Origin of the sequence: Vibrio sp. St2, from assembly GCF_947311885.1 — a bacterium.
GTDB lineage: Bacteria > Pseudomonadota > Gammaproteobacteria > Enterobacterales > Vibrionaceae > Vibrio > Vibrio coralliilyticus.
Map to the genome: position 1 here is coordinate 921,749 of NZ_CAMZNA010000002.1, position 57,671 is coordinate 979,419.

General features: G+C 46.2%; 56 protein-coding genes and 1 riboswitch (2 of these 57 running past the window's edge). Of the genes, 46 read left to right on the forward strand and 10 right to left on the reverse strand.

Annotated features, from left to right (window positions below; genetic code table 11):
* The 8 genes from aer2 to QMA41_RS10680 all read left to right on the forward strand — a co-directional run.
* Positions 1-1,050: the 3' end of an aerotaxis transducer Aer2 gene (gene aer2 / locus QMA41_RS10645; protein WP_348650164.1), read on the forward strand. The gene continues 1,668 nt to the left of window position 1, outside the view; only the last 1,050 of its 2,718 coding nucleotides appear in the window; the start codon falls outside the window, past its left edge; the stop codon is at positions 1,048-1,050.
* Entirely contained in the window at positions 1,035-1,883 is an 849-nt protein-coding gene (locus QMA41_RS10650; RefSeq protein ID WP_038156949.1) for a protein-glutamate O-methyltransferase CheR, read from the forward strand. The genes aer2 and QMA41_RS10650 overlap by 16 nt, the downstream gene beginning before the upstream one ends.
* An 8-nt stretch (positions 1,884-1,891) precedes the next feature.
* Positions 1,892-2,536, forward strand: coding sequence for a chemotaxis protein CheD (locus tag QMA41_RS10655; protein WP_281629612.1), 645 nt, complete (start codon positions 1,892-1,894; stop codon positions 2,534-2,536).
* Entirely contained in the window at positions 2,536-3,573 is a 1,038-nt protein-coding gene (locus QMA41_RS10660) for a chemotaxis response regulator protein-glutamate methylesterase (protein ID WP_038156953.1), read from the forward strand. Before QMA41_RS10655 ends, QMA41_RS10660 begins: the two co-directional genes overlap by 1 nt.
* Positions 3,574-3,606: 33 nt before the next feature.
* Positions 3,607-4,776, forward strand: a complete 1,170-nt coding sequence (locus tag QMA41_RS10665; protein ID WP_038156956.1) for a methyl-accepting chemotaxis protein — start codon at positions 3,607-3,609, stop codon at positions 4,774-4,776.
* 64 nt (positions 4,777-4,840) lie between these two features.
* The gene (locus QMA41_RS10670; protein WP_006959923.1) at positions 4,841-5,140 is read left to right on the forward strand and encodes an STAS domain-containing protein; all 300 of its coding nucleotides are present in this window, start codon (positions 4,841-4,843) and stop codon (positions 5,138-5,140) included.
* A 17-nt stretch (positions 5,141-5,157) separates the two neighbouring features.
* Entirely contained in the window at positions 5,158-6,852 is a 1,695-nt protein-coding gene (locus QMA41_RS10675; RefSeq protein ID WP_040122182.1) for a SpoIIE family protein phosphatase, read from the forward strand.
* A 124-nt stretch (positions 6,853-6,976) separates the two neighbouring features.
* Complete coding sequence (locus QMA41_RS10680) at positions 6,977-8,650, forward strand: FapA family protein (protein ID WP_082314928.1); 1,674 nt, start codon at positions 6,977-6,979, stop codon at positions 8,648-8,650.
* 47 nt (positions 8,651-8,697) lie between these two features.
* Here QMA41_RS10680 and QMA41_RS10685 read toward each other — a convergent pair whose 3' ends face one another.
* Positions 8,698-9,849 (reverse strand): multidrug effflux MFS transporter, encoded by a 1,152-nt coding sequence (locus QMA41_RS10685; RefSeq protein WP_281629613.1) that lies wholly within the window; start codon positions 9,847-9,849, stop codon positions 8,698-8,700.
* Between the two features lie 102 nt (positions 9,850-9,951).
* On the opposite strand from QMA41_RS10685, the gene QMA41_RS10690 reads away from it, so the two are divergent.
* Positions 9,952-10,728 (forward strand): helix-turn-helix transcriptional regulator, encoded by a 777-nt coding sequence (locus QMA41_RS10690; RefSeq protein WP_281629614.1) that lies wholly within the window; start codon positions 9,952-9,954, stop codon positions 10,726-10,728.
* Positions 10,729-10,831: 103 nt separating this feature from the next.
* Entirely contained in the window at positions 10,832-12,007 is a 1,176-nt protein-coding gene (locus tag QMA41_RS10695; protein ID WP_281629615.1) for a PatB family C-S lyase, read from the forward strand.
* A 30-nt stretch (positions 12,008-12,037) separates the two neighbouring features.
* On the opposite strand, the gene QMA41_RS10700 is transcribed toward QMA41_RS10695, so the two are convergent.
* Positions 12,038-12,622: a TetR/AcrR family transcriptional regulator gene (locus QMA41_RS10700; RefSeq protein WP_281629616.1), complete on the reverse strand. Its 585-nt coding sequence runs from the start codon at positions 12,620-12,622 to the stop codon at positions 12,038-12,040.
* 257 nt (positions 12,623-12,879) lie between these two features.
* Between QMA41_RS10700 and QMA41_RS10705 the strand changes: the two genes are divergently transcribed.
* Together QMA41_RS10705 and QMA41_RS10710 are read left to right on the forward strand one after the other, a co-directional pair.
* Positions 12,880-13,428, forward strand: a complete 549-nt coding sequence (locus tag QMA41_RS10705) for a carboxymuconolactone decarboxylase family protein (protein ID WP_021457785.1) — start codon at positions 12,880-12,882, stop codon at positions 13,426-13,428.
* Positions 13,429-13,525: 97 nt separating this feature from the next.
* Complete coding sequence (locus QMA41_RS10710) at positions 13,526-14,182, forward strand: haloacid dehalogenase type II (protein WP_198562671.1); 657 nt, start codon at positions 13,526-13,528, stop codon at positions 14,180-14,182.
* A 174-nt stretch (positions 14,183-14,356) separates the two neighbouring features.
* Here QMA41_RS10710 and QMA41_RS10715 read toward each other — a convergent pair whose 3' ends face one another.
* Complete coding sequence (locus QMA41_RS10715; protein ID WP_281629617.1) at positions 14,357-14,839, reverse strand: heme-binding protein; 483 nt, start codon at positions 14,837-14,839, stop codon at positions 14,357-14,359.
* An 81-nt stretch (positions 14,840-14,920) separates the two neighbouring features.
* Here QMA41_RS10715 and QMA41_RS10720 point away from each other — a divergent pair, with 81 nt between their 5' ends.
* The 3 genes from QMA41_RS10720 (at position 14,921) to QMA41_RS10730 (ending at position 17,229) form a co-directional block, all read left to right on the forward strand.
* Complete coding sequence (locus QMA41_RS10720; protein ID WP_281629618.1) at positions 14,921-15,580, forward strand: Crp/Fnr family transcriptional regulator; 660 nt, start codon at positions 14,921-14,923, stop codon at positions 15,578-15,580.
* 88 nt (positions 15,581-15,668) lie between these two features.
* Positions 15,669-16,187, forward strand: a complete 519-nt coding sequence (locus QMA41_RS10725; protein WP_021457781.1) for a TetR/AcrR family transcriptional regulator — start codon at positions 15,669-15,671, stop codon at positions 16,185-16,187.
* A complete protein-coding gene (locus tag QMA41_RS10730) occupies positions 16,180-17,229 on the forward strand; it encodes an alcohol dehydrogenase family protein (protein WP_281629619.1) in 1,050 nt (349 codons plus the stop codon). The genes QMA41_RS10725 and QMA41_RS10730 overlap by 8 nt, the downstream gene beginning before the upstream one ends.
* Before the next feature lie 18 nt (positions 17,230-17,247).
* On the opposite strand, the gene QMA41_RS10735 is transcribed toward QMA41_RS10730, so the two are convergent.
* The 3 genes from QMA41_RS10735 to QMA41_RS10745 form a co-directional block, all read right to left on the reverse strand.
* Complete coding sequence (locus QMA41_RS10735; RefSeq protein ID WP_281629620.1) at positions 17,248-18,459, reverse strand: multidrug effflux MFS transporter; 1,212 nt, start codon at positions 18,457-18,459, stop codon at positions 17,248-17,250.
* Positions 18,452-19,099 (reverse strand): recombinase family protein, encoded by a 648-nt coding sequence (locus QMA41_RS10740; protein ID WP_281629740.1) that lies wholly within the window; start codon positions 19,097-19,099, stop codon positions 18,452-18,454. Before QMA41_RS10740 ends, QMA41_RS10735 begins: the two co-directional genes overlap by 8 nt.
* 168 nt (positions 19,100-19,267) lie before the next feature.
* Positions 19,268-19,867: a TetR/AcrR family transcriptional regulator gene (locus QMA41_RS10745; protein ID WP_281629621.1), complete on the reverse strand. Its 600-nt coding sequence runs from the start codon at positions 19,865-19,867 to the stop codon at positions 19,268-19,270.
* Between the two features lie 137 nt (positions 19,868-20,004).
* Between QMA41_RS10745 and QMA41_RS10750 the strand changes: the two genes are divergently transcribed.
* The 10 genes from QMA41_RS10750 to ugpC all read left to right on the forward strand — a co-directional run bounded on the left by QMA41_RS10750 (position 20,005) and on the right by ugpC (position 32,207).
* Positions 20,005-21,090 (forward strand): efflux RND transporter periplasmic adaptor subunit, encoded by a 1,086-nt coding sequence (locus tag QMA41_RS10750; protein WP_281629622.1) that lies wholly within the window; start codon positions 20,005-20,007, stop codon positions 21,088-21,090.
* 8 nt (positions 21,091-21,098) lie between these two features.
* Positions 21,099-24,167, forward strand: a complete 3,069-nt coding sequence (locus tag QMA41_RS10755) for an efflux RND transporter permease subunit (protein ID WP_281629623.1) — start codon at positions 21,099-21,101, stop codon at positions 24,165-24,167.
* A gap of 150 nt (positions 24,168-24,317) precedes the next feature.
* On the forward strand, positions 24,318-24,662 hold the full coding sequence (locus tag QMA41_RS10760) for a multidrug efflux SMR transporter (protein ID WP_281629624.1): 345 nt from the start codon (positions 24,318-24,320) through the stop codon (positions 24,660-24,662).
* A gap of 74 nt (positions 24,663-24,736) precedes the next feature.
* Positions 24,737-25,621: a LysR substrate-binding domain-containing protein gene (locus tag QMA41_RS10765; protein WP_281629625.1), complete on the forward strand. Its 885-nt coding sequence runs from the start codon at positions 24,737-24,739 to the stop codon at positions 25,619-25,621.
* Positions 25,622-25,727: 106 nt separating this feature from the next.
* Complete coding sequence (locus tag QMA41_RS10770; protein WP_281629626.1) at positions 25,728-26,612, forward strand: sugar ABC transporter permease; 885 nt, start codon at positions 25,728-25,730, stop codon at positions 26,610-26,612.
* Between the two features lie 10 nt (positions 26,613-26,622).
* Positions 26,623-27,570: a carbohydrate ABC transporter permease gene (locus QMA41_RS10775; protein WP_281629627.1), complete on the forward strand. Its 948-nt coding sequence runs from the start codon at positions 26,623-26,625 to the stop codon at positions 27,568-27,570.
* A 6-nt stretch (positions 27,571-27,576) separates the two neighbouring features.
* A complete protein-coding gene (locus QMA41_RS10780) occupies positions 27,577-28,857 on the forward strand; it encodes an extracellular solute-binding protein (RefSeq protein WP_031343002.1) in 1,281 nt (426 codons plus the stop codon).
* A 64-nt stretch (positions 28,858-28,921) separates the two neighbouring features.
* A complete protein-coding gene (locus QMA41_RS10785) occupies positions 28,922-30,343 on the forward strand; it encodes a CehA/McbA family metallohydrolase (RefSeq protein WP_281629628.1) in 1,422 nt (473 codons plus the stop codon).
* The gene (locus QMA41_RS10790) at positions 30,333-31,067 is read left to right on the forward strand and encodes an HAD family hydrolase (RefSeq protein ID WP_021457371.1); all 735 of its coding nucleotides are present in this window, start codon (positions 30,333-30,335) and stop codon (positions 31,065-31,067) included. Before QMA41_RS10785 ends, QMA41_RS10790 begins: the two co-directional genes overlap by 11 nt.
* A gap of 9 nt (positions 31,068-31,076) precedes the next feature.
* Positions 31,077-32,207 carry a sn-glycerol-3-phosphate ABC transporter ATP-binding protein UgpC gene (ugpC, locus tag QMA41_RS10795; protein ID WP_095560039.1) on the forward strand — a complete coding sequence of 377 codons (1,131 nt, stop codon included), beginning with the start codon at positions 31,077-31,079 and terminating at the stop codon, positions 32,205-32,207.
* Positions 32,208-32,267: 60 nt separating this feature from the next.
* On the opposite strand, the gene QMA41_RS10800 is transcribed toward ugpC, so the two are convergent.
* The gene (locus QMA41_RS10800) at positions 32,268-32,693 is read right to left on the reverse strand and encodes a universal stress protein (RefSeq protein ID WP_281629629.1); all 426 of its coding nucleotides are present in this window, start codon (positions 32,691-32,693) and stop codon (positions 32,268-32,270) included.
* A gap of 269 nt (positions 32,694-32,962) precedes the next feature.
* Between QMA41_RS10800 and ascB the strand changes: the two genes are divergently transcribed.
* The 5 genes from ascB to QMA41_RS10825 all read left to right on the forward strand — a co-directional run bounded on the left by ascB (position 32,963) and on the right by QMA41_RS10825 (position 41,270).
* Complete coding sequence (ascB, locus tag QMA41_RS10805; protein WP_281629742.1) at positions 32,963-34,354, forward strand: 6-phospho-beta-glucosidase; 1,392 nt, start codon at positions 32,963-32,965, stop codon at positions 34,352-34,354.
* Between the two features lie 278 nt (positions 34,355-34,632).
* Positions 34,633-36,507 carry a penicillin-binding protein 2 gene (gene mrdA, locus QMA41_RS10810; protein ID WP_281629630.1) on the forward strand — a complete coding sequence of 625 codons (1,875 nt, stop codon included), beginning with the start codon at positions 34,633-34,635 and terminating at the stop codon, positions 36,505-36,507.
* Between the two features lie 119 nt (positions 36,508-36,626).
* Complete coding sequence (locus QMA41_RS10815; RefSeq protein ID WP_281629631.1) at positions 36,627-38,273, forward strand: methyl-accepting chemotaxis protein; 1,647 nt, start codon at positions 36,627-36,629, stop codon at positions 38,271-38,273.
* A 563-nt stretch (positions 38,274-38,836) separates the two neighbouring features.
* On the forward strand, positions 38,837-40,714 hold the full coding sequence (locus QMA41_RS10820; protein WP_281629632.1) for a PhoX family phosphatase: 1,878 nt from the start codon (positions 38,837-38,839) through the stop codon (positions 40,712-40,714).
* A gap of 397 nt (positions 40,715-41,111) precedes the next feature.
* Positions 41,112-41,270, forward strand: coding sequence for a hypothetical protein (locus QMA41_RS10825; protein ID WP_154351826.1), 159 nt, complete (start codon positions 41,112-41,114; stop codon positions 41,268-41,270).
* Between the two features lie 73 nt (positions 41,271-41,343).
* On the opposite strand, the gene QMA41_RS10830 is transcribed toward QMA41_RS10825, so the two are convergent.
* On the reverse strand, positions 41,344-42,447 hold the full coding sequence (locus tag QMA41_RS10830) for a DSD1 family PLP-dependent enzyme (RefSeq protein ID WP_281629633.1): 1,104 nt from the start codon (positions 42,445-42,447) through the stop codon (positions 41,344-41,346).
* Between the two features lie 324 nt (positions 42,448-42,771).
* On the opposite strand from QMA41_RS10830, the gene QMA41_RS10835 reads away from it, so the two are divergent.
* Positions 42,772-43,326, forward strand: a complete 555-nt coding sequence (locus QMA41_RS10835; protein ID WP_281629634.1) for a VCBS domain-containing protein — start codon at positions 42,772-42,774, stop codon at positions 43,324-43,326.
* Here QMA41_RS10835 and QMA41_RS10840 read toward each other — a convergent pair.
* Together QMA41_RS10840 and QMA41_RS10845 are read right to left on the reverse strand one after the other, a co-directional pair.
* Positions 43,323-44,216 (reverse strand): LysR family transcriptional regulator, encoded by an 894-nt coding sequence (locus QMA41_RS10840; RefSeq protein WP_043010952.1) that lies wholly within the window; start codon positions 44,214-44,216, stop codon positions 43,323-43,325. The genes QMA41_RS10835 and QMA41_RS10840 overlap by 4 nt on opposite strands.
* A gap of 105 nt (positions 44,217-44,321) precedes the next feature.
* Entirely contained in the window at positions 44,322-45,152 is an 831-nt protein-coding gene (locus tag QMA41_RS10845; protein WP_006959982.1) for an HDOD domain-containing protein, read from the reverse strand.
* A 215-nt stretch (positions 45,153-45,367) separates the two neighbouring features.
* On the opposite strand from QMA41_RS10845, the gene QMA41_RS10850 reads away from it, so the two are divergent.
* The 15 genes from QMA41_RS10850 to QMA41_RS10920 all read left to right on the forward strand — a co-directional run.
* Positions 45,368-45,871 (forward strand): lactoylglutathione lyase family protein, encoded by a 504-nt coding sequence (locus tag QMA41_RS10850; RefSeq protein WP_006959988.1) that lies wholly within the window; start codon positions 45,368-45,370, stop codon positions 45,869-45,871.
* 58 nt (positions 45,872-45,929) lie between these two features.
* Positions 45,930-46,916, forward strand: a complete 987-nt coding sequence (locus QMA41_RS10855; protein WP_043010950.1) for a zinc-binding dehydrogenase — start codon at positions 45,930-45,932, stop codon at positions 46,914-46,916.
* A 108-nt stretch (positions 46,917-47,024) separates the two neighbouring features.
* Entirely contained in the window at positions 47,025-47,828 is an 804-nt protein-coding gene (gene dkgB, locus QMA41_RS10860) for a 2,5-didehydrogluconate reductase DkgB (protein WP_043010949.1), read from the forward strand.
* A 65-nt stretch (positions 47,829-47,893) separates the two neighbouring features.
* Positions 47,894-47,991, forward strand: a riboswitch (TPP riboswitch).
* Positions 47,992-48,100: 109 nt separating this feature from the next.
* Positions 48,101-48,931, forward strand: a complete 831-nt coding sequence (gene thiD, locus QMA41_RS10865) for a bifunctional hydroxymethylpyrimidine kinase/phosphomethylpyrimidine kinase (protein ID WP_043010948.1) — start codon at positions 48,101-48,103, stop codon at positions 48,929-48,931.
* On the forward strand, positions 48,921-49,667 hold the full coding sequence (locus QMA41_RS10870) for an ABC transporter ATP-binding protein (RefSeq protein ID WP_281629635.1): 747 nt from the start codon (positions 48,921-48,923) through the stop codon (positions 49,665-49,667). Before thiD ends, QMA41_RS10870 begins: the two co-directional genes overlap by 11 nt.
* A complete protein-coding gene (locus QMA41_RS10875) occupies positions 49,660-50,460 on the forward strand; it encodes an ABC transporter permease (protein ID WP_229629375.1) in 801 nt (266 codons plus the stop codon). Before QMA41_RS10870 ends, QMA41_RS10875 begins: the two co-directional genes overlap by 8 nt.
* A gap of 16 nt (positions 50,461-50,476) precedes the next feature.
* Entirely contained in the window at positions 50,477-51,427 is a 951-nt protein-coding gene (locus QMA41_RS10880; RefSeq protein ID WP_281629636.1) for an ABC transporter substrate-binding protein, read from the forward strand.
* Positions 51,427-52,089: a thiaminase II gene (gene tenA / locus QMA41_RS10885; protein WP_281629637.1), complete on the forward strand. Its 663-nt coding sequence runs from the start codon at positions 51,427-51,429 to the stop codon at positions 52,087-52,089. The genes QMA41_RS10880 and tenA overlap by 1 nt, the downstream gene beginning before the upstream one ends.
* Positions 52,090-52,295: 206 nt before the next feature.
* Positions 52,296-52,910: a YopT-type cysteine protease domain-containing protein gene (locus QMA41_RS10890; RefSeq protein ID WP_006960006.1), complete on the forward strand. Its 615-nt coding sequence runs from the start codon at positions 52,296-52,298 to the stop codon at positions 52,908-52,910.
* Between the two features lie 202 nt (positions 52,911-53,112).
* Positions 53,113-53,619 (forward strand): SRPBCC family protein, encoded by a 507-nt coding sequence (locus tag QMA41_RS10895; protein WP_281629638.1) that lies wholly within the window; start codon positions 53,113-53,115, stop codon positions 53,617-53,619.
* 24 nt (positions 53,620-53,643) lie between these two features.
* Complete coding sequence (locus QMA41_RS10900; RefSeq protein ID WP_281629639.1) at positions 53,644-54,306, forward strand: SRPBCC family protein; 663 nt, start codon at positions 53,644-53,646, stop codon at positions 54,304-54,306.
* Positions 54,307-54,342: 36 nt separating this feature from the next.
* Entirely contained in the window at positions 54,343-55,197 is an 855-nt protein-coding gene (locus QMA41_RS10905; protein ID WP_064486886.1) for an AraC family transcriptional regulator, read from the forward strand.
* 6 nt (positions 55,198-55,203) lie between these two features.
* Complete coding sequence (locus tag QMA41_RS10910) at positions 55,204-55,659, forward strand: hypothetical protein (protein WP_281629640.1); 456 nt, start codon at positions 55,204-55,206, stop codon at positions 55,657-55,659.
* Between the two features lie 168 nt (positions 55,660-55,827).
* Complete coding sequence (locus QMA41_RS10915; RefSeq protein ID WP_171340060.1) at positions 55,828-56,571, forward strand: phosphatase PAP2 family protein; 744 nt, start codon at positions 55,828-55,830, stop codon at positions 56,569-56,571.
* Positions 56,572-56,810: 239 nt separating this feature from the next.
* Positions 56,811-57,671 carry the 5' portion of a hypothetical protein gene (locus QMA41_RS10920; protein WP_281629641.1) on the forward strand. The gene runs 390 nt beyond the window's last position, so 861 of the gene's 1,251 nt are visible here — the first part of the coding sequence; it begins with the start codon at positions 56,811-56,813; the stop codon falls past the right edge of the window.

The following is a 57,671-nucleotide window of genomic DNA, read 5'->3' on the forward strand; positions in this document are numbered from 1 at the left end:
GATACCATGGTCGAACCTATTGGTCAGTGTATTGATGTCATGAGTCGCGTTGCGGACGGTGATTTAAATACCAATATGTCTGAGGATAACAAGGGCGAGTTCGGTCGACTGTCTGATGCGGTTAACACCTCGATACTTAACCTGCGCAACATGGTCGATAAGATCACCCAAGCTTCGGCACGAGTCGCTACCGCTTCTACGGAAATAGCGGAAGGCAACAATGATTTGAGCCAACGTGTTGAAGCACAAGCTTCTAATCTAGAAGAAACTGCCGCAAGCATGGAGCAGATGACAGCTACTGTTCGCCAAAATGCTGATAACGCGAAAGGAGCGAATTCTCTTGCGGAGGACGCGACTAAGAAAGCGAGTAAAGGTGGCGAAGTGGTCGGTCAAGCAGTCTCAGCAATGTCTGAAATCAACACTGCGAGCAAGAAAATTGCTGACATCATTGGTGTTATCGATGAAATCGCCTTCCAGACTAACTTATTGGCACTGAATGCTGCAGTGGAAGCTGCCCGAGCTGGTGAGCAAGGACGCGGTTTCGCAGTTGTTGCTGGTGAAGTTCGAAACTTAGCGCAACGCAGTGCGGCGGCGGCAAAAGAAATTAAAGGGTTAATCAAAGATAGCGTAGAGAAAGTGGATGAAGGCTCCAGACTAGTGGATGAGTCCGGTGATACCTTGAATGAAATCGTTGAGGCAGTCGAGAAGGTGACAGAGTTAATCGCACAGATTGCTTCGTCGAGCTTAGAGCAATCGACAGGTATTGATGAGATCAACCGCGCTATCACAACGATGGATGAAATGACTCAGCAGAATGCGTCTTTGGTTGAAGAAACCTCGGCAGCTAGTCAGTCGCTGAAAGATGAAGGTAAGCAACTTATTCACCTGATGAACTTCTTTGCTTCTGACGACAATGTTGCCACCTTTGATTCACCAAAGACGAAAGACTCTGGGCATCAAAGCAGCAATGTAAGGGAAATCAGGACACCACGCGTTGCTAATGCAGGATTCAAAGCGGGTGAGGAAGGGGACGAATGGGAAGAGTTCTAACTCGTGAAGGAGGAGGGGCAACTGAGTTTGAGCTAACGGATAAAGATTTTAAGTTTATCCAGTGGTTCATGCACAAGCATGCGGGCATTTACTTCTCTGATCGAAAGCGAACCATGGTCTATGGACGCATTAGCCGCCAGCTTAGGCGGCTAGGACTCACTCGTTTCTCTGAGTACAAATCTGTTATTGAACAAGACAACAGTGAACGAGTGAGGTTTATCAATAGCCTTACGACGAACAAAACCCAGTTTTTCCGTGAATACCATCATTTTGAGTTTTTAGAAAATGTGATGTTGGATGAGTGGCAGAAACAAGGGGTCGAAAACATCAAAATATGGTCCGCAGGATGCTCGACAGGTGAAGAACCATACAGTTTCGTTTCTTCCCTATACTGTTCCAATGCCTTTAACCAGTTCAAACAGGTATCCATCACGGCAACAGATCTTGATACAAAAGTGCTCTCTCATGCGAAGCAGGGGATCTACAGTGATGAGGCGATTTCGTCTATCCCTAAACAATATCTAAAGCCCTGTTTCTTTAAAGGAAGAGATGGTCAGCAAGGGAACATAAAAATAGCCAAGGGGCTGCAAAAACACATCCAGTTTCATCAGCTAAACTTGCTAGATAAGTGGGACTTTAGACAGCCTTTTGATTTGATTTCGTGTCGTAACGTGATGATCTACTTCGATAGGCCGACCCAAGAAAAACTTATCAGAAGGTTTCATCAGCAACTTAAACCTAATGGGATTTTATTTATCGGGCATTCCGAAAGCGTCGGAGCCTGTAGCGATATTTTTCGTCACTTAGGCAAAACCATCTATGTGAAACAATAGGGGCAGTTATGATTGGGTTAAAGACCGGAAAGCCAAAGTACGAAAATAGCCACTTTAATCGTTTTTATCACCCTCAAAAAGAGAAGCACATGATCAAAGTGTTTCCTGGAGGGCTTTACTGTACCCATGAGGATGAGTTGATCGCAACGGGGTTAGGGTCATGTATCGCGGCTTGTATTTGGGATGATTATGCAGCGATAGGTGGTATGAATCACTTTTTGTTGCCATTCCATAACCATTCGGAAATTAACTCGTGGCGTCCAGATGAAGTCGTATCTACGGCATCGCGTTACGGTAGCCATGCAATGGAAATGCTGATTAATACCCTAATTTCTCGGGGTGCAAGACGCTCGTCACTCAAAGTTAAACTGTTTGGTGGGGCGCAGATGTTAGGTCGACACTCTATGATTGGGGAAAAAAACATCGCGTTTATCCTTAACTATGTTGAGCAGGAGAACTTGCCAGTTGTCGCTCAAGATTTAGGGGGCGTCGACCCACGCAAAATTATATTTAACCCGCTAACAGGGCAAGCTTGGTTGAAACGCATTCCTTACACTGAAATTCATCACTTGCAACAAGAAGAAGATAAGTACGCCAGTCAGTTGGATAAAGAAAGTCATCGTCCTCATGATGACGATGTGGAGCTGTTCTGATGAAGAAAATTAAAGTACTAGTGGTTGATGATTCTCCGGTTTTCAGAGCCTTACTCGCTCAATTGATCAATTCCGATCCCGAGCTTGAAGTTGTAGCGATGGCAGAGGATCCGTATCAGGCTAGAGATCTGATCAAGATTCACAATCCTGATGTACTGACGTTAGACATTGAAATGCCAAAAATGAATGGGGTGCAATTTCTGAAAAACCTCATGCGTTTGCGCCCAATGCCTGTCGTGATGATATCGACCCTTACTCAGCATGGGGCTGAGCCAACCCTGACGGCATTGGAACTTGGGGCTGTGGACTATTTCCCTAAGCCAGCGGTGGATAACACGGGAGATATGGTCAATTACAAAGATCATATTAATGACAAGATAAAAATGGCTGCTGGCGCTAATGTTTTTCAGGATAGAACTAAACATGCGCCTTCACAGACAATTGCTCCTAATAACTTAAGAACCAAAGTTGAAGTGATTGCGATAGGCGCCTCGACAGGTGGAACAGAAGCAGTCAGGCAAGTGTTGTCTGCTCTGCCTTCAGGGTTGCCACCGATTGTCATAACGCAGCACATTAGCGCTATGTTCAGTGCGTCTTTTGCCCAGCGTCTTAATGACAACAGCGAAATTCAGGTTAAGGAGTTGTCAGCGAGCAAAGCCCCATTAGTGAATGGATGCGCGTATGTTGCTCCGGGAGATAAACATTTAGTCGTCATTAAGCGTGGCCAACATTTGTATTGCCAACTGGATGATCGTCCAACAGTGAACCGACACAAACCATCGGTCGATGTGATGTTTGATACTGTTGCAGAAACGGTCGGAAAGAATGCCATCGGCGTCATCTTGACTGGTATGGGGCAAGATGGAGCGCGAGGAATGCTTAAGATGAGAGAAGAAGGGGCAATGACGATCGCTCAGGACAAAGCTTCTTCCGTTGTTTGGGGAATGCCGCGAGTTGCGGTTGAAATGAACGCTGCGCAACAAGTGCTGAGTCTTAAACAGATACCTCAGCAGATATGTGATTGTCTAAAGAAATAAGCGCCTGTGCGGGCACAACGTCAGGGATGTACTATGAATAAAATAACAATGACCCCAAAAATCCGCTACGCCCTTGCTATAGGGACGCAGATTGTATTGCTTGCTATCGGGATGACGTTGTCATCGTCGATTGCGCATGTCGCTGTTATGGTGCTTGCGGCGGCTATACCATGGTTTGTTTTCCCTAGAGAGGCTTCTACGCCAAATAAGTCTGAGTTAACTCAGTTCCGTGAAAAGTCATCTCAGGACGAAAAACAGATCAGCCTACATGTCAGTGAAATATTGAAAAAAATATCCCTACAATTAAATGAACCTTTAGATCATCAACATGGTGTTGTTGATGAATCTGCAGAGACGCTAAATGAAAGCTTCTTTGAGTTGCAGAAGTTAGCAGAGGGACAAAATGCAATTGCTGAAGAGCTAGTGAGTAACATTATGGGTAATAAAGATAATGCCTACGATATTACTCAGGTCTTGCCCAAAACAGAGACCATCATTCGCCAGTTCGTTGACACACTCATTAATATCTCTGAGAAGAGCATTTCCGCAGTACATAGTATTCATGACATGTCCGATAAGTTGGATGCGGTGTTTAAATTGTTAGCGCAAGTTCGTGGCCTATCCGAACAAACCAACCTGCTCGCTTTGAATGCTGCGATTGAAGCAGCACGTGCTGGGGAGGCTGGGAGAGGTTTTGCTGTTGTGGCGCAAGAAGTAAGAAACCTTTCTGTAAAAGCAGAAGAGCTTAACTGCGAAATAGAGAAGGAAATTAATGTCGCTCAGGATACGGTCAAAGAAGCGAATAAAACAGTTGGGGAGATGGCATCAATCGATATGACGGAAGCGATAGAGTCTAAGGAAAAAGTGGATGATATGCTTCAAGGTGTTAAAGCGGCTAATGCTGTCGTTGAACAGGAAGTTCAGAAAATCAAATCCATTGGGGTCACGCTGCATACACGTGTTGGTGACGGTATTCGGGCGTTACAGTTTACAGACATCATTGTCCAACAGGGTGATTACGCCAAGATCAGTGTTGATTTTCTCGATCAGGTAACTGAAATACTCGTGGCTCATGCCAGCGGCAGCCTAGACCCTGATGAGATGAAACAGGCTGTGGCAGATCTGAAATCAAATATAGACCATCGCGGGGCTCCAGCTGCTTCTCAGGAAAGTATTGAAGAAGGAGAGGTAGAGCTATTTTAATGGGTCATGCGTATACATATTGTCGTGAAGGCGGTGCAGTCTTCGTTGTTGAAAAGGAAATATTATGTCGGTAGAAGCTGAAGTTGATTCAAATTCCAAGCAAGTAACGATCTTAATTGAAGGGGCTTTTGGATTTAATCTAGTCCAAGAGTTCCGTCGTTGTTATTCAGATAAGAAGGATTTTCGTTTTACCATCGATTTACGGAAAGTCGATTATATAGATAGTGCAGGGCTAGGTATGCTGCTTAATATGCACAACTATCTTGAGCAGGATGACGGGATGATCCGGATTACCAATACCTTGCCACAGGTGCGAAAGATACTGACCATTTCTCGTTTTGATAAGAAGTTTTCTATCGAATAGCGGTTAAGGAGGGTCGTATGCATGTCATGATAATTGACGACCACGCTACGAATCGAGAATTGTGTCGATTCATGCTCAGCGAAATGGCGCAAGAAGTCACGACGTTCGAGAATGGTGAAGGGGTCGTGGAGGCAATGCTCAAGATGCCGTCTCTGCCAGATGTCATCTTGTTGGATGTAATGATGCCAGTGAAGGATGGCTTTACGACAGCACAGGAAATTCGTGATGCGTTCCCTAATCTTCATATGCCGATCATCTTTCTCACCGTACTGGATGATCACGATTCGTTCGAGCGATGCCTGACGTTAGGTGAAGACTTTATTCCTAAGCCCGTTGAGAGAAGTGTGCTAGTGGCGAAAGTTCAAGCTCACTATCGAGTTGTAAAGATGCACAATGAGGTGAAGGAACATCGTGATGAGCTAAGTAAGTTTCACGAGCAAGTTCGCTACGACTATGCGATCGCGGAGTCGATTTTCTCCAATTTAATGGATGAAATGAGTTCTCAAGTGAAAAGCATTTATGGCATCAACTACATTTCTACCCCATCAACTGTTTTCAACGGAGACTTGATCGTTGTGGCAAACCGGCCGCATGGGGGAGTATACGTGATGATCGCGGATGCGACGGGCCACGGCCTTCCAGCTGCTATTTCGGCTATTCCTGCAACCCGAGCGTTCTTCTCTATGGCTTCGAAAGGTCTTTCTTTGGGAGAGATTGTTCGCGAGCTCAATGACGTATTGGTACGTTTCTTACCCATGGGGATGATGTTGGCGGCAAGCGTGTTTGAAATTCGTGCTAACGGGTTTGAAGTTTCTTGGTGGGGCGGTGGACTACCTGATGGTTACCTATTGGATAAAGATGGCTCGATCAGCCGAAAACTGGTTTCCACGCATATGCCGCTCGGCGTGTTGAAAGCTCATGAGTTTGAATCGGATCTAGTGCACTTCAAAATGGAGCCAGATCAAAAAATCCTCTGCTACACCGATGGTGTAATAGAAGCTGAAAATGGGCTTGGAGAGCAATTCGGTCAAGAGCGTTTGGAAGAGGCATTAACTTCTGGGAGAGCGATGATCCCAACGCTGTTTGAGTCGGTGAGAAAGTTTGCCAATCGTAATGTGGGCGATGACTTGTCTATTTTGGCCATGGAGTTTCCGATTTCAAACAGTAACGATAAAGTGGTGCAGCAAAGCAGCTTTTATCTTAGCAAAACTCCGGCACAGTCAAAGATGCGTTTCCCAGCATCTGTGCTTAAGTCAGTGACGGTGATGAGCGAAGTCAGACAGTTTCTGACAGGTGTGATGACAGGGCCACATTTAGATTTGGTCTGCTCAGTGTTGTCTGAGCTGTTTGCTAACGCGATTGAACATGGACTATTGCATTTAGACTCGAAAATCAAGGAAGAGCCCGATGGTTTCTTCACCTTCTACCAGTTGCGCGAAGAGAAACTTAAAGAATTGTCTGAAGAGCTTTGGGTGACTCTATTTATCGATTATAAGCCAGAACAAAAACAGTTGGTCTTAGAGCTGGAACATAATGGTGTTGGATTCGATTACAACAAGTTAAAGCAAAGTATTGATAAATCTTTGACGCATGGACGAGGGATCGTATTAGCTTCAGAACTATGTGATTCACTGGACTATTCGAAACAAGGAAAATGTGTGACGGCGGTATACAGCCTAGATGCTAAACACCATTTCCCGAGCTCAGCTTAATTATATTTACAGTGTAAAAGCCCTTGAGAAGTGACCTAAGCCTTACTTTGTCACAAATTTAATACTGTATTTCACGAGGATTATATAAACTAAAGTTATAGGGACTGGATGAAGTAGGCTGTAAATGTGGGACAAGTTAGTCAGCTTATCTGATGATAATCAACAGGTTATTGCTAAATTGCGACCAGATATGAATATCGATGGTCGCTTTGACAGCAAAGGTGTTGAAGAAGCGATTGCGGGCATCGGTGCGACCGATTTTTGCATATTGAATGATGAAATTACTCGATTCATTAACTGTGCAAAAGAAGGCAAAAGCGAAGCTTTGGTTGGCATTGCTATCGCGGAAATCAGAGACGCTGTGGTTGAAGTCGTTTTATCGGATCACGATATGTTAGCCAGTATGGTAGTCACTGGTGCTTATCGCGGTTCGCCGCTTAAAGGCCCTCAGATTGTACACGCATTAGCCCAAGCTCACGTCACTAAAGGAATCAACAAATTGGCACTGAAAAAAGTGTTAATGATGAGCCATCAACTCAAACCGGGTGAGACCTTTACCCAACCTGTCGCCAAAGGCAAAAACCCTGTTCAGGGACAAGATGCAAAGTTTATCCCACTGGTTAAAGACATCACTAAGCAAGTTCTGGCTCCTTCACAAGACGCAGACGGCAAAGTTGATATGTTGGATCTCGGTGAAACGGTCACCGTAGAAGCGAAAGCTAGGTTGATGAAGCGCATCCCTGCGACCAAAGGGACGCCAGGTATCACAGTCCAGGGTAAGCCTATTCCACCGAAGCCTGGCAATGATGCGATGCTGAAAGAATCGAAAGGTTCAGAAATCTCACCTGAGGATCCTAATCTCCTTGTTGCTGCAGTGTCCGGTATGCCGATGATCAAAGAGCGTACTGTCGAAGTGGAAGACGCGCTTTGCTTGCCTGCAATTGGTGTCGCTACCGGGCATGTAAAATTCAAAGGCAATGTAATCGTCACTGGAAACATTGAGTCCGATATGATGGTTCGTGCAACTGGAAACTTAACCGTTGGTGGTTTTATTGAATCGGCAGATGTACAGGCACAAGGCGACATAGATGTGGCTAAAGGCATCATTGGTCATAACGTTTCTGAAGACCAAGCGAAAAGTTGTCATGTAAAAGCGGGTGGTTCTATTACAGCAAATTACGCGCAATTCTCAGAACTTCAGGCTGCTGAAAATATCAATCTTTCAGTCCACTGTATGAACAACGAAATTCGCTGTGGTAAAGATTTAACCGTCTCTGATGCTGCCGAGAAGCAGGGAACTTTAAGTGGTGGCCACGCAAAAGTAGGTGGGAAGGTGACTTGCGTTAACCTAGGTGTTGAAGGTGATACCGCAACTTACATCAATGCGTTTGCGCGTTATCAGAACTTCAAAGAGCGTCAGCAAAAATACAAAGAGCAATATAAGCTTGCCCAAGAAGCGACTATGGATGTGGTTCGTCGGGAGCTGGAATTTAAGAAAACACCGAAAGCAGAACGCAGCGAAGAAGAAGCAGAAAACATTGAGAAACTTAAACTTGAATCCAATGCGCGTCTCGAAAAGGTGAAAATGGCGCGAGATAAACATGAGTTAGAGTTTGAACAAGCGCTTGAAGACAACATCGTAGATGTGAAAAACAAAGTTTATACCCATGTTACGGTTCAATACGGTGAAGAAAAAGTGATCACCAAGCGAGTGCATGGTACGAGTACGTTTTCCTTTAACCAGTACGAAATTAAATGTGCTGCCGCTATGGATGAAGAGGCGCTTGAACAAGAGTAACTCAGGCGGATTTGATAGAACGACAGCCAGCATAATGCTGGCTGTTTTTATTTTCTGAGTGCAGCGAATAAGTTCTGGTTACGATGCTTAGTAGCGTAGGTTACTAGAGCTATGACTGCACAAGACATTAAGACCTTTCCAAGATCTTGTATTTGCCCGGCGATAGCCAGACCAATGCCTATCTGTAGGTAGTAGATAAGCCCGAGAATTGCGCCGCCGCTGCCGGCATGTTGCTTGTAATCTTTTAGTGCTGCGCTGATAACATTGGGAATCGCGATACCAAATGCCATCACGACCAGCATCATTGCGAGAACAAAGTAAATACTGTCCAGAGCCAGATAGACACTTATGCTCCCCACGCACAGTAATGTAGTGGCTAGGCTAATCAGAGCTGATGGATGAGTATGCTTGTTTAGCAGGTATTTATTACAGTAGCTGCCAATCATTGTACCGATCCCTAAAGCGATGCCGCTGTAGCCAAATTGGGCTGAGCTATAGCCGAGTTTAGCAAAGGCAAATGCGCCCAGTTGGTAATAGGAAAACAGCGCGATATTGAAGACTGCAATCAAGATGGTGGAGTACCATATATGGCCATCTTTGAGCATCCTCCAGCCTAGCTGGTGGAGATTAAGTGGCGTCTTCGATTGCTGTGTTTCTGGTAACCTGAAGAGGTTGTAGAACAGTAGTAGGATCGCCATGCTAAACAGAGCAGAAAATACGTAGGTGTGTCCACCAGCTTGAGCAAGCTGTCCACCTATGGCCATTCCTATTACGGGACTGATCGCGATTCCCATACCCATCAGCCCAAACACTTTAGCCAGAGCTTCTCCGTCGAATACATCTCTCAATATCGTTTGAGTGACCACCGAGCCAACGGCAATGCCAAATGCGCTGGCAATTCGCGCAGCAATCAGATACTCAAACTGGTCGGTAAGCATTGCGACTAAAGCGGATAAGCCGTAAACCGCAATACCTGCTAGCATTGCTGGCCGTCGGCCCCATTTATCCGCAGCTACCCCCCAAAACACAACGCCTAGTGCAAATGCGATGAAATAGACAGATAACGTTTGCGAAGCTTGCGAATCCGTGACTGAAAAGGCCTCGGCAATCGAGTGGAGTGCTGGGCTGTAAATCGTTTCCACGATCTGCGGAAACATGAGCATTACGAACATCAGCCAGAGTGAAGGCTTGTGCTTCATGATACGTCCTCAATAAATTTAACTTGAGACGCAGTATAAGGAGCACTACTATTTTTCTATTAACGATAATAATACAAAAAACATCAAAATAAGGACAGCGGTTTGCTGATCGATGAACATTCTGTGATAGATCCCGACAGTGTTAATTCCAAAGTGGTGGGCATTGCGGCTGATCTTGGCAGACACGACTCCGGCTTACACAAGCACCAAAAAGGACAGTTGCTATATGCGCCAAAAGGCTGCATGAATTTCGCGTTGTCTGACTCTATTTGTATCCTTCCTCCCACGAAGGCCGTTTGGATTCCACCCAACACAATACATCGTGCTTTTATGACCAATGTTGTGGCATACCGCTCGTTGTATTTTGATTGTGACGCTTTCTCCTGCCCTGACGCGATTACCATTATTGAAGTCAGTGAATTACTGAAAGCATTGATTAACAAGATGGCTTTCTGGCCTATAGACAAACCTGAATCGGAAATGACCAACTACACCGCTCTGTTTTGGGAAGAGTTTAGTCAAAGCAAAACATACTCCTACGAGTTGCCACTGCCCACAGACCGGAGATTGAATGGGTTCCGTCGTCAAGTCTCGGATGAAGGCTTTCTGGTACCAGATTTGGTGACGTTAGCTAACTCCGCGGGAGCTAGTCCTAAAACCATTACTCGGATCTTCAAGGCCGAAACGGGTATGTCTTATCAGGAGTGGAAGCAGCAATGGCGAACCCTAAAAGCCATCGAGCTTCTGTGCCGTGAACGTCAGGTTAGTGATGTCGCGCACTTGCTAGAATTTTCTTCCGACAGCGCCTTTATCGCGTTTTTTAAGAAACAAATTGGGCAAACACCGCTGAACTTCATGAAATGTAACGCGTTTCCATAATGTTCAAAATATGTCTGAAATGTCCCAATTATTTTCGTCTTTCGCCGTTTTATGTCGTCTAAGGTTAGGAACAGTACATTAAATGACCCTTAGGCGAGTAGCTATGTTTACGACAAAACCGCAAAGAAACGATATTTCAGACAAATTTATCAAGCACGACAGCAAGATGCTTCAGCAGATATACGGGACTGATGATGTGTTGCCTTATTGGGTAGCGGATATGGACTTCCCTGTTGCTCACCCGATCACTCAAGCTTTGGCTCGGATCGTTGAACGTGAGAGATACGCTTATGAATTTGACTCAGAAAGTGTGTTTAAAGCCATTTCTGACTGGAATAAGCAGCGCCATGGTTTGGATCTTAACCCAAGTTACTTTGTGCAAGTGCCAGGAGTACTGAGCGCGATTGCATTGATGATCCGTGAGTGGTCTAACAAAGGCGATGGTGTGCTTATTCAGGTACCTGTCTATCACCAATTTAGAAGGCTGATTGAGTCTGCTGGACGTAAAGTGGTTGCTAACCCGCTTGCATTAGAAGATGGCCAATATCAGCCGGATTTCGACGACTTTGAAGCTAAATTGAGAGAGGACAACGTCAAAATTGTTCTGCTCTGTAACCCTCATAATCCAGTCGGACGCGTTTGGACTCAGGATGAGTTAGCGAAGCTGGTGGCGATTGCGGCCAAGTACAATGTTATGGTGATCAGTGATGAGATTCATGCCGACATCGTTTTTGAAGGCCATCAATTCAACAGTATTCTCACCCAAAACTACGATAACGTTGTGTCGATCATTGGCTCGCCAGCAAAGAACTTCGGTCTGAACAGTATTGCTAATGGTTATCTTTATACAGAAAACCAAGCACTGCTCGAAGAGATTAAGTCCACGGTGACCTCAATGGCATTGGATCACGGTAATACGTTGACCAATTATGCCACTATTGCTGCATACACTCAGGGTCAGGCTTGGTTTGAGGGTTTCCTCGCTTATACACAAAATACCATTGGCTGGATTGAGGCTTACATTGCGCAAAACCTACCACAAATAAAAATGTTTAAACCGCAAGGAACGAACCAGATCTGGTTCGACTTTTCTGGGCTCGCTCTAGAGCCTGAAGTACTGAAAAGTCTGTTGTTCACACAAGCGAAAATGGGGCTGACACCTGGTGGATGGTTTGGGGAGAAGAATCCCAGCTTCTATCGAATGAACATTGCGTCGCCATTGGAACAGATCGAGAAATCGTTCCACGCATTATCAGCGGCGATAAAAGAAGTGAGTTAGCAAAGTAAGAGGAGGCATTGCCTCCTCTCATTAGAAGGGGTAATGACCGAACATATCGTCGATCAGTGATTCCAAAAGCTCAGGGTTGTTGTTGGCTTTCGCATACGTTCTCAGACCTGCGATCTGGATCTGAACGTGACTGGCGAGTCGATGAGCGTCTTTATCTGCACTTAATTCCCCCTGTTGCTGAGCTTGTTGCAGTACTAATTCAAACTGACTTTCCATTAATCTTAAAGAGTGTCTGGCCTCATCCAGTAAATCTTGGTTAGCTTCGGTAAGCTCAGCGACGGATTTTGCCAGCATACACATGCCATCTGGAGCGCCTTTTTGCGATTGTAAAACAAGATGTTTAACGAAAGCCTTGAGTGCTGCTAGGGGAGAGTCGTTTTGGGACTTGAACTGTTCTAGTTTCGATATACCCATTTGGGTGTAATGCCTTAACGCTTGTTTAAACAGTTCTTCTTTACTGCCGAATGCTGCGTAAATACTGCCCGGACGCATATCAATGACTTCCTGAAGGTGACGCATTGATGTGGCATGGAAGCCTTTTTCCCAATATAGATGGGTGGCTTTATCGATGACTTGCTGACGGTCGAATTTGGCAGCATTCCCCATAATTGTTCTCTGGTTATTTTGAACGATAGTTCAAATTATAGTTTTTTCCCTCGCAAGGGTAAAGTAATCAGGACAACTGTCGTCTTCCTATCCTGCTGCCTTCCAGTTAATCCACAGTTTAAATATGACTCTGTAATTATTTGAACGAGTGTTCAAAATTAAACTTGAACAGTCGTTCAAGTGGTTCTATAGTAAACATCGAAATACGAGGAAGGGGTTCCTTCTCTGAATTAACGTGAATATGGCAGGACATCATTATGAGTGAATTCAAATTACACAGTGTGGAAAGTGCACCAGAGGCTAGTAAAGCGATTCTAGAAGGTGCTCAGCAACGCATGGGACGCATTCCTGGGCTTTATTCTGTTATGGCGGAATCGCCAGAACTGTTGCAGAGCTACACGCAGCTCCATCAATCTTTCACTAGTACCTCATTTGATGAGGAAGAGCTGACCGTTGTGTGGCAGACCATTAACGTTGAGCATGAATGCCACTACTGTGTGCCGGCCCATACTGCCATTGCCCATTCAATGAAAGTTGATCCTGCATTAACTGAAGCGTTGCGAAATGGTCAAGCGATGCCTACAGAGAAGCTTCAGGCGCTCCATGACTTTACCTTGAGTGTGGTTCGAGGCCGAGGAAATGTATCTGAACAAGAACTATCGGCATTTTATGCCGCTGGTTATGGTCAAAAGCATGTACTTGAAGTGATTCTTGGCTTGTCTCAAAAGGTCATTAGTAATTACGTTAATCGCATCGCTCAGACGCCAGTCGATGCCATGTTTGAAGCTTACGCCTGGAAAAAATAGTCGAGTTGCAGGGTGGCACAAATCAGATTATTTGCCGCCAGTGACCTATAGTTATCAATGCTCACTAAGACGTGAGCATTGTTATAAGGAGCGTGCAGTGAGTAAGACATTTGCCTTCGATGTGTATGGCACTTTGATTAATACCCATGGTTTGATCGCTTTGCTAGAAGACTGGATTGGAGATAAGGCATCAGCATTTAGCCAGACTTGGCGTGACAAACAGCTGGAATACTCTTTTCGTCGCGGCTTGATGAAAACGTATCAACCGTTTTCAGTGTGTACTCAACACGCTTTAGATTACAGCTGTGATTACCACAACGTTGAGTTGTCTGATGAACAAAAAACACGACTGATAGAAGGGTATCTGAGCCTGCCCGCTTTTGGAGATGTGGCCGAGGCACTTAAGCGCCTCAAGGCAGCGGGTCATCGACTTTTTGCTTTCTCCAATGGCGAAACTCAAGCCGTCAATACACTGCTTGACCGAGCGGAATTGCGTGCATTTTTCGATGGTGTCATTAGCTGCGAAGATATCGAAACTTTTAAACCTAATCCAGATGTGTATCAGTATCTGATTGATTGTACGGGGGCTTTTAATGTCTGGCTGGTATCGAGCAATCCGTTTGATATTCTCGGTGCAATGTCATCGGGCATCCAGTCTGTGTGGGTTAAGCGCAGCGAGGAAGCGTTGTTTGACCCTTGGGGCATTGAACCTACCCGTACCATTTCTACACTTGAACAACTCACTACGGATTAACATCGCAAGGGTGCATGAGTCTCGCATGCACCTCCCGCTTCTCTTGTCGCTGTAAATACAATCTCGTTTGTAGTCTGCTGGTCAACCAATCTCTACACTGGCCATTACGACTGACAATGAAAAGTGCTGTAAAGTCGTTCAACAAAACCACTCACCGGAAGTGAGTGGCCAATGTTAAAGCGCTATTTTGCTGATCGCTTTTTTACCGCACTCTTCTTCAATAAGAGGGTTAGGCGCTCCGGATAAACCAATAGCACCGATGACCGTACCCTTATACATAATGGGTAGCCCACCCGTTAGGATAAGAATATCGTCTTCCATTTTACCCAACTGGCTAAACCCTTTTGCTTCAACTGCGCCGGTTAACGCTGAAGTTGGCGCCTTAAGGGTGGCGGAAGTATAGGCTTTACGAAAGCTGGTGTGAACGGTGTTGCTACCAGTGCCGTCGCCACGATAGAAATAGATCAATCGACCTTGATCATTGACAACGGAAGCCGAAATCGGGACGTTAACAGCATTGCACTCAGCGATGGCTTCTTTGGCAATTTGTTCTGCGACATTGGTTGGCAGGTAGAATTTGCTTGGTATCTCCGCAGCATGAACGGATGAGATTCCAAGAAGTAGGCTGGCAAGTGTCGTGGTGAACTTGTTTAACATGGGCTCTCCTAGATGTTAATTCGTTGGAGAGGTATTTATACCCATTGGTGTAAAGACGACTCTACAATTTGGATTGTGTTTATGGAAAAGAATCAGACAGAAGGACAAAGTGAACTGTTGAGCTCAAGTTTTGAGCAGTTAGATCCTTCACTGCGTGCCAAACTTGAGGGCACTCAAAGTAAAGTTCTCTACGCCGAAAAACAATATATTCATTATGCAGGTGATGAGGCCAAACATCTGTTTTTCATTAACCGTGGGGCGGTGAGAATCACCAAGTGCAGTGAATCTGGTAAAGAATTCATTATTAAGGATCTCACTCAGGGTGAGTGGTTTGGTGTGATTGGTTGTTTTGGCGGTGGCACGAGACCAAATGATGCGATTGCTTTAGCCGAAACCGAGTTAATTCAGTTCTCATTGACGGATTTTATGGCTGTGGCCGACCAAAACCCTCAGCTGTGGCATTGTATTAGTCATCAGTTGGCTCAGTATGTGGTCCATTACAACCGAAGGCTGGAAGATATCGTGTTCCAGCCATTGTTGGAGAGGACGAAAGCCATGTTGGCTCAGCTAAGTCGTTGGCAAAATACTGACACTTTAGCGATGAGCCAAATGGATCTGGCCTGTTTACTGGGCGTGACTAAAGAAGCGGTCGGATTACAGTTGAACAAGCTGCAAGCAGAAGGTGTTATCTCATTGGGTTATAGAAATATTACGTTAAATCAAAATTTTAAAGGTTTATGAATGTAGTGTGATGAAAGACGCTTTGACAAGGTAGAGTGTTCGTTCTACCCTAGAAGTAGAATGATTATTTTACCTCTAGGGTGTCAATATGAGAGATGAAATTGCCTCCAAGTTAGAGATGGCGTTTGGTCAGTATGGCTTTGCAGAACCGAGTGTCCCCGTTCTCAAGAAAGCGTGCGGCGTCAGCTTACGGACCTTATACAAATATTATCCTTCCAAAGATTCAATGGTTGTCGCTGCCCTAGTGCATAGACATCAACGTTACTTGTCTCTGATTAAGAATTCGATGTCGGCTGATGGAATGACGGCAGCAAACCAGTTGCTTGATGAGTTGGGACGCTGGATGGCACAACAGGCGCCGAACGGTTGTATGTCAACGCAAGCGGTAGCCGCGTTTCCTGAAAATCAGCAAATAAGGCAAGTAGTTCAGTCACATAAGCAAGCAATACAACACTTGTTTCAACAGTACTTCGGTGATGAACAAAAGGGGAACGCAATGTTTATTATTCATGAAGGGGTGCTGACTACTTGGCCTACCATTGGTGTTGATTCGGTGAATATTGCTAAACAGTTAGTTAAGACTGTATTTGGAGATACCCATGAATAAACAACCGGCATTAATGAAAGCCATAGAATTGATCGGACATGGAGGTTTAGAAAAGTTGTGCTTTAGCGAAGAAGTAATCACGCCAACGCCTGAGTATCAACAAGTTCTTGTTCGAGTGCGGGCAGCTGGAGTGAATAATACAGACATTAATACCCGAATAGGTTGGTACTCAAAGGGAGAGAATGATAGTCAGGATGCCAGCTGGGGAGGAAAGCCATTGACGTTCCCTTTGATTCAGGGGGCGGATGTATGTGGTCAGATTGTTGCAGTTGGGGAAGGAGTGAGCTCACGACGACTTGGTGAACGTGTGCTTGTTGAACCTTGCATGTCGCATATTCAGGGGCAGCTAATGGATCAACCTTGGTACCTTGGTTCAGAGTGCAATGGCGGGTTTGCCGAGTATGTGGTTGTAGATGCGAGGCATGCATACGCGATCGAAAGTGATTTGACGGATATTGAACTTGCATCTTTTCCATGTTCCTACTCAACCGCTGAAAATATGTTAACCAGAGCGCAAGTGAGTCAACACGATCGAGTTGTTATCACTGGGGCATCTGGAGGAGTTGGCTCAGCGGCGATCCAACTGGCAAAAGCTCGAGGCGCTTCAGTCGTTGCTGTGACGAGTGAGAGTAAGACATCACAGATTTTAGCGTTAGGTGCAGATCAGGTAGCGGTGCGTGACAAATCCTTAGTGGAATCTCTAGGGAGTAATAGTGTTGATGTGGTGATTGATCTTGTTGCTGGAGACGCCTGGCCACAACTGTTAGAGGTGTTAAAGCCAAAAGGGCGTTATGCAGTGTCTGGGGCTATTGGGGGAGCGCTGGTTGAGATGGATGTTAGAACCTTGTATTTGAAGGATCTGAGCTTCTTTGGATGTACTGTTTTAGAACCTGAAGTATTTGGCAATCTAGTTAACCTCATTCAGCAGGGTAAAATCCAGCCTTTGATTGCGAAATCATTCCCTCTGCGGGATATCAAGAAAGCTCAACGTTTTTTCCTAGAAAAGAACCATGTAGGGAAAGTCGTCCTGTCTATTGAATAGGTGGAGAAAACGCGGGCGTTAACTGGCTTTGCTTTCTTCAATGGAACGCTGACTTAACGCTTCATGAGTACTGAATCCACGTACAATGTTACCCAGTGTAATGGCGGCGAATGCGAGAATCACAAAGCTCAAGTGCCATGCTTGATTCAAACCCAGTGTGACCAGCGCCATGCTGACGATAGATGAGATGATCATTTGCCCGCCACCAGACATAGCCGCCGCCGCGCCCGCTTGTTTCTTGTAGGGTTGCATCACCATTGCCTGAGCACAGGGTAGGGCGATCCCGTTACCTAAAATCATCAATAGCTGACCCAGCATCAGATAGAGTGGCTCAAGCGGACAGAAGAAAAACCATAGCGCAGAAGCAAGGTGCAACACAGGTGTGCACAACAGCATTTTCTTACTGCCAATTATCGGTCTTACTCGATTGCAGATACTGGTACCTGTCAGCATGCCCAATGCCGGAATGAGCGCCCACATGGCGTATTCATCTGATGTCATTCCAATCTGATCTTGCATGATAAAGGGCATCACTGAGACGGTGGTGATCATCAGGCTGAAGTTCAACCAGCCGATACTGGCGAAGCTGATGAAGTATCGTGAGGTGAGTAATTCGCGATATTGTCTCAGCATATTGACCGGTGAAGGTAGAGGCTTGGTTTGGCTCAATGTTTCATCAAAACGAATCGCAATGATCGCCCAAGCGATAGCTACATAACCTAGTAATGAGACAAACACCATACTCCAGCCGAAGTGGAAGTTGATAAAGCCGCCCAATACGGGTGCTATCAAAGGTGTGATTGACGCCGCCATAGCGATGTAAGAAAGGGCGACAGGCAGTTGGGCACCACTGTAGCGATCTCTGGTTGAGGCTCGGGCCAATACCGCACAGCAACCTGTTCCTAAGCCTTGCAGCAATCGTCCAAGTACCATTCCGGTAAATGAGTCGCTGAAGGAGATAATCAGCACTAAGCCTGTCAGTGCAATCAATAAACCTGCCAGCAATACCTTTTTGCGTCCTAGCGAATCGGAGATAGGACCGTATAGGAACTGTGAAGGCCCAAAGCCAAGTAAGTACACACTGACTAACAACTGAGCCTGATCGAGTGAGATGCTAAAGTCGCGAGCTATCCACGGTAGTGAAGGAAACACCAGCCCCATGCTTAACTGGCCAATACTGATGATTAAGCAGGCGAGCAGAATGGCTCTTGGCTGGATAGCCTTACTCATCATTTTCCCCACACGCAGACGGACCTTTTGCTCGGCGTTTGAGGCAGCCCTCATCATCATCTTGTTGTAGCTTGGCTTTGACTCTTTTAACTGTCGATAGGCTGACATCGCATTGTTCAGCCACGCTATGCAGTGTTTTACCTTGCATCAAAAGCTCGGCAATCTGGCGATGTTTCTGTTTGTCGGCTGGGCGGCCACGGAATTTCTGTTTCCACAGTTCAGGGTTATCTTTGAGCTGCTTACGTCCCATCTCTGCCGCGAATAAGCGATGCTGAGTTTGCACTTGTCCGTAACCCGACAGTAGGGCGAGTAGAGTTTGGCTTTGTATTGTGTTGGGTTCGAGTCGCAATGGCTCACATACGGTTTGTAAATTGACGCCTTTGTTTTGAAGTCGCTCCACCACGCCAAGTGCCTGACTAAAATCATGGCCAAATGCACTTAGCCACCAAATCACCACGGTATCGCCAGTTTTTAGCGTGTCTAAAAGCTTTACGAACTCAGGACGCTCCATCGCTGGAACGTATCCACGCACTTTGTCCTGAAAGTGTTTTGCTTCAGGAGCGCAACTCTGCATTTGCTCAAGTTGCTGAGAGTAGGCTTGGTTTTTTGGAGAAAATCGAGAGTAAAGGTACGTCGCCATAAAAATGTTTTGGTTCATTTGGTGTGATAGGTCATAAATATAGATGGGTTCATAAATAAGTTCAACACCAAATGAACCATTGCCATGGAGAGATGGCTTAACCTATTGAGAAAAGGAGAGATAAATTTTGGGCGTCAGAAGCGTTCTGAGCCCAAGTTCGGAAAGAGGTTACTTTAGCGTGTGGCTCAAGAACAGGTCGACACAACTCTTGATGTATTGATGCTTTTGTTCGTGAGATTCTTCGATGTTCTCACCGAGATAGCGCCAGTAGACCGCCTTGCCATGAAACATCAGCAGTAACTGAATGGCGCTTTGATGACTGGAGACATCAAGTTGAATGGTGCCGTCTTCAATTTTCTTATCCAGATATTGCTCAAGCATTTTGGTTGTTTGAATCGGGCCGTACTCTAAATAGGTGGCGGTAAACTCCGGGTGAGTATCGATGTTGCTGACCGCATTTCGATACGTTTGTTGGGCGCCTGGGTTCAGCAGAGTTTGGTGAAAACCCATCCCAAATTTCACCAAAGCCTCTTCAATTGGCAGGCTGAGATCAAGCACCGCTTCATTCGCTTGATACTCCAAGCATTTGTTTCTCATGCACGTTTCAAACAACAAGTCCTTGGTTTTGAAATGCGAGTATATGGTTTGTTTCGAAACATCTGCGAGCTTCGAAATACTATCCATACTGGCACCGTAGCCGTGGACACCGAATAATTCAGTGGCCGCTTGGAGAATTCTTTGGCGTTTTAATTCACTGGCACTTGTCATCGATCTTTCGCAATTTGCAGGACACGAGCCAAACATATCAATATCAAACTGGACAGTCTAGTTTTGTTGCTGTTTAATATGTGATCAAACTAGACCGTCTAGTTTGATTGTTGATTTTTGGTTAACGAGGCTGACTTATGCTGTATCAGAATAAAATGGCGACAGCGCTGGTAATGACAACTCTATTGCTGGTTTCTGGGTGCTCTGAATCCGTGGGTGAAGAACCTAAACCAATAAACCTAATCACCGTAGACTCAAAAAACATTGAGAAAAGTGATGGATATGTTGTCCCTAGAGAATATGTCGGCGTTGTTCAGGCAGCGCAGCGAGCAAATCTTGGCTTTGAGCTGGCAGGGAAAGTGCTCAGTATCAATGTGGATGTGGGTGATCAAGTTAAGCAAGGTGATACCCTAGTGACGCTGGACACTCAATTACTTGATGCTGAGAGAAATGAGCTGTTGGCACAACTGGAGGAGATCCGTTCTCAGGCCAAATTGACCGACAGTAATCTTAAACGTCAGTATTCGCTGCAAAAGAAAGGTTTCAGTTCTGAGTCTGAAATTGATGCGCTCACCAGTGAAAAAGAGAGCCTTGCCGCTAACGCACTGCGAGTAAAATCTGCACTTGAAGCCAATTCACTCAAACTAGAAAAGTCGATACTAAAAGCGCCTTATGCGGGAGTGGTGAGTAAACGTTTTGTATCGATAGGTGATGTGGTTTCTACGGGCACTGCGACCTTATCTTTACTGTCATCGGACAACAAAGAAGCGCTTATTGGCATTAATCGTAAAGACATCAAGAAATTCTCTCAGCTCAAAAATGTCAGCATAACCGTCAATGATAAGCCCTATGCGGCCACCTTACTATCTCATCCTTCGAACGTTGATAGTAATTCTCGCAGTGTCGGGTTGCGTTTTCTTCTTCAGGACAGCGGGGCTGTTTTAGATGGTGAATTGGCTTATCTGACCTTTGAAAAATCGTACACCGATAGTGGATTCTGGATTCCTGCCACGGCTCTGACCGATGGGGTTCGCGGTACATGGAATGTGTACACTTTGGGTTCAAAGCAAGGGCAGAAAATTATCGAGCGAAGAGTGGTGAACGTTCTGTTTGCCAGCAACGATTCAGTGTATGTACAAGGTAGCCTTAGCGGTGGTGACGAAATCGTGACTTCCGGGCTGCATAAAGTGGTCCCCGGCCAACCAGTGCAAACTGCTGAGTGAGTGTCGTCATGAAGTATCAAAGTATCCTTTCCAATACCCGTTTGATGATTCTTGCCGTGGCGTTTCTTATTGTCAGTGGCTTGTCTGCGTTTCAGACTTTGCCCAGAGCCGAAGACCCGATTATTGCTAACCGCAACGCGACCATCACAGCGGTTTATCCCGGTGCGAGCGCAACTCGGGTGGAATCACTGGTGACAGAAGTTATCGAGAATAAGCTCAGGCAGATTGATGAAATTAATCTCATTACGTCGACGTCACGAATGGGGATTGCAGTGATAGGCGTCGAGCTGAATGAATCGATTACAGACTCCGATCCTGTCTGGTCCAAAGTGCGCGACAAGCTGTCTGATGTAGAACCGGAACTGCCCGCGGAAGCTTTGCCGCCTGAATTAGACAGTGATCGCACCTACGCATTTACCACTATCATAGGTCTAAAATGGCAAGGCGTTGGTGAGCCTGAATTGCTCACTATGGGGCGCTATGCCAAAGAGCTGGGAACGCGTCTTAGAACCATGTCAGGTACCGAATTTGTGGATGAATACGGTCTCCCTGATGAGGAAATCGTGGTTAATCTCAATGTCAGTGATGCGGTTTCGCTTGGTGTCTCTGCCCAGCAACTTGCCAGTGTGCTTGAAGGCGCCGATGCAAAAAATTCCGCAGGGGAACTGAATACTCAGGATACCCGCTATGGTCTTGAGCTGACGTCCAATCTGGACTCACTTGAAAGAATCCGTAACGTGCCTGTTGCGGTAGATGAAAATGGGCATACGGTTCAAATTGGCGATATTGCACAAGTCAGGCGCTCGGCCAAAGCCCCGTATGATGAAATAGTGTTGCTGGATGGTCAGCCAGGGGTGATCGTTGCGGCGCGCATGCAATCCAATTTGCGTGTCGATAAATGGACACCAGCAGCGATGAAGGTGCTAGCGCAGTTCGAGCAAGAGCTACCAAAAGAAATTCGCGCCGATGTGCTGTTCAGCCAACAGGGCTACACGGAAAACCGTCTGTTTGAGCTCAGTGAGAGCTTAATGATTGGTTTAGCGTTGGTATTGACCGTTCTGCTGTTTACATTGGGTATTAGAGCAGCGGTCATCATCGCTTTGGCGTTGCCTCTGACTATGCTGATGACGACGACTTTCATGAAGTTCCTCGGTATTCCTATCAACCAGATGTCGGTGACGGGGTTCATCGTTGCATTGGGCATCATGGTCGATAATGCGGTCGTGATGGTCGACACTATCCAAAGTTATCGATTGAAAGGCATGGCGAAGTTGGAATCGGCCATGAAGGCGATTCAACACTTATGGGTGCCGCTGCTTGGGTCAACACTGACTACAGTGCTGGCCTTTGCACCGATCTTTTTGATGCCGGGAGCCACGGGAGAGTTTGTGGGTGCTATCGCCCTGACGGTGTCGTTTTCTCTGATTGGATCTTACATCATTTCCCATTCGATCATCGCGGCATTGTCGAGTGTCTTTTTGCCTCGTCAGCAGGAAGGCCACCACTGGTATCAGACAGGTGTAACGATTCCGGCCCTCAGCCGAGGGTTCTCTGCCTCAGTCGCTTGGTCGATTCGACACCCTTTCCTCGCTGTTGGGCTATCTATGGTGCTGCCGCTAGTCGGGTTCTGGAGTACGTCTCAGCTTACCGAACAGTTTTTCCCGACCTCGGACCGTGACATGTTTGAAGTGCAGGTATTTCTTCCTCCACAATCGAGTATTTACGCAACGGAAGCGACCACGGAGATTATTCAGGATTTAATCACAGCTGAACAAGGCGTTGAGCAGGTCCACTGGGTTGTCGGGGCTTCCTTCCCTTCTTTTTATTACAACCTGGTCGGCAATCAACAAAAAGCGCCATACTTTGCTCAGGCAATGGTGAAAACCGTCGATTTTCAGACCGCAAACGCCTTAATACCCAAGCTTCAGACGTTACTGGATAAGAAAGTGCCACAAGCGCAGGTGCTGGTCAGAAAGCTAGAACAAGGCCCACCGTTTAATGCCCCTGTCGAGCTGCGAGTGTATGGCAACAATCTAGAACAACTGAAATCGATTGGTGAAGATATTCGCCTGATCCTTTCTCAAGTGTCCCATGTGACTCATACACGTGAGAGCCTGACGTCCGGTGTGCCTCAGTATAGTGTGACGGTGGATGAGCAGGCGATCCAGATGAATGGGGTGAGCCTAAATCAATTTGCGGGCTTACTTCAGTCAACACTTGTCGGTAGAGAAAGTGGCAGCGTGATTGAAGGGACAGAGTCGATTCCCGTCCGTGTTCGGGTTAAGGATGAGCAACGCGAAAGCTACAGTGATTTAAACAATCTTCGTTTTCCACTAATGCAAAGTGATGCGGAACTGGGCACTACCGTACTTAACTTATCCTCTTTGGAGCTGACACCAAGTCGAGGCAATATTACTCGTCGTAATGGTGTTCGCGTTAACACCATCGAAGGGTATATCGAAGCGGGAGTGTTACCCCAAACTGTGCTAAACGATTTTAAAAAAGCACTGGAAGGCTACTCGTTTCCTGCTGGCTACCGAGTTGAATTTGGAGGCGAAGCCGCTGAACGTGATGAGTCGGTTAACAGCCTGATTGGTAATGTCTCTCTGGTGATGATTCTCATGGTGCTGGTTGTGGTGTTGTCATTCAATTCATTCAGGCTGAGTGCGGTGATATTTCTCGTCGCGGGACTGGCTGCAGGGTTGGGCATTCTTTCCGTATGGTTGTTCAGTTATCCGTTTGGCTTTACCGTCATCATTGCGCTGCTGGGGGTGATAGGTCTTGCGATTAACGCGGCTATCGTGATCCTTGCAGAATTGAGGGCGGATACCGATGCGCTCAATGGCGATTCAGAGGCGATTTTGGCCGCCGTCATGAGCTGTACTCGCCACATTACGTCGACCACGATTACGACTATTGGTGGCTTCTTGCCTTTAATTCTCGCTAGTGGTGGTTTCTGGCCGCCGTTTGCGGTGGCGATCGCTGGGGGGACGGCACTGACGACTCTGCTATCGTTCTATTTTGTGCCTTCCATTTTCACCTTGTTAACCAAGCTACCGTACAAAATAGCGGCTTAAAGCATCGCCGCTCTGAACCACTAAGTTCATAGCGATGATTCACTTCAGAAAACCTAAGCACTTTGCTTAGGTTTTCTATTAGGTATCGACACAATAGTGACATGCAAGCTCATTAGCCTGCCCGATTTACACTATAAATGCGGGTTAAATATGTTGTTGTCCTTACCACCTGCGGTGACCCTGATTATCGCTATTGTTCTAGAAGTCTTCGCCACCTCTTGGTTGCCAAAAACGCAGCAGTTTACGGCGTTGTATCCTACATTAGGCGTGTTAGTGGGCTATGGAGTAGCGTTTTATCTACTTTCGTTGACAGTACAGAGCATGGCGTTAGGCGTGGCTTATGCGATCTGGTGTGGCGCAGGTATTGTTCTTGTCGCTGCTCTTTCCTGGCTGGTCTATGGACAAAAGTTGGATGTGTATGCTTTGGTTGGTATCAGCTTTATCCTGTGTGGGACGGTGATCATAAATCTGTTCTCCAGCTCCGTTAGTCATTAATCTGTCATCTTCGCGTCGAAAATCTGCAACCTGATTGAAGTAGTTTTCAGTTTTATTTCAATCAGGTGAACGCCATGTTACCTCCTTTACGTGCTCTGGTCGCTTTTGAAGCGGTTGCCCGGCTTGGCTCGATTGGAGCCGCTGCTCGGGAATTGTGTGTTACGCAGGCTGCTGTAAGCCAACAGTTGAAAAGTCTGGAAGCGTTTCTTGATACGACGTTGTTTGAGCGAACGCAAAAGGGCGTCAGGTTGACGTCGTCTGCTCAGCAGTACCAACCGATTGTTTCTGGCTCCCTGGCTCACCTTAAACTTCAGACTCAACTGCTGTTCGGTGAAAAGGAAACTGATGTACTGAGCCTCAGAGTGAACCACACTCTTTGCCATAACTGGCTCCTACCGCGCTTACCGCATTTTTACAACAAATACCCTTTCATTCGCCTTGATATTCAGTTGGTCGACTGGCCTTCAACTACACCTTGTCAGAACGTTGATATCGAATTGACCAATGGCAAAGTGGAAAGTGAAGACACCAGTGCTGAGCGACTCTTTCAGGAACACTGGCAACTGGTGTGCAGTCCTGAGTTCAAACATAGCTATCAAACTCAGCTTGATGAGCGCGATTTTTCACAGCTTCCTGCCGTGCAAGTAAAGGGATATCAGGAGAACTGGCTTCAGTGGCTCAGCCACAATCAGTTCGATGCGATGCTGCCCAAAGTTCAGCTCGAAATCAGTAACTCTCTGCATGCTTTGGAAGCGGTCAAACATGGTGTCGGTGCGTTGTTGGTGAGGTCGCTGGCGGTGTCAGAACTGTTAAAGAGTGAAGAGCTGGTATTGGCGGTGGATGCCTCTATGCCAGCGGAATCGGGCCATTATCTGATCACCAAAAACAGTCGTAATGCCAAGGTCAATTTCTTTTGTGACTGGCTGCACCATCAGATTAAAGATGATGGCTTGGCTTAAAGATTTTCTTATGAGTGCCCATAAAAAAAATGAGGGGCACTCCAACAGGCTTGTCATATAGCGCACTTAGTTTATTGACATATCACGGAAGTACTAAGGTCAAACCATGAGTACCATCTCACAACAAATATCGAACCACCTCAAAGTGCTGTTGTTTACTGCACCACTGCTGATTCCACTGGTGGCTTTTTGGTTAGTGCCGTTCGGCTACTCCATTTATATCAGCTTTACAGATTGGGATTATATCTCGCCAGAATACGATTTCATCGGCTTGGAAAACTATCAGTATATGGTCGAGGATTTCGAGTTCACTCAGGCGTTACTCAATACATTTTGGTTTTCTCTTGGTGTGGTTATTCCGACTGTGGTATTGGGGCTTATCTTTGCTTTACTGCTGCATAAAAACTTTGCGGGCAGCCAGTTTTATCGTGCGGTGATCTTCTCACCCTGGATTACACCAACGGTTGCGGTGTCGATTGTCTGGTCTTGGGTGTTTGAGTCCCAATCCGGTCTGGCGAATCAAATTCTGATGTCGATGGGTTTCGACAAGATTGCGTGGTTGGAGCAGGGCGATACTGCCATGGTCGCGGTGATTATTGTCACTATCTGGCAGGCCATCGGCTGGACAATGCTGTTTTACATCAGCGCGCTCAACAAAATCCCGAGTTCTCTCTATGAAGCGTCACTGATTGACGGTTGCAGCAGTCTGACTCGCTTTTTCAAAATCACCTTACCTCTAGTATCGCCGACAACTTTCTTCTTGTTGGTGGTCAACATCATCAATGCGGTTCAGGCGTTTGACCAGTTCCAGATCCTGACGCAAGGCGGGCCTGGTGGTGAGACTCGCACACTGCTTTATCTCTTCTATCAGCAAGCGTTTGAGCGTTATGAAATGGGGCCGGCGGCGGCGACATCATTGGTGATTTTCCTGATCACTGGACTATTGGCACTGGCAAATACCTACATTGGTAAACGCTGGGTTTACTACTGAGGATAGGATTATGACGACACAAGTTATGGATAGCGCGCCACGATTACGCCAGACAAATGGGTCACTTCAAGCGGCGACCACTGACAAGTCATTACCAGCTAGTCAGGAAACCGCCAGTAAGCGGCTGGAAATACAAACACTGACTTCGATAGGTAAGCACCTGTTCCTCGCCATATGCGGAATACTGATGGTGTTCCCTTTCCTCTGGATGTTGTCTGGTTCTCTGAAATCGAACGATGAGATTTTCGCTAGCCCGCTTAACTTGATTCCGGAGCAATTTCGCTGGGAGACCTTTGTTGAAACGTTTCATAGTGCACCATTTGGTCTGTACATTTTCAACAGTTTCAGTGTCGCGCTTTTTACGACTTTGCTAGTGATCATCAATTCTGCGATGTTCGCTTATGCCTTGACTCAGCTGAAATTCCGCTCAAAGACGGTGCTCTATTTTGTTGTGATGGGCTGTTACATGTTGCCGGGGGCGGTGACTTACATTCCATCTTACATCACGCTGGCGAAGCTGGGGCTGCTTGACTCACATATGGGGCTGGTGGTGTCCAATGCCGCGTCTATTTTTGGCGTTTTCTACCTGCGTCAGGTCTTCATCAAAATCCATCCGTCACTGATCGAAGCGGCACGCATTGATGGTGCTGGTGAGCTGAAAATCTTATGGGCGATTTTGCTGCCTCAATGCAGAGCAGCGGTCGCAACCTTGTTCCTGATTACTTTTATCACGAACTACAACAGTTACATGTGGCCGAGTCTGGTGATCACTTCACAAGAGCTGAACCTGATTGCAACCGGGATTCGCCACTACTTCATCGCTGAAGGCAATTACGGTCTTAACTGGTCGCAAATTATGGCAGCCAGCACGATTGCCGTATTGCCTTTGTTGATTCTATTCGTCTTGTGTCAAAAGACGATTCTTTCAGGTATCGCCGATAACGGCGTAAAAGAGTAAATGGAAATGAAACTAAAAACTCTCGCACTAGTGTGTGCTGGCGCAGCGAGCGCTTCAATGGTCTCGGGTAGCGTTCTGGCAAAAACGGAAGTGAATTTCTGGTATTCCGGCGGTACAAAACCTCAGAAGCTGATGACTCAGCTTATTGAAGAGTTTAATGCCAGCCAAGATGAATATGTCATCAAGCCAGCATTGCAAGGAAACTACACCGAAACGTATCAGAAACTGCAGGCCGGTTTGGCTTCAAAAACCGCTCCGGAAGTGGTTCTGCTTGACTCGGTCCGAGCTGAGGCGATGTATGAGCGCGGCTTGAGTCGTGATCTTAAACCGTATATGGACGCAGAGTTCAACTTCTCGGATTTTGTCGGGGCGTTTAAAGATCAGGTGACGGCTGAAGATGGAACAGTGATTGGCTTACCAGCTTATGGTACGACTCAGGTGTTTTACTACAACAAGAAAGTGTTGGCAGATAATGGCTTTACAGAGAAAGACCTGAGTACCTGGCAGGGGGTGGCTAAAGTTGCTGAGAAAGTGACTCAGCGAGATGCGAAAGGCAACACGACTTTTTATGGCTGGGAACCGATGTGGGGTCAGGACAATATGATCGACGCCGCTTTCTCTAATGGCGCTAAGGTGATCAGCGATGATGGCAAAACAGTACTGATTGACTCAAAGCAATGGGTTGAAGTGTGGGACAGCTTCCGTAAATGGATTCACGAAGACCAAATCATGCGTATTCACCACGGTGGTCAGGGCTGGGAGTACTGGTACAAGACCATTGATGATGTCATGAAAGACAACGCCCTTGGTTACACAGGCTCATCGGGTGATCAGGGCGATCTCGATTTCACTAAACTTGCTGCAACCACGCAGCCTGGTTGGGGTTCTCACCCATCCGCACCTCAAGCAGGCGCTTTGGTATACGTAATGCCGAAAGGGACCGATGACAAGGCAGCACAAGGTGCGTTTGAGTTTATGGAGTTTTATACCAACGCTAAGAACACCGCGAACTGGTCTATGTTCACAGGTTACATCCCTGTACGTATGAGTGTAGAAAGCGTGCCTGAGTATCAGGCGTTCACCAAGGACAACCCACAAGCGCTGATTCCGTTAAAGCAGGCAAGCTTCGCCAGCCAGGATTTCCTAGACCCAACGAATGGCAAGATCATGGATGCCCTGAAAGTGGCTGCCGATCAGATTCAAATTCAGAACGTACCTGCTGAGAAAGCGCTGAAACAAGCGGCGAAGAAAGCGCAGCGTGCACTGGACAGAGCCAACCGTTCTTAATCTTGATAAGGAGCCTGCCTAGGTAGGCTCCTCCATCCTACAGTGGATTTAATTGGTGAAACCGATGACAGAATTTCAAGGTGAACTGACCTTCGGCAGAGTGTCGTTGTCGTTTATGGTTCCGCACGGTGCTGAGGCCGTTCAAATTACGGGCACGACCGTGACCAAAGGGTCCTTATACGCAGCGGCGTACGATAGTCATGGTCATTTTCGCGGCAAGGTATTGTTTGAAAAGGCCCATAAGTCACTGAATATATGTACGGAATATTCGGGGTTTGGTGCTATCGACGGCGAGCTGATTGCTGGAGAGTGGTCTCTGGAGCTATACAACCTTGAAGGTGAGTTTCGTTCCGAGCGGGCGATGCAGTATCAGGTGAATATCGCGTTTGATCAACCGGTTGATACTCTAGCTATAGACAGTGTATCAACTGTAGGGTTGGATCATCAGATTTCTTTTGATTACAGTCGGTTATTGAGCTCAGAGTCTCGTTGGTATCGAGGTGACCTGCATGCACATACTCAGTTATCTGATGGACACAACACCCTCGCGGCAGCCAAGCAGATAGTCGAAGCGCAGGGCTTAGATTTCTTCTTCCTTACTGAACACAACATCTGCCAGCCAAGATTACCTTTGTCTGAGCAATGCCTGTTTATGCCTGCCCTTGAAGTGACTACAGACCTTGGGCACTTCAATGTTCATGGTCCACAATCTGCGCTGGATTTGCGTCATGTTGAACATAGCAGCCAAAGTGTTATGGAAGCAGGATTGGCATTGGCCAATGCATCTCATAGCTCTATCAGTGTTAACCACCCGATGATGAAGCCATGGCATTGGCATTATGCACCGCTCGAACTCGACAAAGTATCGACGTTTGAGGTGTGTTGCGATCCGACTTGGCCAACATCACCTAAAGCGACAAACTCAGCGCTTAAGGTATTGAACGAAATGTGGAATTGCGGCCATAGAATCAGCGCCATTGGCGGCAGTGATTCCCACCTAGAGCCTCATGAGCGCAATCCGAAAGCGACGGAACCTTCACTCTACGGTGACCCGTCAACCTTTGTGTTTAGTCATGGACTGTGTGGTGAAGGCATTCTCGCTGGGCTACGGAACGGACATGTCTATTTAGAGCGTCGCTGCGGCTTATCTTTTGCCATCAACAGCAACGAATTATTACCCGGCTGCGATTCTAAAGGGCAGGCTTTGTGCTACCAGTTAGCTGTGGACGATGATGAGCATACTTATTGCGCCGAATGTATTGTCGATGGCGTTGTCGTTGCCAAAGTCACGTTGCACAACACCGAACAAATACTGTTTGTAGAAGCAGGCTACTCTTGGTGCCGCATCGATATCCGCCGCGCCGAGAATGATGAATTTGAAGGCTGTATTAACGCCGTTTATGACGGCGACCAACTCATTTTTACTACGCCTCTGGTCAAAACCTGGGGTGAACTTATGGAGCGATTTAATAGTGATGAAGTTTAAAGCACTATTGTTTGATAAAGATGGCACGCTGTTGGAATTCCACAATATGTGGCTCAACGCTTCACGCAGTGCGTGCCAGACCGTAAAGGATTTCAGTGACACAAACCAGGGTCATCAAAACGTCACAGTTACGGAGTTACTCTTAGCCATCGGCGTAGAGGGCGACTCAGTTGATAACCACGGTTTGTTGGCGTCCAACCCGGTGGAAGATACGGCCAAAGCTTGGTTCGAGATCCTACGCCCAGTCGTTTCTCTGGAAATGTTTACCCGTGTGACCAAAGAGGCGTTTAACCATCATGTCGCTAATCATCCTGAATGGGTTGAAGCGCTGCCAGGGGTAACAGAAAAACTGGATTCACTTAAGCAGCAGGGCATGATTCTTGGCATTGCTACCGCGGATACCAAGGACTCAACACTCTACACTTTACAGCAATCTGGTTTGAGCGAGATGTTTGATTATGTCGGTTACTCGGATGGTGACATCGAACCAAAGCCAGCCCCTGCACTGCTGAATGCCTTTTGTCAGCAATGCGGTGTTGAGCCACACGAAGTGATCATGTTTGGCGATACGGTGTCAGATATGGAATTTGGCACCAATGCGGGCGCGAAGAAAATCGGTGTTCTAACTGGAACCGCATTGGAAAGCGAACTGACGCCTGTTGCAGATCTGGTGATTCCATCGGTAGCCCATTTTGACCCACACGCATTTAACGAGTTGATTTAAGGATAAGCTATGGCGGAAGTCACGCTTAAAGGGGTGGAAAAAACCTACCCGAATGGATTCAAAGCGGTTCATGGTGTTGACCTGAACATTCGCGAAGGCGAGTTTATGGTGTTTGTTGGGCCGTCTGGCTGTGCTAAGTCGACGACCTTAAGAATGATCGCAGGCCTAGAAGAGATTTCTCACGGTGATGTCTATATCGGTGACAAACGCGTCAACGATTTACCGCCGAAAGATCGTGGTATCTCAATGGTGTTTCAGAACTATGCGCTATACCCACATATGTCGGTGTATGAAAACATGGCATTCGGGCTTAAACAGCAAAAACTGGCAAAGTCAGAAATTGAACTGCGTATTTCTGAGGCGGCAAAAACGTTAGAGATTGAGCATTTACTGCAAAATAAACCCGGTGAAATGTCAGGTGGTCAAAGACAGCGTGTCGCGCTTGGTCGTGCGATGGTCCGCAAGCCAGATGTGTTTCTGTTTGATGAGCCGTTGTCGAACCTTGATGCCAAATTGCGAGTGTCTACCCGAGTGAGCATTGCTCAGTTGCACTCTGATCTCAAAGCGGAAGGGCAGAATGCGACCATGATTTATGTGACCCACGATCAGGTGGAAGCCATGACGCTTGGGGATCGCATTTGTGTGCTCAATCAGGGGGAAATCATGCAAGTGGATACCCCAATGAACTTATACCGCTATCCAGCCAACAAATTTGTGGCAGGTTTTATTGGCTCTCCGGCGATGAACATCATTAAAGCCCGTATTGACGAGATTGATGGCGTGATGAATGCCATAGCAGAGAGCGGTAACCGATGGACGTTGCCAGAAAGTAAGCAAGATTTAGCAAGGCAAAAAATCGGCCAGTGGGTGTGGTTTGGTATTCGCCCTGAGCATATTCAACTGGCGAACCATGATGCGCTACTTTCAGAGGTCAATATTCAACGTCATCCTATCAATGTCGTTGAATCGATGGGGAATGAGCTGTACCTCTATTTCCAACTCGGTAATGACAAATTGATTGCTCGCGTGCCATTTGATGCAGATCGCATGGTGTTTAATGGTGAAGAGGCGTTATTGAATTTTAATGTCTCTGAGTGCCACCTTTTTGATATCGAGACCGAGCAGGCGCTCGTGCAGTAGCACATAAAATGATGAAGCCATCCGTATAAGGATGGCTTTTTTGATTTTTAACTCGCTGGATTAGTTTGGAATTGGCACAACCAGAATGTCGACCGGAGATTTGTTGATCAGGTGTCTTGAATAAGAAATGATCTTACTCCAGAAGTCCTGATGGTGGCCACATATCAGCAAATCAACACTGTTTTCCGTAATGGTGTCATTGAGCTTATCGCCCAGATCGCCAGTCCCGACTAAAAAATGCTTCACAGGAAAATCTAGCTTGGCTTGGAATGCGCGCAACCATTCCATGGAGTGTTCGTTGAGTGGTCTGATGCTGGCGTCAGCGTGAATGTCGACCAGCTCCGGATAGATTTCTCCATGGGTGCCATCAATGTGGATGAGCGATATCTCCGCGTCATGTTGCTTAGCCATAAATACCGCTCTTTCAATCAACACATTACTCTCTTCAGAAAGTTCCAGCGCGACCAGAATATGTCGATATTTCATTACCATGTCCTCTTATTGAACTGACTCATTTCATCATAGAGTGAATCGCTGAAAAATTTTGTCTAAGAGATCGCGGAAATGCTACAAATTGCATTGGTTGGTATGTACAAATGCTCGCATGTTTCGTTAATCGGTCATCTTAATCATGCACTCTTTTTTTTGTGTTGATAACCTTAAAAACTAGGAAATAACTATCTCACACCTCAGCCTCATTTTGTTCCTAAAATGTGGGTTACACTCAGTTCAGACTCGAAGTGAGAGAGAATATGATGACAACATTTCCTAAGCATTTTCTGTGGGGCGGCGCGATTGCGGCGAATCAGGTGGAAGGCAGTTTTGATCTTGATGGTAAAGGGCTGTCGACGTCCGACATGTTGCCCAATGGAATTCTCAGTCCGCACCAGACGCGCCAACAACGCACCGATGGTATTAAAGATCTGGCGATAGATTTTTACCAGCGTTACCCAGAAGATATCGCTCTGTTTAATGAAATGGGGTTTAACTGTCTGAGGTTGTCCATTGCTTGGACGCGTATATTCCCGAATGGCGATGAATCTGAGCCCAATGAAGAAGGCTTGGCGTATTATGATCGTATCTTCAACGAATTAGCGAAACATGACATTATGCCTTTTGTCACCTTGTCTCATTATGAGATGCCTTATGCGTTGGTAGAAAACTATGGCGGTTGGGCAAGCCGTGAACTGATTGGCTTCTTTGAACGCTATGCTCGTACCGTGTTTGAGCGCTATCAGAACAAGGTTAAGCTGTGGTTGACGTTCAATGAAATCAACATGTCTCTACACGCGCCGTTTACCGGTGTGGGCTTAGCTGAAGAGGCTAGTGAGCAGGCTATTTATCAGGCAATACATCATCAGCTTGTCGCTAATGCAAAAGCGGTGAAACTATGTCATGAGATTATTCCAGATGCCAAGATAGGTAACATGTTGCTTGGTGCACTCAATTATCCGTATACCTGCAATCCCGACGATGTCATCGCGGCGATGCAGGAAAATAACAAATGGCTGTTTTTTGGTGATGTCCAGACTCGTGGTCGTTACCCAGGTTACATGCTTCGCTATTTCCGTGAAAAAGGGATTGAGATCGACATGCAGCCAGGTGATGTAGAGGAACTGGCGAGCGCCAGCGTTGACTTCATTTCATTCAGCTATTATGCGAGTGGCTGTGCTAGTGCGGATCCCAAGCAGAAAGAGGTCGGTAACATTGTCGACAGCGTGCCTAATCCGTATTTAGAGAAAAGTCAGTGGGGTTGGCTAATTGATCCGAAAGGGCTACGCATTTTGCTTAACTTTCTTTATGACCGCTATCAGAAGCCGTTGTTCATTGTTGAAAATGGGCTTGGGGCGCGCGATGAAATTAACGCCAATGGGGAGATAGAAGATGATTATCGCATTGCCTATCTCAATGACCACTTGGTTCAGGCCAGAGAAGCCGTATTGGATGGAGTGGAGCTGATGGGCTTCACCAGTTGGGGCCCGATTGATTTAGTAGCCAATTCTACGGCAGAAATGAGTAAGCGTTACGGTTACATTTATGTTGATCGCCATGACGATGGTAGTGGTACATTAGAGCGTAAGCGCAAGAAAAGCTTTTTCTGGTATCAGGACGTTATCCGAACACACGGAGCATCGCTAAAATCTTGAAGTAAAGGAGCCAATGGGCTCCTTTACTTTATCCTCTGATAGGAGAGGAAGAAATCAATGGCAGACTTTAAGTCTTGCTGCTCTTTCAGGTTATTTTCTGACTCGCTTGAGAGACTAGTTGATTTGGGGATGTTGACACTCTTCGTACATAACGCTTACCCGTTGTTGTTAAAGTAATCGCCAATGTAACCAAATGTAAATATATTGACAGGTGTAGGACGAAAAAATCACCGTCAATTTGTTCCCCTATTATGAAGTTCAATCGACAACGTACCCACATGCGCAATCATGAGTGGGAAGTTAAGCTATTCCAACGCCGCGCGGTCGTGGCTTTTATTGCGATGATCGCCCTATTGGGTGTGCTGGTGGCAAACCTCTACCACTTGGAAGTCAAAGATTTTGACTACTACCAGACCCGAGCAAATGACAACCGTATTCAGGTTCTGCCTATTTCTCCTCCTCGAGGGCTGATTTATGACCGCAACGGCCATCTCATAGCCAAAAACATTCCTGTTTATGTGTTGGATGTGTTTCCGGATAAAGCGCTCAACCTCGAACAATCCATTGTTAACTTGCAAAAATATGTCGATTTATCACCAGAGCAGGTGAACCAGCTTGAACATCTACATCGCAGGCGTTTCAAGGCGGTGACCATCAAGGGGGAGTTATCTGAGTTGGAAGTGGCCCGTTTCTCTGCGCATCAACACGAATTTCCGGGTTTTGTAATCAACGCTGAAATGAAACGTTTTTATCCTTATGGTGCGTCACTGACGCATGTTGTAGGTTACGTTTCTCACATCAATGATCGCGATATTGAGCGTCTCAAGCGTCAGGATGAGTTGTCCAACTACCGGGCAACGAAGAACATCGGCAAGCTCGGGATCGAGCGCTACTACGAAAAAATGCTCCACGGCGAGCAAGGTTACGAAGAAGTCGAAGTGAACAGTCGTGGTCGAGTGATTCGCACCCTCGAATATGTGCCTCCTGTCGCGGGTAAAGACATCGTACTGAACATTGACGCCGATTTACAAAATTATGTCTACAAACTATTGGGAGACAGGCAGGGTAGTGCGGTGGTACTCGACCCGAAAGACAACAGTGTACTCGCGATGGCATCCAGTCCCAGTTATGACCCAAACCCTTTTGTCGATGGGATATCAGGGCCTGCGTATCGTAAATTACTTGAAGATGCTCACCACCCACTGGTCAATCGTGCCACCCTTGGTGTGTATCCGCCCGCCTCTACAGTGAAGCCCTTCATGGCGATTGCAGGGCTGACTGAACATGTCATCAGCCCTACTACGATTCGTAACGATCACGGTCGTTGGCAGATTCCTGGCTCCAGTCGTCACTCCAAAGCTTGGCGTGACTGGCGCCGCTGGGGGCATGGTGATGTTGATGTCACGCTAGCGATTGAAGAGTCGGTAGATTCGTTTTTCTATCAGATGGCTTACGATTTGGGGATTGATCGTATCTCGGACTGGATGGGGCTGTTTGGGTTTGGTCAGCTAACCGGCATAGATATTCTGGAGGAAACGGAAGCCAATATGCCGACCCGAGAGTGGAAACAGCGTCGCCACCATCAACCTTGGTATAAAGGGGATACGGTGCCTATTGGTATTGGACAGGGTTACTGGACGGCCACACCGTTGCAAATTGCTAAAGCGACATCGGTATTGGTCAATCACGGCAATGTCACGCCACCTCATCTGCTGAAAGCGGTCATTGAGCATGGTCAAAGCTTTGAGTCTGCGACGTTAGTTGATGAGCCAGTGACTAACAACATGAAACAAGTGGATGACAGTTCATGGGATATTGCTCTGAATGCAATGCGACTGGTGAATGAAGGCCCAAGAGGTTCAGGCCGAAGAGCGTTCAGAGGGACCGAGTATTGCAGTGGTGGTAAGTCGGGAACCGCACAGGTTTTCGGCCTGAAGAAAGACGAAGTCTATAACTCCAAAGAATTGAGTCACAACCTTCTCGATCACGGCTTGTTTACAGGGTTTGCTCCGTGTCGCAATCCTGAGTATGTCACGACAGTCGTCATCGAACACGGTAATGGTGGTTCCAAAGTGGGTGCGCCGTTTGTTCGAAATGTGTTTGATCACTTGCTGACTGAAAAGGGTAAACATGCCCCCAGAAAGCAGACTTAAGTGAGAGTTTCTACGTATTAACCCATCTATAGGATGAATTTTTGATGATCGGTAGCGAGTTTCAATATTGTCATCTAGATTCATATGGTTAGTTGGAAAATATGAGTAGGGATAAGAACATGAAGCGACTTTTGTCTCAGTGGTCTGTTACCAATCGTTTGGTAGCTATTTTCGTTGTATTTGTCGTCACTATTGTTTTGATTGCGACCGATATTATTGTGACTTTGGAAAAGAATAAGCAGGATGGCACGGTGATTAATGTTGCTGGCCGACAGCGAATGTTGACCAAGAAGTTTGCCAGTGAGGTCATGCTTTCTGTATATGAGGGGCATAAGTCAGCTCATTCTCAGCTCAATTACGACAATACCATCAAACTTTACGAGACCTCACTCAAGGCGTTAAAAAGTGGTGGCCAGACCTTCTCAGATTTACCGATGAAAAATCCGATTAACCTTGCTGAAAGTACAGCAGAAGACTTTAAAAACAGGCTCAACACGGTAGAGCAGCTCTGGAATACGCAAAAAGCCATGGCTTTTTCTTTGTTGCAACAAACGGACAATCCGACGGAGGAGCAGGTTGATAAGTTTATGTTGGCCAATCACAAAACACTCGGAGCGATGCACCAAGCGGTACTTAGCTATAACCGCTATGCAGACGCTAATGTGAAAGGCTTGAAGCAAGACATTTTAGTCATCTCTGGTGTCGGCATACTGCTCGTCATTGTGCTTTCTTACTTGATTGGGAAAAGCTTAACACAGCCAATTCATCAATTGGTCGCGGTGAGCAGAGACACAAGAAAAGGTGATCTGGAGGACAAAGATCATATCAATGAGCTGGTCAATAATAGTGAGCTTGGCCTGTTGGCGAGGAATATCCAGTCGATGAGACACGCATTGTCTTCGGTGGTCAAAGGTCTCAAAACTAGTGCGGACAACATCTCTAGTTTATCGAGTCGAGTTGAGTCTCTGTCACAAGAGGTGAACGAGAGCTACGATGATGAGAAACGCAAATACGAAGAGATTGCTCAAATTTCAGATGGTTTGGTGGATTCCTTTGATCGCGTTTCAGGAGTGGTTGATCAAACCTTGGAGTCTGCCGCTCAAAGTCAAACCAGTGCAAAGCGTGGCTTAGATTCAGTTCACGCCAACATGAAAGCGGTAGAGCTAGCGTCTGCTGAGTCGCAGAAAGTGTCTGAGAACATTCAGGAACTGAGTTCTGTTGCCGAGCAAGTGTATAGCATAATTGATGTTATCCAGACCATTGCCGAGCAGACCAATTTATTGGCACTTAATGCTGCAATCGAGGCTGCACGGGCAGGTGAACAAGGGCGAGGCTTTGCCGTTGTTGCAGATGAAGTCCGAATGTTGGCTAGTAAAACCAATGACTCAACTGGGGAAATCAGTAGCTTGCTCAATGATTTGACAGAGCGAGTGAAAGTCTCTGTTGAGTCTGTGGCGCAACTGCAGAAAGAAGTAGAAAACAGTAAGCAATGCAGTAGTGATACTGCGGATAACATCGATAAGATTTCCAGCTCGATTACGTTGACGGTCGAACAGCAGAATGAAATTGCGGCACTTATTGATGAGCAGTCTCGAAGTATTCACGATCTCAAACAAGCACAGGACTACCTGTCTAACCTTCTTCAGAACACCAATAAGAAGATCATGGACAGTTCCCACATTGCGGTTGATATGAGTGATATGGCGAAGGGTATCTCATCAACCTTAGATGATTTCTCGTTGTCTGCTCGGAACGTTAAATCATGATTTTTAGCTTGGTCTAGTAGTGTTAAGTCTCTGATAACAGAAGCCCCTATATGGGGCTTCTGTTATTGTGCAGGAGTAAGGTTTCTGTGCTTTAGAAACACAAAAGCTGGCAACGGATTGCCAGCTTAGACGTTGATAGCCTGCTAGAGTAGGCTGAAAGGATGCACGTTACTTCTTGTTTGTGTCTTTATTGGCGTCTTTCCAATATTGAATTCGGACACGATGAAGTTGTGCTTTTCTCATTTTCTTCATGATATTCCCTCACTTTTTAATGGCTTGCTCGTCACTGAGCATATGTGAATCAAGTTCCTCATGAACAAGATTTAATGTAGCGACCAAACTCGAAGATCGCTAGGGTTTAGATCACATTTTTTTGTATGTACGTCATACCTTATTTATATAAAGTGAATATGAGCTCACTTTAATAGGATTGCAATGTAACTAAAATAAAACTGCAATACCGCCTTTATCTAATAGAAACAATACTTTAACGCGATTGTCATTTTTACTATCTATCATCTGCTCGCTATTAATAAAAAACATACTCGAGCAAGGAGTCAGCAATGTGGAATCGCGATGAGCAAGATTCTCAATTCAGCCAAATGATCGAGGCGAGACTATCACGTCGTCGTTTCTTGGCTGGTACCGCAGCAGTGGGTGCAGGCGCATTTCTGTCGCTTAACCCAATCACTAAGGCATTTGCCGCAGACAAGAAAAGCGCACTACTGAATTTTGACGCTGTTCCGGCTTCTACAGAAGATGCGATTATTGTGCCAAAAGGCTATAAAGCAACACCTTTGTTATCTTGGGGTGACCCAATATTTGCTGATGCGCCAGAATTCGATCCGAGCGGTAAGCAAGACTCAAAAGCTCAACTACGCCAGTTCGGTGACAATACTGACGGCATGAGCTTATTCCCAATCGCGAAAGACCGTGCCGTAATTGCGGTTAACAATGAATACACCAACTACGAATACCTGTTTGACCATGGCGGTAAAGCGATGACCGCAGATGATGTCATAAAATCACAGGCCGCTCACGGTGTGACTGTGTTTGAAATCGTTAAGTCTGGCGGTGAGTGGAAGCTGGACAAAAACGGTAAGCGTAACCGTCGAATTACTGCTGCTACAGAAATGCAGCTCACAGGTCCAGCTGCTGGTCATGATTTGATGAAGACCAAGCTCGATCCGACAGGTATGAAACCATTGGGTACATTTAACAACTGTGCAAATGGCCAAACACCATGGGGCACGTACCTGACATGTGAAGAGAACTTCAATGGCTACTTTGGTACCAGCGGTAGCGCTGAAGTCTCGGACGACCATGTACGCTATGGTGTTGAGCCTAAGCCTAGCAAATACCAATGGCATGACACCGATGAGCGTTTTGATGTAGCTAAGCATCCAAATGAACCACATCGCTTTGGTTGGGTTGTTGAGATAGATCCGAACGACCCGACTTCAACACCGCTTAAGCGCACTGCACTAGGCCGATTCAAGCACGAAAATGCAGCATTGCTGGTCAATGACGACGGCCATGTGGTTGTCTACTTGGGTGATGACGAACGTGGTGAACACCTTTACAAGTTCGTTTCTAAGAACAAATATCAGCCAGGCAACAACACAGCAAATCGCGATCTACTGGAAGAAGGGACATTGTATGTTGCCAAATTCGAGATGGAAGACGCTGAACTGAAGGGTAAAGGCCAGTGGCTGGAGCTTACATATGGTAAGAATGGCCTGACGAAAGAAAATGGCTTCCATGACCAAGCGGAAGTGGTGACCTTTGCTCGTCGAGCGGCGACTCAAGTTGGTGCAACCACAATGGACCGCCCAGAATGGGTTGCGGTGCACCCTGACAACCAACACGTTTTCTGTACGTTGACCAACAACAAAAACCGTGGTGTAAAAGAAGGCCAACCGGTTGGTGGACCAAACCCTCGCAAAGAAAACCATTATGGTCAGATTGTTCGCTGGGTACCGCAAGGTGGTGACCACACCAGCGAAGGATTTGAATGGGATCTGTACCTGATTGCGGGTAATCCAAAGGTGCATAAAGGCAACCTTTATGCAGGTAGCGAGAACATCAATGAAGGCAACATGTTCAACAGCCCGGATGGTATTGGTTTTGATAAAGCAGGACGTCTGTGGATTCAAACCGATGGTAACTACTCCAACAAAGGCGATTTTGCAGGTCAAGGTAATAACCAGATGTTGTGTGGTGACCCTATGACTGGCGAGGTTCGTCGCTTCCTGACTGGTCCTGTAGCGTGTGAAATTACCGGCCTGACTTTCTCAGAAGATTACAAGACGATGTTTGTTGGTGTTCAGCATCCAGGTGAGAAAGGTGCTCCGTCTCATTTCCCTGCCGGTGGTAACAGCAAACCTCGCTCTACAATTATGGCTATCACACGCGAAGATGGCGGCGTGATAGGCGCATAAATACACAAATTCCTGTAGGGAATACTTGCACTACTTCAAGGGGCGTTTCGCCCCTTTTTTGAACTTTGAGAAAGGCTAGCAAGGATAAATATGCGCAAATGAGCATAAAAATTGTGATCTTATGTCTGCTAACCACTAAATGTAGTTGCTCAGTTTGTACGGTATAACTATATTGAAAAGGTGCCCACATAATTTAAAGGTGTAGAGACCCGAGTAAACTCACAGAGTTGATACGAAAAATTGAACGAAAACGAAACACATGGCTCAGTGATGTTCCCACTGAGGGTGAATCGAAAGCGTCTAAGAATAAAGTATTTACAAAGGCCTTTTAGCTCATCGCTCCGGCGACGCCACATCTTAAGTTATCGGTACGTATGTTGATAACCAAGGAGGAGGTTTGGCTATGGTTGTTCTGGGTTTAGTAACTCTGGGTATCGTTGTTTTCTTTGCTTGTTGGGTATGCCAACACGGTCTGCCAGTTTTTGGTATGCAGCTGGATGAAACTGATCAGCTACTCCTTGCGGAAGCCGCTGGAAAAGACGTATTGGAAGCATAAATTTCATTTACTTATGGATATCGCAAAAAGGAGCCGTTGGCTCCTTTTTTAATGTCAGAAATAGGCCGTGGAGTTAGTCTGAGCGGCCACGCCCTGCAATCTTCCATTTATCGACAACCTCACCTTGCCTAACCACATACAAATGGTCGAAGTTGTTCAGCGTGGTATCGCAGTGGCTCGGAGTTAAAACAAGCGTTTCGCCGATACTAAGTGGATTGTCTTCACTAAGATGAAGAATGCCATGCTCATCCCCACCACATTGATAGGTAAGATCAGGGCGAGATTCAACAATCGGCATACCTAGATCAATTGAGAGTGACTTCATACCCGCATCAATAACGGCGCGTTGCGGGGTTGGGTGGCTAATCACGGTGCTTAACACTTTGAGTGCAGAGTTGAACTGTTGGTTAAGATTTGCATCTTGCTCATCGCCAATATTGCAATAAGAGTTATCCATAAACAGATAAGAGCCGGCTTGTATCTCAGTGTACGCTAGCCCCTGATAAGCTTGATACGTCCCAGTGCCGCCTCCACTGATGATTTCTGGGGCAAGATGGCGTGGCTTTAATTGAGTATCGATAAAATCAAACAGCTCAGTCACTGCGGAGCGTGCTTGTTGTTGTCTCTGTTCAAAGCCTTTGATCAGTTGTAAGTGACCGCTGTACGCCTGAATCCCAGCGTAATGAACCCCTTCGGTCTGAACGACTTTCTCTATGATCTCCAGCAGTCCTTGACCCACAGCGACACCGCATCGCTGCTGACCACTTTCTACTTCAATCAAAAGGTTGACCGTGACATCTGCCTGCTTAGCTAGCTCAGCGATTGATTCCACATGCTGAGGGTGATCAATAACTTGATAGAGCGTGGCTTGCGGGTATTGGCTATGAAGTTCTATCAGACGTTGATACTTAGCCTGACCAGCAATTGGGGTTGTGATTAGGATGTCAGTGATACCACCTTGAAGCATCACTTCCGCCTCTCCTAGCTTTGATGTACAGATGCCTTGTGCGCCATGTTCAATTTGCTTGTGGGCCAGTTGTGGGATTTTATGTGCCTTCGTATGAGGGCGGAGAGTTAAGCCTAGTTGATTAATTCTGCGTTGCATCTCAGCTAAGTTATGTTCGACAGTCTCGATGTCGATAAACAAAGCCGGTGTATCGATGTGTTCTAGTTTCATTTTTACATACTTATTGTTTTTTGAGCCGCGCTAGATTAGCACTCAGACAGTCATGTTGATTAAGAATATTGTTAAATATTGGTGCTTTAAGATCGTTAGCAAATTGAAAATGAGTGATCGACTTTTGTTGTGTTTTGCATTTCATATTGAGAATCAGATTGTGCTCTGATTTTGTCAATTTCTATCATTATGAATTATATGCACTTTTGTGCTTATATTTATTTCCTGTTTTTTGGCACGTGGCTTGCCTTAATCAATTTACCTAGCTTGATTCAATATGCGTTCGATTTTGACAAGTGTAATCAGAGAAAATAGGAGAAGGTTATGGCTCACTCAACTAACACACATCGTTTCAGAAGCGCTGTAAACCATGCAGATACCTATGCTCTGACTGATACCAACCCGTCTAGTACTCTAGGCTCAAGAGCTTATCGTTTGGCATCACTGTCGCTTTTACCTAGCCCTCCAGAGGGAGTTAGAGATAGAGTAAGCCGAATGCTCGGCAAGAGTTTTCATCAAGCAGATTCTGAGTACGCGGAGGAAAAAAATGAGCTTTCAGAATGGGGCCCTTCTCCGCTATTGATTGATTCAGGAAGACTTCTTATTTCGAGCGGTCATCGTCGCCAGACCCAGTTCGACCCCAATAGTGTTGTTGCAGGCAAGGATACGCTCGGTTCTCTCAATATTAACAAGGATGGATACTGGGATTATTCGGTTTACAATATCAAGATGCAGTTTCTCAAGCAGGGTGAGCGTAAGCTTGAAAGTTTCTCTTTATACTCTGATGCAGGCGATCCTGTTACTGTGACACTCACTTTGATTGGTGTGGAAGGCGGTGCTGTGATTGAGGAGCTAGCAACAGAAGTAACCATAGGTTAGTTGTGATGAAAGTAAGGGGAAATTTCTTTCATTATGGTCGTAAAGCGTTGCGGTAACTGGCGATGTCTTTTGGTCAGAAAATATAGGGTTTCTACGACTTCATGTTCTGCCTGATAAATGGCAATTTTGTCTCTATTTGAAAATGAATCGAGAGCACTTTTAGGCAACACAGTAAACCCAAGCCCTTTTGCAACAGGTAACAATATTTGGCTCAGCTGATTGATATACCCCGTGACCGGAATATCGTCGATGTTGATCTTCTCTAGCAAAGGTTCACCACACTGGGCAAAGTAAAGAGAGAGATAGTGAATAGCATCGGGATGCTGAATCAAACCAATCGATTTCAAAATCTCAGGTGTTAAGCTGTTTACTGCCATTTTGGCTGGTAGCATCAGGCAAAGAGGCTCGATGCCCAACATCTCTGATTCGAAACGAGAGTCGGAAGGAATGTGAGTAACGATCCCAATATCACTCTCTCCAGATAACACATCCGCCAAAATTTTATGGTGAGGAGCAGCTTCCAGTTTTGGAACTAGCTTTGGGTATTTACATTGTAAATTAAGAAGATGCGGATAGAGCAGTAACGCCAGAGAGCCAGAGCAGGACAGCGAAACGTTGCCTGAATAAGGGTCTTCAATATTGAGTGAGTTAAGTAGTTCAGTCTGTTGGCGCTCAACTTCTAGGGCATAGAGATAGACAGATTGCCCCGCTTCTGTGATTTCAAATGTTTTGTTGTGTCTGGCGATGAGAGCATGACCGCATGCTTGCTCAAGCTTTTTGATGTGCTGGCTAACCCCTGGTTGGGTCATAAAAAGCCTTTCAGCGGTTTTAGTGAAGTGGCCAGTATCGATCAGTGTTTGAAAGGTTTTCAGCCATAGTGGGTTGAGCATCGTCATCGTTTAATAACAAAAAATTATGCTTAATAGTTTATGTGATAACGTTAAGTTTTGGTAGTAAGCGAAGAATGGCGAGATGTGTTATCTCGCCATCTAGAACTAAGCTGCGTTGAGCTGAGTGGCGAGATCCCTGCCGTTACCGCGGAACTTATCGACGGTTGGTGCAAAGGCGGCGGAAACATGAAGTAAGCGAGAATCTGGATGCTCAGCTAGGTATCGAGCTTTCGCATCATCGCTGTCTAGTTTATCCCAGTCGCGATGGATCGAGCGAGCAAAGTGCAGTGTCGTTGCCATTTTAGGAGACAGCTCTGCGTCTCTAGGATCATGATAATTAGCGATGGCGTCCACCATAGGGTCAGGGAACTTCCAAGTCTTCGCCAACTTAGCACCCAGTGTCGGAGCGGTAATATCCAGCACTTCTTCTTGTACTGAAATCGCGTCTTCTCCTGCCTCTGCACGTTCATGTATTTTGACTGCGGCATCAGGCACCAAAGTATGAATCATCAGCTCGCCGATATTGTGAAGAATACCGGTAGTGAACACTTCGTTGGAATCCATCCCTGTCTCGTCGGCAATCTTGCTGGCGATAACGGAAATCTCGAAGGTGTCTTCCCAATACTGGTCCATATCCAGTGTTTTGATTTTAGGGAATGCACCAGAAAGCACTGAGGCGACTACCAGAGTTCTTACTGGACCAGTACCGACACGAAGCAAAGCCTCGTTAACGGAAGAAACGGTTTTACTGCCGCCGAAATGGGCAGAGTTCGCCATACGTAGCAATCGAGCACTCAATACCTGATCGGTAGCGATTTTTCTCGAGAGCTCACCAAAATCGACCTCGTCCTGATTCACCATATCAAGTAGCTCTTGTAGTACTTTCTGGATCCTAGGTAACTCGTTAAGACGCGAAATTAAAGCCTCCTGACTCATTAGCACTCTCCTTTTTTATTTATGAGCTTTCTTACTATAGAACAGTAAATTAGTTTCATACAAAGTTGGAAACGAAGAAGTTCTGAAAATATTTTAATAACAAAAAATTATTAAAATAAGAATAATTGATAATTTTTAATCGATATATTCTTTGCCTAATATGTACTCAACGAAGCGGGAGAGTCCCCGACACAAAGAGCAAAGAAGAGGTCTACATGTCTACTCCATATCCACGTAATTTTTCTCATATCGGTATTTCAGTACCTGACTTAGAAGCAGCTGTTAAATTTTATACAGAAGTACTTGGTTGGTACCTGATCATGGAACCTACCGAAATCGTTGAAGACGATTCTGCTATCGGTGAAATGTGTACTGACGTATTTGGTGCAGGTTGGGAGCGTTTCCGTATTGCTCACCTTTCAACGGGTGACCGTATCGGTGTTGAGCTGTTTGAGTTCAAGAATCAGGAAAATCCAGAAGACAACTTCGAATACTGGAAAACAGGTATTTTCCACTTCTGTGTTCAGGACCCAAATGTGGAAGAGCTGGCAGAGAAGATTGTTGCAGCAGGTGGTAAGAAACGTATGAAAGCGCCACGCTATTACTACCCAGGTGAGAAACCTTACCGCATGATCTACATGGAAGACCCATTCGGTAACATCCTTGAAATCTACTCTCATAGCTACGAGCTGCATTACTCAGCAGGTGCTTATAAGTAAGTTATTCAGCCACTCATGTTTATGAGTGGCTTTATTCTTTGAAACTAAGGACAAATCAATGAAAGCGATCACGTACCAGCGCGAACAAGACACGTTCACAGTCTCCGAATTGCCGCAACCTAATCTTCAGTCACCATTTGACGTTTTGGTAAGAGTCCATGCGGTGGCGCTAAACCCAGTCGATGCCAAAGTAAATTTTTGGTATGGAATGGTCCCTGATATGAACGACAATTTCGTTGGAGGGTTGGATGTATCAGGGGAAATTGTTGCGATAGGTGAACAGGTAACTGGCTGGGCTGTGGGTGATCGAGTTCTGTATCACGGAAATATGCGCCGTGTGCATGGCGGGTTTGCAGAATATGCGCTCCAAGATGCACGCACCCTCACGGCGCACCCTAATGTTCCTGCTGAATTTGCTGCAGCAACTCCATGTGCAGCGTGGACAGCCTATCGCGCTTTGGTTGACAAGCTGAATATTGAATCTCGTAGTAGCATTTTCATTGCCGGTGGCGCTGGTGGTGTAGGTAGTTTCGCCATTCAACTAGCCAAACATTTTGGTGTAAGCAAAATTGTTACTACGGCCTCAACAGCAAAACACAGCTATGTGAAAAAGCTCGGGGCAACCCATGTGATTGATTACCGAAGTGATGATGTCGCTGAGCAAATCATGAATCTTACCGATGGGCTTGGTGTGGACGTCGCACTAGATTGTGTTGGTGGTGACAATGATCTGCTAGCGGCATCAGTATTGGGTTTTGAAGGACAAATGGTTGAGCTGGTAAAAACCGTGCAGCCTGAGCTTTATCCTGATGCTTTTCTGAAAGGTCTTTCATTCCATCAACTTAGCTTAGGCTCTGGCCATGTAAATGGTGAAAAAGGCCGCAATGATATGGTTGCGGCCGGTAATGCGGTTTCTAAACTGTTCGAACTGGGGATACTCGAAACGCCAGCACTGCAAGTGATTCCGTTAGATCAGGTCGGGGATAAGTTGGTAGAAATTCGAAATCAACGCACCACGGGTAAAATTGTCGCGAAATTGGTGTAACCATTGATGGCAAAAAAGACAAAAGTGATTTGAGTTTTTTGCCATTTTTCATCAGTTAATTACTCGCAATAATTGCACCGTTCAACTCATTCAGAAACAGGAAATACCATGAAACACATTCCTATGCTAGGTGCCGGTACATTTAGACTGGAAGGTCAGACGGCTTTTGATTCCGTTATGATGGCGCTTAAAGCCGGATATCGTCATATCGATACAGCTCAGATTTACGGTAATGAGCAGTTGGTGGGTGATGCAATGTTGGCGTCTGGCATTGCCCGAGATGAGATTTTTCTTACCACTAAAGTGTGGATGAACAAACTGTCGAAAGCAGAGTTCCGATCCAGTGTCGAAGAGAGTTTGAATAAGTTGCAAACCTCATACATTGATTTGCTACTGATTCATTGGCCGCTGAAAGATGAAAAAGTATCCATGCTAGAGTATCTGACAGAGTTGAAGGCGGTCAAAGAGGCAGGTCTGGTGAAGCATATCGGCGTTTCTAACTTCAACAATCAGCAGCTAGAACAAGCGATAGGAATTTTGGGATCTGGGGAAATTTTTACCAATCAGGTAGAAGTTCATCCATATCTGCAAAACAAGAAGGTGGTTGAGTTCTGCAAACGCAACGATGTATTGGTCACGGGGTATATGCCGTTTGCGTATGGTGCTGTTTTGAAAGATGAAATCATTCTTCAACTGGCGAACAAGCATGGCGTAACGGCAGCACAAATTGTGTTGGCGTGGATGCGTCAAAATGAATTCGTGACGATTCCATCATCGACTCGACAGGCCAATGTTGAAAGCAATCTCGAGGCGAAGAACGTGCACTTAAGCCACGATGATATGGCATTGATTGCAACATTAGATCGCAATCACCGTCTTGCCAATCCAGACTTTGCTCCAGAGTGGGATTGAATGACTGCGAGCACTTTTTGCGAATTTAAAAGTGCATTCGCTTTTTAATTACTGTTATTATCAGCGGGAAATAGTCGGGGAGCCTTAGGGCTGAGATCGCATTGCGAGACCCGTAGAACCTGATTCAGTTAGCACTGACGTAGGGAACTATTAGCACCGATGTTTGAGTATTCTCGCTTTGGTGCACTCGCTTTTTATGATTCGATCTTCCCTTTTATTGATCACTTCATGTTTGGCTGAGAGTTCCTGTACGTCTTGTAATAGGAGCATCCATGCCACATTCACAAGACACACCACCCATTGTATTAACCATCGCAGGATCTGATAGCGGTGGTGGAGCTGGTATTCAAGCGGACATTAAAGCCATATCTGCGACTGGCAGTTACGCGTGTTCTGTCATTACGGCCATTACCTCACAAAATACGCTTGGCGTAAGCGCAATCCACCCGATTCCTCTGGAGCATATTGAAAGTCAGCTCGACGCCGTGTTTACGGATCTCAATGTGGTTGCTGTTAAAGTCGGGATGTTGGCTGACGCGCGGATCATTAAGGTTGTTGCGGACAAAATCAGGCAGTACAAGCCTGCTCATCTGGTGGTTGATCCTGTGATGGTTGCAACCAGCGGTGATCTTCTTCTGGAGCAGTCGGCGATTAGCACATTAAAAGAGCAGTTGATCCCGATGGCGGATCTGATCACCCCTAATCTGCCTGAAGGGGCGGCTTTGATTGATGGCGCTGTGCCAGAAAACGAAGATCAAATGGGCAATATGATCGAAGAATTGCGCGTACTCGGTGCCAAAGCGGTATTGCTGAAAGGGGGGCATCTAGAAAAAGATAACAACAGCAATGATTTGCTGATCTTAGCGCAAACGAGTGAGCTTCTGAGTGCCAAACGATTCCCGACGAAAAACACTCATGGAACAGGCTGTACCTTATCTTCGGCGATTGCGTCTTATCTTGCGCAGGGTAATAGACTGCACAAAGCCGTGTACTTAGGTAAGCAATACATCTCGCAGGCCATCGCTCATGCTGATGAACTCAATGTTGGTACGGGGCATGGGCCGGTCCATCATTTCTTCTGTGGACACATCAATGTTCGCTGAGCCGATTGGGATCGAAATTCAGCGCGCCAGCTTACAGTACACGGACAATCCAGCCCCGACATTGGCGCACTTCTCTATGTCGATACCCGCTGGGCAGTGGACGTGTATTTTGGGGCGCAGTGGCTGCGGGAAAACCACCTTGCTACGTTATCTGGCAGGTCTGTTGAACGACAAAGCGCACTGGGCTGGAGAACTGACGCTCAGTCATAGCCACGCGCTGCAAGGCCAGATCGCTTACATGGCCCAACAGGACCTGCTGCTACCATGGCTCAATGTTCTGGATAATGTTTGCCTGAGCAGTAAGTTTGGCAACGCTCAACCTGACAGGAGTCGAGCGCTGCGATTGCTGGAGCAAGTCGGATTATCGGATCAAGCGGCGGCTATGCCTGTACAGTTGTCAGGTGGTATGCGTCAACGTGTTGCTTTGGCTCGCACGTTAATGCAAGACAAGCCTGTGGTACTCATGGATGAGCCTTTCTCCGCGCTAGATGCGGTGACGCGACATAAATTGCAGACATTGGCCGCTGAGCTGTTGTGTGGCAAAACAGTGGTGCTGATCACTCATGACCCGCAAGAAGCGATTCGACTGGCCGACGCTCTGTACATTCTCCGCGGTCAGCCCGCTTATGCTGAATCACATGAGGTTCCAACCACTCAGCCGCCTCGTGTCATAGATGCAGAATGTGCGCAATTGCAGCAGAACATTCTCAATTCGTTGGAGGGTGATTATGAGTGATATGACTCAGTTTGACGCTATTCGACGCGACGTAGTGAAAAAAGAACGTCTGACACACCCTGCGCTACGGTTGATGATCAGTACAGCCATAATTGTGGGGCTTTGGCAGCTAGTCGTGGTGGTGTTTGATATGCCAAGCTTTATTCTCCCTACGCCGCTTGACGTGTTCGAGCGTCTCATCAGCCGCTTTGACGTATTGATGAAACATACGCTAGTGACTGGTCAAGAAATTGTGTTGGGTCTGTTACTTGGCTTGTCGATGGGGCTGTTCTTCGCTTTACAGATGCTCTTGTTTAAACCGCTCAAGCGCTGGTTGTTGCCGATTCTGATTGCCAGTCAGGCGATTCCTGTGTTCGCGATTGCACCTGTCCTGATGCTGTGGCTTGGCTACGGTATTGCATCAAAGGTCGTGATGGCGGCGATCATTATTTTCTTCCCCGTGACCACGTGTTGCTACGACGGCTTGAGAAACACGCCGACAGGCTATCTCGATCTGGCAAAAACCATGGGGGCGAGCAAATGGCAAATGCTGAAGCACATTCAACTCCCAGCGGCTCTACCAACACTGGCTTCCGGTATACGTGTCGCTGTGGTCATTGCTCCTATTGGCGCTGTGGTCGGAGAGTGGGTAGGTTCCAGTGAAGGTTTGGGTTACCTGATGCTGCAAGCCAACGCGCGCATGATCATTGATGAGATGTTTGCGGCGCTGTTTATTCTGGCTTTGTTGTCTGTCTCGCTCTACTTCATTACCGATAAATTACTTAAGAAACTGATTCCTTGGGAAAATCAATAAAAGAAAGGACACTCCCGTGAAAACAAAAAAAATACTCAGTGCAGTGGCACTACTTTGCTCAACATTTTCTGCTCAATCGCTGGCGGAAGAGAAAAAACTCACTCTGATGCTGGATTGGTTTGTTAACCCGAACCATGGCCCAATCGTGATTGCGAAAGAGCGTGGCTACTTCAAGCAGCAAGGCATTGATGTTGATATTCAAGAACCCGCAGACCCAAGTACGCCACCTAAGCTGGTGGCTGCTGGCAAAGTCGATCTGGCGATCTCTTACCAGCCAAGTCTGACTATTGACGTTGCGGCGGGTTTGCCGCTTATTCGTTCTGCAACTCTAATCGCGACACCACTCAACACTCTGATGGTGTTAGACAACGGTAAGAACGACAATCTGGCCGACCTGAAAGGTAAGAGAATCGGTATTGCCATCGCAGGCAATGAAGAAGCCACTATTGGTACTATGCTGGCGCAAGACGGTGTGAAGTTTGCCGATGTGGACATCATCAATGTGGGCTGGGCACTCTCTTCTTCATTGGCATCAGGAAAGGTAGATGCGATCTGGGGTGGTCTACGCAACTTTGAAACTAACCAGCTCGCGCTTGAAGGCTACAAAGCGAAAGCCTTTTTCCCTGAAGAGCACGGTGTGCCAGCCTATGACGAGCTGGTGTTTGTGGCCAACGCCAAAACTCATGATGCAGAGGCTATCAAAGCTTTCAACAAAGCGCTTGAGCAAGCCACAACTTACATTGTGAATCACCCACAAGCGTCGTGGAAGGAGTTTGTTGCCTATGCGCCAGACACTCTCAACAATAAACTTAACCAACGAGCTTGGAACGATACGTTAACCCGTTTTGCACTGCGTCCTTCTGCGGTTGATCTTAAGCGCTACGACGATTACGCCCAGTTTATGTATTCACAAAAGATCATCGAGACTTTGCCTAAAGCCGCAGACTATGTGCCGGAGTTTAACTAATGAAATATCAGGATCTTATCGAAGCTTGTCAGTCGGACTGGCAGGAATACACACAGCATGACTTTGTGCAGCAGCTAGCAAAAGGCACTTTAGATCAGCACAGTTTTCTTCACTATCTGAAGCAGGATTTTTTATTTCTCAAACAGTATGCGCGTGCTTACGCGTTAGCCATCTATAAAGCGCGCACGCTGGAAGACATGCGTCGTGCCTTGCCGAGTGTGCATGCTCTGCTAGATTCCGAAATTGGTCATCATGTAACGTATTGTGGTCAATGGGGGCTAACGGAATCTGATCTGGAAAACGAACCTGAAGATTTTGGAACCGTTGCTTACACACGCTATGTGCTTGATGCTGGCATGACAGGTGATTTAGTTGACCTGTACGCCGCGCTGGCGCCGTGTTCGATTGGTTATGCGGTGATCGGCAAAGCGTTGATTGGAAGTGATGACACCTTACGAGAAGGAAACCCTTACGCAAGTTGGATTGAGCTTTATGGCGGTGAAGAATTCCAAAGTGATGTCGCACAAGGCGCAGAGCATTTTAACCAACTCTTAGAAGAGATTGATCTTCATAGTCAGCGGGGGCAAAACCTGATTGAAGTGTTCAGAACCGCGACTCGAATGGAAGTGGCGTTCTGGCAGCAAGGTCTGAATGCCAAGTAGTTTAAAATCATGATGCAGCCTCGCTTTTTGGCGGGGCTTTTTTATGCCTGTTACTTGCTTGCCTCGTCGAATTGATTCCGGTGTTAGAGATGTGAGAGAGACTATTTACTCTAAAAAATAATTAGGACACTACTCTCTTAGTTGCTATTTTTACTAGATAGATTCTAATGATATCATTAATTACATCAATAGGTTGGAGAGGAACTATGAAGGACAAAATTGTTGCTAACTTTTCGCAGGTGGATGTGATGAAGGCGAAGAAAGGGACATCCGCTGCAGCAACGAATGGTGCTTGTCATAACTTCAGTATCGAGTGGCTTAGCTTTATGTTCGAGAAAAAAGGCGACGCTAAGCAACGCATGAAGCGTTTATCTGCTCGTGATGGTGCGGGTAACCCGGTTTTACAGAAGACGTTTGCGTCCCGTTGGTCGGAAGGTGGGGCATCTTATCAGGTTGCAGACAGGATGATGATTTCACTGCGTGGCTTAAAAGAAACCGCACTCTTGTATGATTACACTCACTTTAATATCAAAAACATTGTAAAGGCAGTGACTAAGCCGCAGCACGCTGGATTTATCTATTCTTTCTGGTTCCCAGGAGCCGTTGTGGGTGCTGCCGGTGCACACACTATTGCTTTTTATCGTTCTTTATCACCGAAGCAAGGCAGCTTGAAAACGGATAACGACACCGTCTATATTTTTGAACCTAACTATGGTGAGTTTGAAGTGCCGAGTAAGGATTTTGAAAGCTGGTTGAAGAAGCTGGCGACCTTCTATGCACCTTTCAATGCGCATATGGTGAAGACGGTGGCTAAAGCCTAACCCTAGATTTAACTTCTAATAAACCTCGCTCATCAGCGAGGTTTTTTTGATTCCATTTATTGTTCTCAACTCATTGTGAGCAAAATTATGGCTATCACTCCCACTCAACATAGCAAGAAATATCAAAAAAGCGTGGAGTGAATTTTCTAAATTACATCTCAGGCAACGAAGAGAGCCAACCCGCTCAAATTAAGGAGATGTTATGAAAATCACTAAAACAGTCACGATCAACAAACCTGCAGAACTAGTCTGGGACCTGATTGCTCATCAATTTGATAAAGCCCACCTGTGGATGGACCCGATCCCACATTCGTACGAAATTGGAACCGGCCATAGCTCAACCGGGGCTCCGATGGAAGGCCGTATCTGCAATCTGAGTAAGAATCCAAATGGCGCTAAAGCAAAAGAAGTCATCACACAGTACAACGAAGCCAATAAATCTTTGACGTTTGAAATCACACCCATCAATGTGCCAGCCATTGTGCCAGTGAAAAAGAATCAGGTGCAAATGACGGTTCGCTCTCTTGGAGCCAACAAATCCGAAGTGATTTGGTATGCTCAACCGCAACTTAAATTCTTCGCGTATCCATTCTACCCACTGCTCCGCTTAGCGATTCCCGGTGCATTTGGCAAATTACTCAATGGTTTGAAAACCTATTCCGAGCAGTCACTGCCTAACCAACAAAGCTCAGCGGCTTACACGCAATAATGATAGGGATGAAAGGGCATTAAGATGAAGAAAATGAACTCGATAAAACCTTTGAGAAACATAGCGCTAGTGGCAGGTGCGGTGTTGCTTGGAGCATGTTCAACCATTGCGCCGGAAAGCAGCGCGCCACAGTACACCTCTCAGTATGATCACACCTCCACCACTGTGAACGAGTTTGATATTCGTTCTGTGACCAGTGCACCGGAGCAGATTGTCCTGATGTTCAGGGTCAACTCATCGCCGGATCGAACCTTTGAACTGGTGTCTGAAATTGATCAACTGGCAACTTGGTTTACGGGCATCAAGAACCCTGAGATGGATAACTCCAAGTCACTCAACGGACCGTTAGCAATGGGCACGCATTCGGTACGCAGTTGCAGCTTGGACGATGAGATATTGTATGAAGATATTGTTTACTATGACAAAAATAAGCGCTCCTATGCTTATACGATTGATATGGAGCGTTCGACAGTTTCGTTTCCTATCACAGAGCCTTTATCGCTGTTTACGGTTGAACCTGATAGTTTAGGTGGCTCATTGGTCACGTGGCGCCATTACTTCCACAAGAATGTCAGCATAGTAGCACCAGTGCTTAATCTGATAATGGAAGGGATGATTCTGGAACCTGCGGTGGAAAACTTATTTGAACAAGTGGGTGGTGAATGGGTAGAACCTACTACCGTTTAACTCTAACATTACAAACAGATAAGCTAGGAGGATGAAATGCAGCGTTTTTTTAAAAGTATTGAATATATAGAACAGCACTTGTACGACAAAATTTCTGTTCATCAGATTGCCGCCGCGTCTCATTACTCCACTTATCACTACAGTCGGGTATTTAAAGCTTTGGTCGGAGACACACCTAAAGAGTATTTGCGTAAGCGCCGTCTCACAATGGCTGCCAAGCGCCTGCTCACAGAAGAAGTCGGCATTCTGGATCTTGCTATGGATTGTCAATTTGATTCACAGGAAGCGTTCACACGTGCATTCAAAGCGCTGTTTAACATGACGCCTGCGCAATACCGAAAAATGAACGAACCTTTCCGTTTGTTGTATAAAAATCAAATTAACGAAGACGATCTCAGTTTTCTGCAGAATCGTATTAGCATGGAGCCGGAAATCATTACGCAGCCGGCCATGAAGTTGGTTGGAATCGCCAATCAATACACAGATGAAGACCTCAGTCTACCTCGTCTGTGGTCGGGGTTTGCACCATACCGGGACACTATTGCAAACCGCGTGGGCGATGAGTTTTTCGGTATTTATGAGTCATATGAAGAGGCTGAGGAAAGCACGACGTTTGTCTATATCTGTTCCGCTCGGGTAGAGAATTTTGATCAAGTGCCAGAAGGTATGATCACGCGTGAGATGCCAGAGCAGACTTACGCTCGTTTTACCCATAAAGGGCCAATTGCCCAGTTGGAAGAAACACTGCGTTATATATGGGGCAGCTGGTTACCGAAAAGCGCTTATGAATATGAGGAAAAGCCGGACTTTGAACTTTACCCAGCTGGCTTTAACGATGCTGACCCTGAGAATAAGCTGTATCTGAACATTCCAGTACGTAAGAAAAGCTAGGTGGCAATGAAATCGACGATCCTCATCACAGCGGTCTTCGGGGCTGCTTCACTTAGTGGCTGTCAGGCCGTCACTTCTTCTTCAGTGGATTCATTACCGCCTGTTTGTCGAGATTATGCGGCTGACCAGATCGTTGCCGTGCTCGGGGAAAGCCCGGAACTGGCAGGAGAGTGGTATGGTGATTGGGCGTATTTCCTCAATCAGTTTGCTGAGCAGAATCCGCAGATAAGAATCGTCTCTGGGGCTGCTGCGGCAGCGTTTGATTTTGCACCGTACACTTTGGTGCTTGCACGTCAGGACAAAGGTGAATACCAACTTAAAGAAGTGTTAGACCCGCCATATTATGACTATGCAGTGGCTAGACTTAGTGGTGATGATATTAAGGGGGTTTTACGTCATTTCGAGTTGGAGCCAGTTACCCCATCTCAGGTTGATATTGTGTGTAAAAATCGGGTCAAATAATAGATTTTATAAATGTCCGTTAAGTGAATATTTTTACATGAAATAGCTGTTTGTGATTACCTAGGCAAGCCGGTTCGATCTTTCACCGAATTGACATTGAGTTGATAAATTTTCCACGTTATGTCGACTAATATTCAGCATCTTACTGATTCGGTGTGGGACGTCACGGTGAAGAATTTTCTGATCGAAAAACAATATGGTATTGGGCTTCTGGGTGTATTTCTTTTGGTTATTGCACCTATGAGTCTGTTGGTTAGCCATATCGATTTATTAAGCTCAGTGTCCTACCCACTTGGTCTGACATTTACGTTGCTGACAGATTCCGCGGGATCTAAAGGGTTTCTCTTCACCTTATTCGTTTTGGTAGCGATCTCGTGGAAGTTGCTCCCTAACCGTGTTGAGTGGCTTAGTAAAATGGCTCAGCTTGGTTTGATCCTTCTGATCGGTTTTGCCAGCAAAACGGCGCTAAAGCAAGCTACAGAAAGTCCTCGTCCATACACTGAGCTGTTAACGCACCAATTGCTGATCCCACAGCCATCCCACTTTTACAATCTGAGCACCGTCCAACAGCAGCATGTGATCGATGATATTTCTCATAGCGTGAGCTCGTGGCGAACTCGCCATTGGTTAGGCGAGAAAGACTACTCATTCCCTTCTGGCCACACGATTTTCGCTGCAATTTGTCTGGCGTTTTTTGGCAATCTGTTTATCCAAAAAAGACGCTATGGTTTGGCCGCTGCACTGAGTGTGTGGGCGGTAGGCATGGCATACAGTCGCCTTTGGTTGGGAATGCACCGACCGATAGATCTCGTCGGCTCGGTTTTGTTTGTACTGATGCTGTATATGCTGGCCCCCAAATTTGATCGGATCACCGAAAAGCTCTCTCTTCGTTGGTCTCAATTAACAACCTGATTCCAGCTTTACCTAACTGCCCTTGGCCCTGCGAGTAATGTCCTTACTTTCGGGGCTTTTTTTATTAGCTCTTGACTATACTTTCTATATTAATCCGTAGTTTTTATAAGTCTTTTGTAACTAAAGTAGCAAAACAGACCACATAATTGATAAAACTCGCTATTATTTATCTTGTTTATGTAATTATCACTTTTGGCATAAGTAATTTATGTGTCGTTATCGTTTGGGCAGAGGTTTGCATGCAGATAAAACTATTAAAGCGTCTGATTAAAGACAAAATGTTTGGTAGAACCAAGAACACAGCACTGGGCGTTCAGGTTGCACAGATGGCTGATGCTCGTATGGGTGCGATGTACATGCTAGCCAGTACCGAAATTACCAAAGTGGCGAAGATTTCTAACGCACACTTTTTTGAAGCCTTTGTGGTCGGAACCGAGCCCTTCGTTGACTTTAAAGATGCGGCAATGGGCCTGCTGAATAAAACCGATACCATGACCAAGCTGAAAAACAGCAAGGTCGCGAAAAAGATGTCAAAAGCGGCGGATAAAGTGGGTGAGATCACTTCAGCGATTAAGGAGAAGCTGAAACGGCTATTCTCCGAGTTCTTCCGTTCTTTGCTGGATAAAGTGAAGAACATCTATGGTGATTTGTTGCATGGCATCGAGTGGCTTGCTGAAGTCGGAACTTGGCTGGCGAGTGAATTCGCAGGTACCTTCTCCAATATCATTCCGGGGTGGGGCTATGTACAAAGTGCCTCTGGGCTTTACTCTGCGGCGAAAAAGTCAGTGCTGAAATCCAAAGACCTGATTTCACAAATCTACCGCGGCCGTGGCGTTGAGCTGCTGGGTGGTCACCCGAGCATCATTTCAAATGCTTTGGCGCGCCACTCTGCAAAAGGTGCTTTGGGGGGAATCAAGGACTTTACCATGGGTGTTGCTGGTATTGGCCTTCAGGCGGCAGGTGATGCTGCCGCAGGGGTAGGCTCATTGATCAGCTTAATCACCAGTATTCTTGAGCGTATTATCAAACTGGTGGACTTCTTTGTTCAACGTAGCCTTCTGGCCAAAGTTGTTAAACGTGCTAAGAAAGAGTGGAATAAC

What these genes read in the sequence shown, in the direction of transcription:
- QMA41_RS10650 (WP_038156949.1), top strand. Translation starts at nt 1,035, where the DNA reads ATGGGAAGAGTTCTAACTCGTGAAGGAGGAGGGGCAACTGAGTTTGAG.
- QMA41_RS10655 (WP_281629612.1), top strand. Translation starts at nt 1,892, where the DNA reads ATGATTGGGTTAAAGACCGGAAAGCCAAAGTACGAAAATAGCCACTTT.
- QMA41_RS10660 (WP_038156953.1), top strand. Translation starts at nt 2,536, where the DNA reads ATGAAGAAAATTAAAGTACTAGTGGTTGATGATTCTCCGGTTTTCAGA.
- QMA41_RS10665 (WP_038156956.1), top strand. Translation starts at nt 3,607, where the DNA reads ATGAATAAAATAACAATGACCCCAAAAATCCGCTACGCCCTTGCTATA.
- QMA41_RS10670 (WP_006959923.1), top strand. Translation starts at nt 4,841, where the DNA reads ATGTCGGTAGAAGCTGAAGTTGATTCAAATTCCAAGCAAGTAACGATC.
- QMA41_RS10675 (WP_040122182.1), top strand. Translation starts at nt 5,158, where the DNA reads ATGCATGTCATGATAATTGACGACCACGCTACGAATCGAGAATTGTGT.
- QMA41_RS10680 (WP_082314928.1), top strand. Translation starts at nt 6,977, where the DNA reads ATGTGGGACAAGTTAGTCAGCTTATCTGATGATAATCAACAGGTTATT.
- QMA41_RS10685 (WP_281629613.1), bottom strand. Translation starts at nt 9,849, where the DNA reads ATGAAGCACAAGCCTTCACTCTGGCTGATGTTCGTAATGCTCATGTTT.
- QMA41_RS10695 (WP_281629615.1), top strand. Translation starts at nt 10,832, where the DNA reads ATGTTTACGACAAAACCGCAAAGAAACGATATTTCAGACAAATTTATC.
- QMA41_RS10700 (WP_281629616.1), bottom strand. Translation starts at nt 12,622, where the DNA reads ATGGGGAATGCTGCCAAATTCGACCGTCAGCAAGTCATCGATAAAGCC.
- QMA41_RS10705 (WP_021457785.1), top strand. Translation starts at nt 12,880, where the DNA reads ATGAGTGAATTCAAATTACACAGTGTGGAAAGTGCACCAGAGGCTAGT.
- QMA41_RS10715 (WP_281629617.1), bottom strand. Translation starts at nt 14,839, where the DNA reads ATGTTAAACAAGTTCACCACGACACTTGCCAGCCTACTTCTTGGAATC.
- QMA41_RS10720 (WP_281629618.1), top strand. Translation starts at nt 14,921, where the DNA reads ATGGAAAAGAATCAGACAGAAGGACAAAGTGAACTGTTGAGCTCAAGT.
- QMA41_RS10725 (WP_021457781.1), top strand. Translation starts at nt 15,669, where the DNA reads ATGAGAGATGAAATTGCCTCCAAGTTAGAGATGGCGTTTGGTCAGTAT.
- QMA41_RS10730 (WP_281629619.1), top strand. Translation starts at nt 16,180, where the DNA reads ATGAATAAACAACCGGCATTAATGAAAGCCATAGAATTGATCGGACAT.
- QMA41_RS10735 (WP_281629620.1), bottom strand. Translation starts at nt 18,459, where the DNA reads ATGAGTAAGGCTATCCAGCCAAGAGCCATTCTGCTCGCCTGCTTAATC.
- QMA41_RS10740 (WP_281629740.1), bottom strand. Translation starts at nt 19,099, where the DNA reads ATGGCGACGTACCTTTACTCTCGATTTTCTCCAAAAAACCAAGCCTAC.
- QMA41_RS10745 (WP_281629621.1), bottom strand. Translation starts at nt 19,867, where the DNA reads ATGACAAGTGCCAGTGAATTAAAACGCCAAAGAATTCTCCAAGCGGCC.
- QMA41_RS10750 (WP_281629622.1), top strand. Translation starts at nt 20,005, where the DNA reads ATGCTGTATCAGAATAAAATGGCGACAGCGCTGGTAATGACAACTCTA.
- QMA41_RS10755 (WP_281629623.1), top strand. Translation starts at nt 21,099, where the DNA reads ATGAAGTATCAAAGTATCCTTTCCAATACCCGTTTGATGATTCTTGCC.
- QMA41_RS10760 (WP_281629624.1), top strand. Translation starts at nt 24,318, where the DNA reads ATGTTGTTGTCCTTACCACCTGCGGTGACCCTGATTATCGCTATTGTT.
- QMA41_RS10765 (WP_281629625.1), top strand. Translation starts at nt 24,737, where the DNA reads ATGTTACCTCCTTTACGTGCTCTGGTCGCTTTTGAAGCGGTTGCCCGG.
- QMA41_RS10770 (WP_281629626.1), top strand. Translation starts at nt 25,728, where the DNA reads ATGAGTACCATCTCACAACAAATATCGAACCACCTCAAAGTGCTGTTG.
- QMA41_RS10775 (WP_281629627.1), top strand. Translation starts at nt 26,623, where the DNA reads ATGACGACACAAGTTATGGATAGCGCGCCACGATTACGCCAGACAAAT.
- QMA41_RS10780 (WP_031343002.1), top strand. Translation starts at nt 27,577, where the DNA reads ATGAAACTAAAAACTCTCGCACTAGTGTGTGCTGGCGCAGCGAGCGCT.
- QMA41_RS10785 (WP_281629628.1), top strand. Translation starts at nt 28,922, where the DNA reads ATGACAGAATTTCAAGGTGAACTGACCTTCGGCAGAGTGTCGTTGTCG.
- QMA41_RS10790 (WP_021457371.1), top strand. Translation starts at nt 30,333, where the DNA reads ATGAAGTTTAAAGCACTATTGTTTGATAAAGATGGCACGCTGTTGGAA.
- ugpC (WP_095560039.1), top strand. Translation starts at nt 31,077, where the DNA reads ATGGCGGAAGTCACGCTTAAAGGGGTGGAAAAAACCTACCCGAATGGA.
- QMA41_RS10800 (WP_281629629.1), bottom strand. Translation starts at nt 32,693, where the DNA reads ATGAAATATCGACATATTCTGGTCGCGCTGGAACTTTCTGAAGAGAGT.
- ascB (WP_281629742.1), top strand. Translation starts at nt 32,963, where the DNA reads ATGACAACATTTCCTAAGCATTTTCTGTGGGGCGGCGCGATTGCGGCG.
- mrdA (WP_281629630.1), top strand. Translation starts at nt 34,633, where the DNA reads ATGCGCAATCATGAGTGGGAAGTTAAGCTATTCCAACGCCGCGCGGTC.
- QMA41_RS10815 (WP_281629631.1), top strand. Translation starts at nt 36,627, where the DNA reads ATGAAGCGACTTTTGTCTCAGTGGTCTGTTACCAATCGTTTGGTAGCT.
- QMA41_RS10820 (WP_281629632.1), top strand. Translation starts at nt 38,837, where the DNA reads ATGTGGAATCGCGATGAGCAAGATTCTCAATTCAGCCAAATGATCGAG.
- QMA41_RS10830 (WP_281629633.1), bottom strand. Translation starts at nt 42,447, where the DNA reads ATGAAACTAGAACACATCGATACACCGGCTTTGTTTATCGACATCGAG.
- QMA41_RS10835 (WP_281629634.1), top strand. Translation starts at nt 42,772, where the DNA reads ATGGCTCACTCAACTAACACACATCGTTTCAGAAGCGCTGTAAACCAT.
- QMA41_RS10840 (WP_043010952.1), bottom strand. Translation starts at nt 44,216, where the DNA reads ATGCTCAACCCACTATGGCTGAAAACCTTTCAAACACTGATCGATACT.
- QMA41_RS10845 (WP_006959982.1), bottom strand. Translation starts at nt 45,152, where the DNA reads ATGAGTCAGGAGGCTTTAATTTCGCGTCTTAACGAGTTACCTAGGATC.
- QMA41_RS10850 (WP_006959988.1), top strand. Translation starts at nt 45,368, where the DNA reads ATGTCTACTCCATATCCACGTAATTTTTCTCATATCGGTATTTCAGTA.
- QMA41_RS10855 (WP_043010950.1), top strand. Translation starts at nt 45,930, where the DNA reads ATGAAAGCGATCACGTACCAGCGCGAACAAGACACGTTCACAGTCTCC.
- dkgB (WP_043010949.1), top strand. Translation starts at nt 47,025, where the DNA reads ATGAAACACATTCCTATGCTAGGTGCCGGTACATTTAGACTGGAAGGT.
- thiD (WP_043010948.1), top strand. Translation starts at nt 48,101, where the DNA reads ATGCCACATTCACAAGACACACCACCCATTGTATTAACCATCGCAGGA.
- QMA41_RS10870 (WP_281629635.1), top strand. Translation starts at nt 48,921, where the DNA reads ATGTTCGCTGAGCCGATTGGGATCGAAATTCAGCGCGCCAGCTTACAG.
- QMA41_RS10875 (WP_229629375.1), top strand. Translation starts at nt 49,660, where the DNA reads ATGAGTGATATGACTCAGTTTGACGCTATTCGACGCGACGTAGTGAAA.
- tenA (WP_281629637.1), top strand. Translation starts at nt 51,427, where the DNA reads ATGAAATATCAGGATCTTATCGAAGCTTGTCAGTCGGACTGGCAGGAA.
- QMA41_RS10890 (WP_006960006.1), top strand. Translation starts at nt 52,296, where the DNA reads ATGAAGGACAAAATTGTTGCTAACTTTTCGCAGGTGGATGTGATGAAG.
- QMA41_RS10895 (WP_281629638.1), top strand. Translation starts at nt 53,113, where the DNA reads ATGAAAATCACTAAAACAGTCACGATCAACAAACCTGCAGAACTAGTC.
- QMA41_RS10900 (WP_281629639.1), top strand. Translation starts at nt 53,644, where the DNA reads ATGAAGAAAATGAACTCGATAAAACCTTTGAGAAACATAGCGCTAGTG.
- QMA41_RS10905 (WP_064486886.1), top strand. Translation starts at nt 54,343, where the DNA reads ATGCAGCGTTTTTTTAAAAGTATTGAATATATAGAACAGCACTTGTAC.
- QMA41_RS10910 (WP_281629640.1), top strand. Translation starts at nt 55,204, where the DNA reads ATGAAATCGACGATCCTCATCACAGCGGTCTTCGGGGCTGCTTCACTT.